The organism is Xanthobacter aminoxidans, assembly GCF_043193615.1.
Classification (GTDB): Bacteria; Pseudomonadota; Alphaproteobacteria; order Rhizobiales; family Xanthobacteraceae; genus Xanthobacter; species Xanthobacter aminoxidans.
Genome location: NZ_JBAFUS010000007.1, coordinates 57,672 through 114,309, shown reverse-complemented (window position 1 = coordinate 114,309; position 56,638 = coordinate 57,672). Strand labels below are relative to the sequence as shown.

Annotated in this window: 50 protein-coding genes (2 of these 50 only partly in view); 25 read left to right on the top strand and 25 right to left on the bottom strand. The window is 68.9% G+C overall.

Going from position 1 to position 56,638, the window contains the following annotated elements; translation table 11 throughout:
• The 5 genes in view from V5F74_RS23600 to V5F74_RS23580 are tightly spaced (at most 13 nt apart) and all read right to left on the bottom strand, a layout consistent with a single transcriptional unit that may run on beyond the window.
• Positions 1 to 1,078, bottom strand: the 5' portion of a protein-coding gene (locus V5F74_RS23600; RefSeq protein ID WP_394010169.1) for a thiolase family protein. It extends 50 nt beyond the left edge of the window; only the first 1,078 of its 1,128 coding nucleotides appear in the window; its start codon is at positions 1,076 to 1,078; its stop codon lies beyond the left edge, outside the window.
• Complete coding sequence (locus V5F74_RS23595; RefSeq protein ID WP_394010168.1) at positions 1,075 to 2,535, bottom strand: AMP-binding protein; 1,461 nt, start codon at positions 2,533 to 2,535, stop codon at positions 1,075 to 1,077. The genes V5F74_RS23600 and V5F74_RS23595 overlap by 4 nt, the downstream gene beginning before the upstream one ends.
• Positions 2,532 to 3,107, bottom strand: coding sequence for a biotin transporter BioY (locus tag V5F74_RS23590; protein ID WP_394010167.1), 576 nt, complete (start codon positions 3,105 to 3,107; stop codon positions 2,532 to 2,534). The genes V5F74_RS23595 and V5F74_RS23590 overlap by 4 nt, the downstream gene beginning before the upstream one ends.
• Positions 3,108 to 3,120: 13 nt before the next feature.
• Entirely contained in the window at positions 3,121 to 3,753 is a 633-nt protein-coding gene (locus tag V5F74_RS23585) for an energy-coupling factor transporter transmembrane component T family protein (protein ID WP_394010166.1), read from the bottom strand.
• Complete coding sequence (locus tag V5F74_RS23580) at positions 3,750 to 4,520, bottom strand: energy-coupling factor ABC transporter ATP-binding protein (protein WP_394010165.1); 771 nt, start codon at positions 4,518 to 4,520, stop codon at positions 3,750 to 3,752. Before V5F74_RS23580 ends, V5F74_RS23585 begins: the two co-directional genes overlap by 4 nt.
• Before the next feature lie 218 nt (positions 4,521 to 4,738).
• On the opposite strand from V5F74_RS23580, the gene V5F74_RS23575 reads away from it, so the two are divergent.
• From V5F74_RS23575 to denD, 5 genes are all read left to right on the top strand, one after another.
• Entirely contained in the window at positions 4,739 to 6,589 is a 1,851-nt protein-coding gene (locus tag V5F74_RS23575; RefSeq protein WP_245279278.1) for an IlvD/Edd family dehydratase, read from the top strand.
• A 97-nt stretch (positions 6,590 to 6,686) separates the two neighbouring features.
• Complete coding sequence (locus V5F74_RS23570; protein ID WP_029555824.1) at positions 6,687 to 7,532, top strand: isocitrate lyase/PEP mutase family protein; 846 nt, start codon at positions 6,687 to 6,689, stop codon at positions 7,530 to 7,532.
• Positions 7,532 to 8,233, top strand: coding sequence for a GNAT family N-acetyltransferase (locus V5F74_RS23565; protein WP_029555825.1), 702 nt, complete (start codon positions 7,532 to 7,534; stop codon positions 8,231 to 8,233). Before V5F74_RS23570 ends, V5F74_RS23565 begins: the two co-directional genes overlap by 1 nt.
• A gap of 28 nt (positions 8,234 to 8,261) precedes the next feature.
• Positions 8,262 to 9,008, top strand: coding sequence for an SDR family oxidoreductase (locus tag V5F74_RS23560; protein WP_394010164.1), 747 nt, complete (start codon positions 8,262 to 8,264; stop codon positions 9,006 to 9,008).
• A gap of 83 nt (positions 9,009 to 9,091) precedes the next feature.
• Positions 9,092 to 10,069 (top strand): D-erythronate dehydrogenase, encoded by a 978-nt coding sequence (denD, locus tag V5F74_RS23555; RefSeq protein WP_394010163.1) that lies wholly within the window; start codon positions 9,092 to 9,094, stop codon positions 10,067 to 10,069.
• Between the two features lie 98 nt (positions 10,070 to 10,167).
• Here denD and V5F74_RS23550 read toward each other — a convergent pair whose 3' ends face one another.
• Positions 10,168 to 10,626 carry a hypothetical protein gene (locus V5F74_RS23550; protein WP_394010162.1) on the bottom strand — a complete coding sequence of 153 codons (459 nt, stop codon included), beginning with the start codon at positions 10,624 to 10,626 and terminating at the stop codon, positions 10,168 to 10,170.
• A gap of 262 nt (positions 10,627 to 10,888) precedes the next feature.
• On the opposite strand from V5F74_RS23550, the gene V5F74_RS23545 reads away from it, so the two are divergent.
• Positions 10,889 to 11,698 carry a hypothetical protein gene (locus tag V5F74_RS23545; RefSeq protein ID WP_394010161.1) on the top strand — a complete coding sequence of 270 codons (810 nt, stop codon included), beginning with the start codon at positions 10,889 to 10,891 and terminating at the stop codon, positions 11,696 to 11,698.
• A 90-nt stretch (positions 11,699 to 11,788) separates the two neighbouring features.
• Here V5F74_RS23545 and V5F74_RS23540 read toward each other — a convergent pair whose 3' ends face one another.
• The 4 genes from V5F74_RS23540 to V5F74_RS23525 all read right to left on the bottom strand — a co-directional run bounded on the left by V5F74_RS23540 (position 11,789) and on the right by V5F74_RS23525 (position 14,756).
• A complete protein-coding gene (locus V5F74_RS23540) occupies positions 11,789 to 12,394 on the bottom strand; it encodes an OmpA family protein (RefSeq protein ID WP_038192704.1) in 606 nt (201 codons plus the stop codon).
• A 14-nt stretch (positions 12,395 to 12,408) separates the two neighbouring features.
• Positions 12,409 to 12,843 (bottom strand): hypothetical protein, encoded by a 435-nt coding sequence (locus V5F74_RS23535; protein ID WP_394010160.1) that lies wholly within the window; start codon positions 12,841 to 12,843, stop codon positions 12,409 to 12,411.
• Positions 12,844 to 12,936: 93 nt separating this feature from the next.
• The gene (locus tag V5F74_RS23530) at positions 12,937 to 14,274 is read right to left on the bottom strand and encodes a multidrug effflux MFS transporter (RefSeq protein ID WP_394010159.1); all 1,338 of its coding nucleotides are present in this window, start codon (positions 14,272 to 14,274) and stop codon (positions 12,937 to 12,939) included.
• The gene (locus V5F74_RS23525; protein WP_250167377.1) at positions 14,271 to 14,756 is read right to left on the bottom strand and encodes a MarR family winged helix-turn-helix transcriptional regulator; all 486 of its coding nucleotides are present in this window, start codon (positions 14,754 to 14,756) and stop codon (positions 14,271 to 14,273) included. Before V5F74_RS23525 ends, V5F74_RS23530 begins: the two co-directional genes overlap by 4 nt.
• 117 nt (positions 14,757 to 14,873) lie before the next feature.
• Here V5F74_RS23525 and V5F74_RS23520 point away from each other — a divergent pair, with 117 nt between their 5' ends.
• Positions 14,874 to 15,998: a site-2 protease family protein gene (locus tag V5F74_RS23520; RefSeq protein WP_394010158.1), complete on the top strand. Its 1,125-nt coding sequence runs from the start codon at positions 14,874 to 14,876 to the stop codon at positions 15,996 to 15,998.
• A gap of 12 nt (positions 15,999 to 16,010) precedes the next feature.
• Here V5F74_RS23520 and V5F74_RS23515 read toward each other — a convergent pair whose 3' ends face one another.
• Positions 16,011 to 16,715 (bottom strand): SDR family oxidoreductase, encoded by a 705-nt coding sequence (locus V5F74_RS23515; protein ID WP_029555835.1) that lies wholly within the window; start codon positions 16,713 to 16,715, stop codon positions 16,011 to 16,013.
• A gap of 192 nt (positions 16,716 to 16,907) precedes the next feature.
• On the opposite strand from V5F74_RS23515, the gene V5F74_RS23510 reads away from it, so the two are divergent.
• The 6 genes from V5F74_RS23510 (at position 16,908) to serA (ending at position 25,734) form a co-directional block, all read left to right on the top strand.
• Complete coding sequence (locus tag V5F74_RS23510) at positions 16,908 to 18,002, top strand: efflux RND transporter periplasmic adaptor subunit (RefSeq protein ID WP_245279279.1); 1,095 nt, start codon at positions 16,908 to 16,910, stop codon at positions 18,000 to 18,002.
• Positions 17,999 to 21,103, top strand: coding sequence for an efflux RND transporter permease subunit (locus V5F74_RS23505; RefSeq protein ID WP_394010157.1), 3,105 nt, complete (start codon positions 17,999 to 18,001; stop codon positions 21,101 to 21,103). The genes V5F74_RS23510 and V5F74_RS23505 overlap by 4 nt, the downstream gene beginning before the upstream one ends.
• Positions 21,104 to 21,234: 131 nt before the next feature.
• Complete coding sequence (locus tag V5F74_RS23500; RefSeq protein ID WP_394010156.1) at positions 21,235 to 22,260, top strand: patatin-like phospholipase family protein; 1,026 nt, start codon at positions 21,235 to 21,237, stop codon at positions 22,258 to 22,260.
• A 3-nt stretch (positions 22,261 to 22,263) separates the two neighbouring features.
• Entirely contained in the window at positions 22,264 to 23,727 is a 1,464-nt protein-coding gene (locus tag V5F74_RS23495) for a GntP family permease (RefSeq protein WP_029555839.1), read from the top strand.
• A gap of 18 nt (positions 23,728 to 23,745) precedes the next feature.
• The gene (locus tag V5F74_RS23490) at positions 23,746 to 24,249 is read left to right on the top strand and encodes a YqhA family protein (protein WP_029555840.1); all 504 of its coding nucleotides are present in this window, start codon (positions 23,746 to 23,748) and stop codon (positions 24,247 to 24,249) included.
• 225 nt (positions 24,250 to 24,474) lie between these two features.
• Positions 24,475 to 25,734, top strand: a complete 1,260-nt coding sequence (serA, locus tag V5F74_RS23485; RefSeq protein WP_394010155.1) for a phosphoglycerate dehydrogenase — start codon at positions 24,475 to 24,477, stop codon at positions 25,732 to 25,734.
• 104 nt (positions 25,735 to 25,838) lie between these two features.
• On the opposite strand, the gene V5F74_RS23480 is transcribed toward serA, so the two are convergent.
• Positions 25,839 to 26,753, bottom strand: a complete 915-nt coding sequence (locus tag V5F74_RS23480) for an SMP-30/gluconolactonase/LRE family protein (RefSeq protein WP_394010154.1) — start codon at positions 26,751 to 26,753, stop codon at positions 25,839 to 25,841.
• 260 nt (positions 26,754 to 27,013) lie between these two features.
• Between V5F74_RS23480 and V5F74_RS23475 the strand changes: the two genes are divergently transcribed.
• The 5 genes from V5F74_RS23475 (at position 27,014) to cysN (ending at position 33,904) form a co-directional block, all read left to right on the top strand.
• On the top strand, positions 27,014 to 28,210 hold the full coding sequence (locus tag V5F74_RS23475; RefSeq protein ID WP_394010153.1) for a serine hydrolase domain-containing protein: 1,197 nt from the start codon (positions 27,014 to 27,016) through the stop codon (positions 28,208 to 28,210).
• 379 nt (positions 28,211 to 28,589) lie between these two features.
• Entirely contained in the window at positions 28,590 to 29,699 is a 1,110-nt protein-coding gene (gene ppk2 / locus V5F74_RS23470) for a polyphosphate kinase 2 (protein WP_250167369.1), read from the top strand.
• A gap of 246 nt (positions 29,700 to 29,945) precedes the next feature.
• On the top strand, positions 29,946 to 30,560 hold the full coding sequence (locus V5F74_RS23465) for a TetR/AcrR family transcriptional regulator (protein WP_029555845.1): 615 nt from the start codon (positions 29,946 to 29,948) through the stop codon (positions 30,558 to 30,560).
• Between the two features lie 534 nt (positions 30,561 to 31,094).
• Entirely contained in the window at positions 31,095 to 31,994 is a 900-nt protein-coding gene (cysD, locus tag V5F74_RS23460) for a sulfate adenylyltransferase subunit CysD (protein ID WP_029555846.1), read from the top strand.
• Complete coding sequence (gene cysN / locus V5F74_RS23455; protein WP_394010152.1) at positions 31,994 to 33,904, top strand: sulfate adenylyltransferase subunit CysN; 1,911 nt, start codon at positions 31,994 to 31,996, stop codon at positions 33,902 to 33,904. The genes cysD and cysN overlap by 1 nt, the downstream gene beginning before the upstream one ends.
• A gap of 10 nt (positions 33,905 to 33,914) precedes the next feature.
• Here the strand turns inward: cysN and V5F74_RS23450 are convergent, their stop codons facing one another.
• On the bottom strand, positions 33,915 to 35,213 hold the full coding sequence (locus tag V5F74_RS23450) for an NAD(P)/FAD-dependent oxidoreductase (RefSeq protein ID WP_394010151.1): 1,299 nt from the start codon (positions 35,211 to 35,213) through the stop codon (positions 33,915 to 33,917).
• A gap of 167 nt (positions 35,214 to 35,380) precedes the next feature.
• Between V5F74_RS23450 and V5F74_RS23445 the strand changes: the two genes are divergently transcribed.
• The 4 genes from V5F74_RS23445 (at position 35,381) to V5F74_RS23430 (ending at position 39,455) form a co-directional block, all read left to right on the top strand.
• Positions 35,381 to 35,947: a YeeE/YedE thiosulfate transporter family protein gene (locus V5F74_RS23445; RefSeq protein WP_394010150.1), complete on the top strand. Its 567-nt coding sequence runs from the start codon at positions 35,381 to 35,383 to the stop codon at positions 35,945 to 35,947.
• Positions 35,948 to 35,977: 30 nt separating this feature from the next.
• On the top strand, positions 35,978 to 36,601 hold the full coding sequence (locus V5F74_RS23440; protein WP_029555850.1) for a YeeE/YedE thiosulfate transporter family protein: 624 nt from the start codon (positions 35,978 to 35,980) through the stop codon (positions 36,599 to 36,601).
• Between the two features lie 5 nt (positions 36,602 to 36,606).
• Positions 36,607 to 37,746, top strand: coding sequence for an NAD(P)/FAD-dependent oxidoreductase (locus V5F74_RS23435; RefSeq protein WP_394010149.1), 1,140 nt, complete (start codon positions 36,607 to 36,609; stop codon positions 37,744 to 37,746).
• Positions 37,747 to 37,832: 86 nt separating this feature from the next.
• A complete protein-coding gene (locus tag V5F74_RS23430; RefSeq protein WP_394010148.1) occupies positions 37,833 to 39,455 on the top strand; it encodes an ABC-F family ATP-binding cassette domain-containing protein in 1,623 nt (540 codons plus the stop codon).
• A gap of 22 nt (positions 39,456 to 39,477) precedes the next feature.
• Here V5F74_RS23430 and V5F74_RS23425 read toward each other — a convergent pair whose 3' ends face one another.
• From V5F74_RS23425 to V5F74_RS23405, 5 genes are all read right to left on the bottom strand, one after another.
• Complete coding sequence (locus V5F74_RS23425) at positions 39,478 to 40,587, bottom strand: hypothetical protein (RefSeq protein WP_394010147.1); 1,110 nt, start codon at positions 40,585 to 40,587, stop codon at positions 39,478 to 39,480.
• Positions 40,588 to 40,688: 101 nt separating this feature from the next.
• A complete protein-coding gene (locus V5F74_RS23420) occupies positions 40,689 to 41,180 on the bottom strand; it encodes a winged helix DNA-binding protein (RefSeq protein WP_156026438.1) in 492 nt (163 codons plus the stop codon).
• Between the two features lie 163 nt (positions 41,181 to 41,343).
• Positions 41,344 to 42,330 (bottom strand): TRAP transporter substrate-binding protein, encoded by a 987-nt coding sequence (locus tag V5F74_RS23415; RefSeq protein ID WP_250167359.1) that lies wholly within the window; start codon positions 42,328 to 42,330, stop codon positions 41,344 to 41,346.
• A gap of 147 nt (positions 42,331 to 42,477) precedes the next feature.
• On the bottom strand, positions 42,478 to 43,794 hold the full coding sequence (locus tag V5F74_RS23410; protein ID WP_029555856.1) for a TRAP transporter large permease: 1,317 nt from the start codon (positions 43,792 to 43,794) through the stop codon (positions 42,478 to 42,480).
• Between the two features lie 3 nt (positions 43,795 to 43,797).
• Positions 43,798 to 44,346 carry a TRAP transporter small permease gene (locus tag V5F74_RS23405; RefSeq protein ID WP_024280966.1) on the bottom strand — a complete coding sequence of 183 codons (549 nt, stop codon included), beginning with the start codon at positions 44,344 to 44,346 and terminating at the stop codon, positions 43,798 to 43,800.
• Between the two features lie 333 nt (positions 44,347 to 44,679).
• Here V5F74_RS23405 and V5F74_RS23400 point away from each other — a divergent pair, with 333 nt between their 5' ends.
• Positions 44,680 to 48,396 carry a hydantoinase B/oxoprolinase family protein gene (locus V5F74_RS23400; protein WP_394010146.1) on the top strand — a complete coding sequence of 1,239 codons (3,717 nt, stop codon included), beginning with the start codon at positions 44,680 to 44,682 and terminating at the stop codon, positions 48,394 to 48,396.
• Positions 48,397 to 48,465: 69 nt separating this feature from the next.
• Here V5F74_RS23400 and V5F74_RS23395 read toward each other — a convergent pair whose 3' ends face one another.
• From V5F74_RS23395 to V5F74_RS23385, 3 genes are all read right to left on the bottom strand, one after another.
• Positions 48,466 to 48,960: a hypothetical protein gene (locus tag V5F74_RS23395; RefSeq protein ID WP_156026257.1), complete on the bottom strand. Its 495-nt coding sequence runs from the start codon at positions 48,958 to 48,960 to the stop codon at positions 48,466 to 48,468.
• A 33-nt stretch (positions 48,961 to 48,993) separates the two neighbouring features.
• Positions 48,994 to 49,833, bottom strand: a complete 840-nt coding sequence (locus tag V5F74_RS23390) for a sterol desaturase family protein (protein WP_394010145.1) — start codon at positions 49,831 to 49,833, stop codon at positions 48,994 to 48,996.
• 127 nt (positions 49,834 to 49,960) lie between these two features.
• Positions 49,961 to 50,287: a hypothetical protein gene (locus V5F74_RS23385; protein ID WP_394010144.1), complete on the bottom strand. Its 327-nt coding sequence runs from the start codon at positions 50,285 to 50,287 to the stop codon at positions 49,961 to 49,963.
• Positions 50,288 to 50,490: 203 nt separating this feature from the next.
• Between V5F74_RS23385 and V5F74_RS23380 the strand changes: the two genes are divergently transcribed.
• Positions 50,491 to 51,207, top strand: a complete 717-nt coding sequence (locus V5F74_RS23380; RefSeq protein ID WP_394010143.1) for a response regulator — start codon at positions 50,491 to 50,493, stop codon at positions 51,205 to 51,207.
• 7 nt (positions 51,208 to 51,214) lie between these two features.
• Positions 51,215 to 52,582 carry a sensor histidine kinase gene (locus V5F74_RS23375; protein ID WP_394010142.1) on the top strand — a complete coding sequence of 456 codons (1,368 nt, stop codon included), beginning with the start codon at positions 51,215 to 51,217 and terminating at the stop codon, positions 52,580 to 52,582.
• A 27-nt stretch (positions 52,583 to 52,609) separates the two neighbouring features.
• On the opposite strand, the gene V5F74_RS23370 is transcribed toward V5F74_RS23375, so the two are convergent.
• From V5F74_RS23370 to V5F74_RS23355, 4 genes are all read right to left on the bottom strand, one after another.
• On the bottom strand, positions 52,610 to 53,905 hold the full coding sequence (locus V5F74_RS23370) for a PrpF domain-containing protein (protein ID WP_051678838.1): 1,296 nt from the start codon (positions 53,903 to 53,905) through the stop codon (positions 52,610 to 52,612).
• Positions 53,906 to 54,077: 172 nt separating this feature from the next.
• Positions 54,078 to 55,424 carry an amidase gene (locus tag V5F74_RS23365; RefSeq protein WP_394010140.1) on the bottom strand — a complete coding sequence of 449 codons (1,347 nt, stop codon included), beginning with the start codon at positions 55,422 to 55,424 and terminating at the stop codon, positions 54,078 to 54,080.
• Positions 55,425 to 55,452: 28 nt separating this feature from the next.
• The gene (locus V5F74_RS23360) at positions 55,453 to 55,833 is read right to left on the bottom strand and encodes a cupin domain-containing protein (protein ID WP_029555865.1); all 381 of its coding nucleotides are present in this window, start codon (positions 55,831 to 55,833) and stop codon (positions 55,453 to 55,455) included.
• 54 nt (positions 55,834 to 55,887) lie between these two features.
• Positions 55,888 to 56,638, bottom strand: partial view of a 4-hydroxyphenylacetate 3-hydroxylase family protein gene (locus V5F74_RS23355; RefSeq protein ID WP_394010139.1) — the 3' portion only. Its footprint extends 737 nt past the window's final position; 751 of the gene's 1,488 nt are visible here — the last part of the coding sequence; its start codon lies off the right edge, out of view; its stop codon occupies positions 55,888 to 55,890.

Below are 56,638 nucleotides of genomic sequence, written 5' to 3'. Positions count from 1 at the left end.
TGGCGATGCCACCCGCACCGGCGATGGCGCACAGCGCGCGGCCTGTCTCCATCGCTCTCAATCGATGATACGCCCGTACCGCCAGGATTGCACCCGACGCGCCGATGGGATGGCCCCGCGCCAAGGCGCCTCCTCCCGCATTCACCCGAGCCGGGTCGAGCCCGAGCCGGCGGAGCGCGACGAGGGCCTGCGCCGCATAGGCTTCCATGAGTTCCACATGATCGATGGCGCCCGGGGCGATGCCGAGGCGAGTGCACAGGGCCTCCACCGCTGCGATGGGCGCAAGGGCGGGAACCAGCGGGTCTCCGCCGCGCGCCAGACCTCCGGCCATCGTCACATCCCCCGCTTGCGCGGGCCCCAGCAGAACGAGCCCGGCCGCATCCGCCTCCACCGCGATGGTGGCGGCGGTGACGCCATGGGCCGCATCCCCCGCCAGCACCGGCAGCCGCGCCATCAGCGCGGGCGACAGGCGGCGCGCGAAGGCATCGGCGGCAAGGCCGGCCACCGGCACGATCTCGCCCTCCGCCGCCGGCACCGCCAGCGCCCGGCGGTGGCTCTCGGCGGCGAACGCCTCCTGTTCGGCGCGGGAGATGCCCTCCGCCTCAGCCATGGCGGCGGCGGAGGAGTCGAGGGCGATCTCGCTCTCCGGCCAGGGGGTGAAAGCCGGCTGGCGATAGAAATCCGGCGCGCCGTCCTTCTCGCGCGGACGGTGGGCGCGCAACGGCGCGGTGCTGAAGCTCTCCGCCCCGCCCGCCAGCACATAGCGCGCCTCTCCGGAAGCGATGCGCGCCGCGCCGAGACGGATGGCATCGAGGCCGGAGCAGCATTGGGTGTCGAGGGTGAGCGCCGGCACGCGCTCCGGCAGCCCAGCCGCCAGCGCGGCGACGCGGGCCATGTTGCCGCCGCCGGAGAGGGCGTTGCCGAGGACCACCTCGTCCACGTCCTCCGGCCCCACCCCCGCCGCCTCCAGCACCGGGCCGATCAGCGCCGCCGCCAGCTTGTGGGCCGGCACGTCGCGGAAGGCGCCGCCGCGCGGGGCGACCGCCGTGCGCATGGCGGCGAGGAGCGCGACCTTCATGGCAGAAGCTCGCAGCGGTCGGGCCACAGGCGGGCGATGGCGGGGAAGTCGGTCTTCCCCGTGGGCGTCAGCGGCCAGTCCGCCACCCGCGCATAGAGGCGCGGCACCTTGAACAGGGGCAGGCGGGATTTCAGGAAGCCGATGAGGTCGGCGCGGGCAGGCGCTTCGCCCTCGGCGAGCGAGAGAAAGGCCACCAGCCGTTCGCCGCGCTTGCCGTCCGCCACCCCCAGCACGGCGGCGGCGGCGATGGCGGGGTGGGTTTCCAGCACCCGCTCCACCTCCTCGGGAAAGAGGTTCTTGCCCGAGGTGACGATCATCCGCCGGGAGCGGCCGACGAGGTGGAGGAAGCCCGCGTCGCTGAGAAAACCCATGTCGCCGACGCTCACCTCATCGCCCTGCACGTACAGGTCGGGGCTGTCGCCGGTGGCGTAGTCCATGAACAAAAAGGGGCTCGCCACGAACACCCGTCCCGTCCGCCCCGCCGGCAGCCGCCGCCCGGCGGCATCGCGGATGGAGAGGCGCACGTCCGTGAAGGCGCGGCCCACCGAGCCCGCTGGCACGTTTTCCGCCTCCTTCGCCACGGTGACGAAGGAGAGCTCGGAGGCGCCGTAGAATTCCGCGAAGGCCGCATTCGGCAGAAGGTGCGCCAGCATCTGCCGCCGCCCCGGCGGCCATTTCGCGCCGGAGCAGAGCACGAGACGCAGGCCCGGCAGGGTCTCGCTCTCGGCGGCGAGATGGTCCAGCAGCAGAGCGATCTGCGTCGGTACGCCATAGAGCACGCTGGCGCCATGAGCGCGGGCCAGCTCGACGGCGATGCGGGGACGGAAGCTCGGAGAGAGCAGCACATGCGCCCCGGCATCGATGCCGCGCGCCAGTGCATAGAGGAAGAGCGAGTGGGTGAGCGCGCCGGGGGCGAGGAGCACGTCGTGGGCGCCGATGCCGAATTCGGCCGTGTCCGCATCGAAGCTCGTCGTCCAGGAGCGATGCGCGCGGCGATAGCCCTTGGGCAGGCCCGTGGAGCCGGAGGTGAAGCCCACATAGAAGGGCAGGTCGGGAGCGGGCTCCGCCATCACCTCCGCCGGGCCAGCGCCAATCGCCTCGGCCAGCCCCGCCGCGCCCTGCCCCGGATCGAGCCGGATGTCGCCCGCCTGCGCGCTCACGAGGAGGCCCGGCCGGACCCGTTCCAGCACCTCGACACGCTGACCCTCCGGCCAGCCGGGATCGAGGATCTGCGCCTCCCGTCCCGCGCGGGCGGCGGCGAGGAACAGGATGGCGAGGGCCGCGCCATTGGGCAGATCGAGCCCGATGCCGCCCGCCGGGGCCCCCGCGAACCGCCCGGCGCAGCGCGCCACCAGCGTGTCGAGCGCGGCATAGGTCAGCGTTTCACCGCCGCAGGTGAGGGCCGGCGCATCCGGCCGCTCCAGTGCGTGGCGGGCGAGGTGGCGCGTGATGCTCACGGCCGGTGCGGCGCCGCCACCGACCAGCTGCGCAGGACGGTGGTGGCGAGCACCGCGGCGCCCACCGCCTTGATGAGGTCGCCCGGCAGGAAGACGGACGTGCCGATGAAGGCCTTGGCGAGGCTGATGTTGGCCATCATCGCCAGCCCGGGAAGGCCGAACGCATAGACGGTGAGGATGCCGCCGGCGATGGCGGCGATGAGCGCCGTCGCCAGCGCCGGCAGATTGCGGGCGGCGAGGCGCTCGGCCAGGACGCCGGTGACGTAGCCGCCGGCGACATAGCCGATGAGGAAGCCGGCCGTGGGGCTCGCCAGAACGCCGAGGCCGCCGCGCCCGCCGGAGAGCAGCGGCGCGCCGAGCAGCACCACGAACACGAACAGGCCCGTCGCCGCCGCCCCCGCGCGGGCGCCGAGCAGCAGGCCGGCCAGCATCACCCCGAGGCTCTGGGCGGTGATGGGCACGCCGGCCGCGAGGGGCAGATAGATGGGCGGCACGAAGCCCAAAGCCGCGATGAGGGCGGCGATGAGGGCGATGCGCACCAGCGTGCGCGTCTCGAAGATCTGGTGGTCCATGGGTCTGTCCCTTTCAAATTCTGGGCTTGCGCGCGGGGCGCGAGCGCCGCGGCGCGCCGAAGCCGCGGGCATCGAGGGCTTCCGCCACCTGATCGGACATGGCGAGCGCGCCGGAGAAGAAGGCGCCGATGAGCGGCAGCCCCGGCCGGCGCGGGCTGCGCGCCCGCCAGGCTTCCTCGCGCCCCCGCCAGGTGTCGAGCAGCACCGGCACGAAGCGCAGCACCAAGGCCACCGCCAGCGCGAGGCGCTCGGGATCGAGCCCGAAGCGCCTGAGCGGGCGCATGGGCAGGGCCAGCGCGTCCATCATGTCCTGCATGCGGGTGGAGAGGGTAACGAGATCGGCCAACAGCACCATCACCGCGATGCGCAGCACGCTCGCCAGCGCCACCTCGACGGACGCCGCCCACACCTGCAGCGCGAAGATGACCGCGAGCAACGGCGCAAGGCTGCGCCACTGGGCCAGCCGCCGGAGACCCGGGCGGCCGAAGCTGGAATAGACGATGAGTACGGCGGCCAGCGCCATGGCCAGCAGCACCGGGCTGTCCAGCGGCACGATCAGCACCGAGAGCACCGCGAGCGCGATCAGCTTCACCCCGGCAGGCAGGCGATGCAGCAGGCTGCGGCCGGAGAGATAGCCGGCGATCACGGGAACGCCCTTCCGGCCTGCCGCCCAATCGCCAGCTCGGCGCGGGCGCGCGCGTCGGCCTCGTAGAGCGGGACAATGTCGGCCGGCGCCCCGTCCGCCGCCACCTCGCCGCCCTTCAGCCAGATCACGCGCTCGAAGCCCGCGAACAGGTCCACGTCATGGCTCGCCATCACCAGCGTCACGTCGAGCGCGCCGAGGCGTGATGCGAGGGTGAGGCGGGTGGTGAGGTCGAGGCTGGAGAAGGGCTCGTCCAGCAGCAGCACCGAGGGGCCGGCGGCCAGCGCCGAGAGGATGCAGACGAGCTGCTTCTGCCCCTCGGAGAGATCCGACACCGCCCGATCGCCCCAGCCGGCGCAGCCGTGGCGGGCGAGCAGCCGGTCGGCGGCCGCATTGGCCTCGGCCTTGGGGGTGCCCTGCTGGATGGGGCCGAAGGCGATCTCCTCCCGCACCGAGGGGAAGATGATCTGGTGGTCCACGTTCTGGAACACGAAACCCACCGTCGCCGGCAGCTTGCGGCGGTCGCGGCGGGTGTCGAGCCCCTCGACCGTCACCGTGCCGGTATCCGGCAGGATCAGCCCGTTGAGGAGCCGCAGCAGGGTGGACTTGCCGGAGCCGTTGTCGCCCACGAGGCCGATGCGCCGCTCGGTGAGGGTGAGGTTGAGATTGGAGAAGACCGTGCGCGCGCCACGCGTCACCTCGACCCCGGCGAGCCGCGCGAAGGGCGCGGTGGCGGGGCGCATGTCGGCGGCGGCGGGCATCTCGCTCATGACCTCTCCTCGATAGCGCTCTTCCGATAAACGGTTCGCGCGGTGAGGCAAGAGTCCAGGCGCGCGCGCCGACGGCATGGGAGGCGCCCTGACGGTGCATCGCACACCGGAACGCCTCCAAACCCGGATTGATTTCCGCCGCCGCCGGGCGCATAAATCCCGCCGATCAAATCGATTAAAATCCGGCGCACCCGAACGCCGGAGTAGTGGAGAAAGCCATGTCCGGTCCTGCCGACCAGGGGAAAAACGGAACGATCGAGCGCAAGGGCGACCAGCCCGAGAAGCACGGCCTGAAGCTCAGGTCGCAGCTGTGGTTCGACAATCCGGACAATCCCGGCATGACCGCGCTCTATCTGGAGCGGTACCTGAATTTCGGCCTCACCCGCGAGGAATTGCAGTCCGGCAAGCCCATCATCGGCATCGCCCAGACCGGCTCGGACCTCTCCCCCTGCAACCGCCACCATCTAGACCTCGCCCACCGCGTGCGCGCGGGTATCGAGGCCATGGGCGGCGTGCCGTTCGAGTTTCCGGTCCATCCCATCCAGGAGACCGGCAAGCGGCCCACCGCCGCGCTCGACCGCAACCTCGCCTATCTCGGCCTCGTGGAAATCCTCTACGGCTATCCGCTCGACGGCGTGGTGCTGACCACCGGCTGCGACAAGACCACCCCGGCCTGCATCATGGCCGCCGCCACCGTGAACATCCCGGCCATCGTCCTCTCCGGCGGGCCGATGCTGAACGGCTGGTGGAAGGGCGAGCGCACCGGCTCCGGCACCGTGGTGTGGAAGAACCGCGAGCGCTTCGCCGCCGGCGAGATCGGCTATGACGAGTTCATGGATGTGGTGGCCTCCTCCGCCCCGTCGGTCGGCCACTGCAACACCATGGGCACCGCCTCCACCATGAATGCGCTCGCGGAAGCCCTCGGCATGTCCCTGCCCGGCTGCGCCGCCATCCCCGCGCCCTACCGCGAGCGCGGGCAGATCGCCTACGACACCGGCAAGCGCATCGTGGACATGGTGTGGGAGGACCTGAAGCCCTCGCAGATCCTCACCCGCGAGGCGTTCGAGAACGCCATCCGCGTCAATTCCGCCATCGGCGGCTCCACCAACGCCCCCATCCACCTCAACGCCATCGCCCGCCATGTGGGCGTGCCGCTCTCGGTGGACGACTGGCAGGCCGTGGGCCACAAGATCCCGCTGCTGGTGAACCTCCAGCCGGCCGGCGAATATCTCGGCGAGGAATTCCACCGCGCGGGCGGCGTGCCGGCGGTGGTGGCGGAGCTGATCGAGCAGGGCAAGATCCACGAGGGCGCGCTCACCGTGAACGGGCGCACCATGGGCGAGAACTGCAAGGGCAAACTCTCCTGGGACCGCGAGGTCATCAAGCCCTATGACGCGCCCCTGAAGGAGGATGCCGGCTTCATCGTGCTGCACGGCAACCTGTTCGACAACGCGGTGATGAAGACCTCGGTGATCTCCGAGGAGTTCCGCGCCCGCTTCCTCTCCAACCCCAACGATCCGGAGGCCTTCGAGGGTCGCGCCGTGGTGTTCGACGGGCCGGAGGACTACCACCACCGCATCGACGATCCCTCGCTCGGGATCGACGAATACACCTTGCTGTTCATCCGCGGCACCGGCCCGCTCGGCTATCCCGGCGGCGCGGAGGTGGTGAACATGCAGCCGCCGGCCGCCCTCCTGAAGAAGGGCATCCATGCCCTCCCCTGTATCGGCGACGGCCGTCAGTCCGGCACCTCGGGCTCGCCCTCCATCCTCAATGCCTCGCCCGAAGCGGCGGCGGGCGGCGGCCTCGCGCTGCTCAGGACCGGCGACCGGGTGCGCATCGACCTCAACACCTGCACCGCCGACATCCTGCTCTCGCCGGAAGAGCTGGCCCAGCGCCGCGCCGACCTTCAGGGACACGGCGGCTACAAGGCGCCGGAGAGCCAGACCCCCTGGCAGGAAATCCAGCGCTCCATGGTGGCCCAGTTCGACGAGGGCATGGTGCTGAAGCCGGCTGTGAAATACCAGCACATCGCCCAGACCATGGGCGTGCCGCGCGACAACCATTGATCGCGATGCGGACGGGCGGACGGTGCTTTCCCGTCCGCCCGCCGCGGCTCTAATCTCCCCCCGCTGCCACACCCCGGCGGCGAACGGGATTGCCATCATGACCTCGCCCGCCGCGTCCTCACCCGCAGACAAGCGCCGCGCCTTCCGCTCGCTCCACGAGAGCGGCTGCTTCGTGCTGCCGAACCCGTGGGACGTGGGCACCACGCGCTATCTGGAGGCCGCCGGCTTCAAGGCGCTCGCCACCACCAGCGCGGGCTACGCCTTCTCCACCGGACGGCCGGACGGCGCCGTGGGGCGGGACGAGATGTTGGCCCACATCGCCGATCTCCTCGCGGCGACGTCTTTGCCCATGAATGCGGATTTCGAGGCGGGCTATGCGCATGATCCGGCCGGCGTCGCCGAGAGTGTCACCCTGTGCATCGAAACCGGCGTGTCCGGCCTCTCCATCGAGGATGCGACGGGGGATGCGGCGCGTCCGCTCTACGATCTCGACGACGCGGTGGCGCGGGTGCGCGCGGCGCGCAAGGCCATCGACGCGTCAGGCGCGGATGTGATCCTCACCGCCCGCGCCGAGTGCTTCCTGGTGGGCCGGACCGACCTCAATGAGGTCATCACCCGCCTGAAGGCCTATGCGGCGGCGGGGGCGGACTGCCTCTATGCGCCGGGCATCAGGACACGGGACGACATCTCCGCCGTGGTGGAGGCGGTGGCGCCGCTGCCGGTGAACGTGCTGATGCCGGGATCGACGGGGCTTTCCGTCGCCGACCTCGCCGGGCTCGGCGCGCGCCGCATCAGCGTGGGCAGCACCCTGAGCCGTGTCGCCTGGGGCGCCTTCATCGCCTCGGTGGAGGAGATCCGCGACGCCGGCACCTTCCAGAAGTTCGCGGACGCCGTGCCCTTCGCCGAGATCAACGGCTTCTTCCGCGCCGGGAGCGACACGTGATGGCCGAAGATCCCGCCATCCCCCTCGGCGCGCCCGTGGACACCCTCCCCGCCCGCCGGCCGGAACCGACGACGCTGGAGGGCCGCCACGTCCGCCTCGTGCCGTTCGATGCGGCCAAGCATTCCGCCTCGCTCTTCGCGCTCTCCCATGGGCGGGAGAAGGAGGCCCTGTGGGCCTATCTCTCCCCTGCCCCCTTCCCCGACGAAGCCGCTTTCACCGCCTATTACGCCGAAGCCGCGAAGAAGGCGGACCCGCTGCTCTTCGCCATCGAGGAAACGGGCAGCGGCCGGGCGGTGGGCCATGCCACCTACATGCGCATCGAGCCGGCGCAGCGGGTGATCGAGGTGGGCAACATCCTCTACACCCCGGCGCTCCAGCGCACGCGGGGGGCGACGGAGGCCATGTATCTCATGGCCCGCCACGCCTTCGAGGACCTCGGCTATCGCCGCTACGAATGGAAGTGCAACGCGCTCAACGCCCCCTCCCGGCAGGCGGCGGCGCGGCTCGGCTTCACCTTCGAGGGGCTGTTTCGTCAGCACATGATCGTCAAGGGCCGCAACCGGGACACCGCCTGGTTCTCCCTGCTCGACAGCGAATGGCCGCGCGCCAGGGCGGCCTTCGAGGCGTGGCTCGCGCCGGACAATTTCGATGAAAACGGCCGCCAGCTCCGGCGGCTGGAGGACATTCGCGCGGCTCTTTAACCCGCGCGACAATGAAAGAGGAAAGACCATGGGTGGACGACTTCAGGGCAAGACCGCGCTGGTGACGGCGGCGGGACAGGGCATCGGCCGCGCCATCGCGGAAACCTTCGTGCGCGAGGGCGCGAGGGTGATCGCCACCGATCTCGACGCGGGTAAGCTCGCCGGCCTCGAGGGCGCTGAGACGCGCTCGCTCGACGTTCTCTCCACCGATGCCGTGACGGCGCTCGCAAAGGAGATCGGCCCGGTCAACGTGCTGGTGAACGCCGCCGGCTACGTCCATCAGGGCACCATCTTCGAGACCAGCGAGAGGGACTGGGACTTCTCCTTCGACCTCAATGTGAAATCCATGCACCGCACCATCTCGGCCTTCCTGCCGGGCATGCTGGAGACGGGCGCGGGCTCCATCGTCAACATCGCCTCGGCCGCCTCCTCCATCCGTGGTGTGCCGAACCGCTATGCCTACGGCACCACCAAGGCGGCAGTGATCGGCCTCACCAAGGCGGTGGCCGCCGACTTCATCCTGAAGGGCGTGCGCGCCAACGCCATCTGCCCCGGCACCATCCAGTCACCCTCGCTGGACGAGCGCATCGCCGCCGTCTCGGCCCAGACCGGCCGCTCGCTCGATCAGGTGCGCGCCGATTTCGTCGGCCGCCAGCCCATGGGGCGCCTCGGCACGCCGGAGGAGATCGCCGCGCTCGCGCTCTATCTCGCCTCCGACGAGAGCGCCTTCACCACGGGGCAGATCCACATCATCGACGGCGGCTGGGCGCTCTGACTCCAAGAAGGAGAACGCGTTATCCGATCTGATTGCGATGCAATCAGATCGGCGCGTGCTCTAGCGCGAAGGGATTTTCCAACATGCACATTCTGGTCATCGGCGGCGCCGGCATGGTCGGCCGCAAGCTCATCGAGCGCCTCGCCCGCGACGGCCGCCTCGGCGGCACCCCCATCACCCGCATCACCGCCCACGACGTGGTGACGCCCAAGCCCCCCGAGGCGCCGTTTCCCATCGACACCCGTGTCTCCGACATCTCCGTGCCCGGCGAGGCGGCGGCGCTGGTGGCGGACCGACCCGACGTGATCCTGCACCTCGCAGCCATCGTCTCCGGCGAGGCGGAAGCGGATTTCGAGAAGGGCTACCGCATCAATCTCGACGGCACGCGCCACCTGTTCGACGCGGTGCGGGTGATGGAGGGCTATACGCCCCGCCTCGTCTTCACCTCGTCCATCGCGGTGTTCGGCGCGCCGTTCCCGGAGGCGATCCCGGACGAATATTTCCACACGCCGCTCACCTCCTACGGCACGCAGAAGGCCATGGGCGAGCTGCTGCTGGCGGACTATACGCGGCGCGGATTCTTCGACGGCATCGGCATCCGCCTGCCCACCATCTGCGTGCGGCCGGGCCTGCCCAACAAGGCCGCCTCCGGCTTCTTCTCCGGCATCATCCGCGAGCCGCTTGCGGGGCAGGAGGCGATCCTGCCCGTGTCGGAGGATGTCATGCACTGGCATGCCTCGCCGCGCTCGGCGGTGGGCTTCCTCATCCATGCAGCGACCCTCGACGGCGCCAGCGTGGGCACCCGCCGCAACCTCACCATGCCCGGCCTCGCCGTGACGGTGGGCGAGCAGATCGAGGCGCTGCGCAAGGTGGCCGGCGACAAGGCGGTGGCGCGCATCAAGAAGGTGCCGGACCCGGTGATCGAGACCATCGTCTCCGGCTGGCCGCGCAAGTTCGACGCCGCGCGCGCGACCGCGCTCGGCTTCAAGGCGGAAGGCTCCTTCGAGGAGATCATCCGCATCCACATCGAGGACGAACTCGGCGGCAAGATCGCCGACTGAGGCCGGCGTTGCGCGCGGGCGCTCCTAGCCCGCGCGGCGCCAGAGCGGAGGCAACGCCAAAAGCCCGCGCGGCGCTTGAGCGAAGGCGACGCAAAACCCTACGCGGCGACCCCGGAGAGGCGGAGCGCAATGCGCTCCTCCAGCCGCGCGATGGCGGCGCCGATGTCCGGCAGCAGGCGGCGATAGGCGGTGCGGCGGGCCGGCGCGGGCAGGCTGCGGACCACTTCCGCGAGGCTCCAGGTCTCCAGCCGCAACAGGCCGAGGAAGGGCTGGCGACGGATGGCCCGCCGGCTCGCCTCGCCCAGCGCCACCACCACATCGAGGCGCGGCGCGCCGGAGAGCAGAAACACCCCGGCCGGCTTCGCGGAAAGCCCGTCGGCCGGGATGCTCTCCGCCTCAAGCGCGGCGACGAGGGCCGGATCGACCTGGCCCGGCGTGGCGGCGGCAGCGCTGAACGGGCGCAGATCGGGATGACGATGGAGCGCCACGGCTTCCGCCATCAGGCTGAGCGCCCCGTTGTCGGGGCACAGGAAGAGCACGGTCGGACGGCCGGGCATGCGAACCCCTTCATTTATAACGGGAATCGGTGAGCATCGCGCCCCCGCGCCCGCTGCTGATTCGGCACCCTAGTCCGATGGTGGGACGAGGGTGTGACACCCCGGCGAGGGCCGCCGGAGGCCGATCGCCGACGCGCTGGAACGTCCTGATAAGACTGGCGTTAACCATTCCGAAAATTTTCCGGGGGATGGATCACATGCTGGCGAACGTCGTGATTCGACACGGAATTCGCGCCGGCGCGTAGAATTTCGGAGAAGAGTTATGGCCAAGAAGCCGGAAGTCACCAGTGACGAAGTGAGCAGCCTCGCCGCGAAGGCCCTTCGCGATCCGGGCAGCCTCACCCACGCGGAGATCAAGTCCCTCGCGGCTTCCGCTCTGACCCAGTCCCCCGACAAGCCCAAGCCCGCTGCCAAGACTGCCGCAGCCAAGCCCGTTGCTGCGAAGACTGCCCCTGCGAAGGCGGCGGCTCCCAAGGTTACCGCTCCCAAGACTACTGCGCCCAAGACTGCCGCGCCCAAGGCCGCTGCTGCGAAGGCCGCGCCTGCCAAGGCCGCCGCTCCCAAGGCAGCTGCCAAGGCGGCGGCCCCCAAGACTGTGGCTCCCAAGGCTGCCGCGCCGAAGGCGACCGTGGTGAAGGCCGCGTCTCCCAAGGCTCCGAAGGCGGCCAAGCCGGCAGCGGCGAAGGAAGCTGCGCCGAAGGCAGTGGCGGAGACCCCGGCCAAGGCGGCGAAGGCGAAGGCCGCGCCCAAGGCCGCAGCTCCCAAGTCTGCGGCTCCGAAGGCTGCGCCCGAGGCCAAGGCTGTCGAGACGAAGGCCCCGGCCGCCAAGGCCGCCAAGCCGGCAGCCCCGAAGGCGACGAAGGCTGCCGCTCCCAAGGCCGCCGCGCCGAAGGCTCCGAAGGCCGCCCCCGCGCCCAAGACTGAGGCTCCCAAGACCGAGGCTCCCAAGACCCCCGCCCCGAAGGCCGCCCGCGCCAAGGCTGCGGCGGTGAAGACGGCTCCCGCCCCCAAGGCCCCGGCCAAGGCGCCCGCGAAGGCTGCCGCCAAGCCGGCCCGCGCCAAGAAGGCCTGAGAGCCGGTCCTCAACTGAGGCCCCAGAAATAGGAACGCCGCCGCCGGGCATCCCCGGCGGCGGCGTTCTCGCGTTCAGTGGTCGGCGGGATCAGGGGGTGAGGACGCCCGTGCTGCCCAGGTTGAAGATCTGGACGCGCCGGTTGATGGCGGCATGCGGATTCTTCACGTCCTGCAGGTTTTCCTCGCCGAGGCCCACGGCCTGGAGCCGGCGCGGGTCCACGCGGAAGGTGGTGGCGAGCGCCTGCATCACCGCGTCGGCGCGCTCCTGGCTGAGCTTGAGGTTGATCTCGCGGGTGCCGGTGGTGTCGGTGTTGCCCACCACGAGGAATTTGTAGCCGAGCAGGATCGGGTTGTGCATGGCATCGGCGATGGAGCCGAGCGTGCGGTAGGACGAGGGCTTGATCATCGCCGAGTTGAGATCGAACTCGATCTCCACGTTGATCTGCGCCAGCTGGTCGAGCTGGATGGCCAGCGGCGGGCGGCTCTCGGGCGGGCCGGTATACTTCATGTGCGCGACGGCGAGGCCGCGCAGGGCCTCGGCCGAGACGTTCGGCACATCGGCGACGCTGGCCTGAAGGCCCTGAACGATCTGGGCGTTGGAGGTGGCGACCTGGGCCGAGGCCGGCGCGGCGAGGAGCACCGGCGCCAGCAGCGCGGCGGACAGCAGCAGGGCGGAACGCATCTGGAATTTCATCTGTCCCTCCCCCTTCACTGCTGATTGTAGCCGGCGTTGATGAGGGCACTCGTGCAGGCCTGGCTCACCACCTTGGAGGCTTCGAGAAGGCACGAGACGATGTTGCCGTCGCCGGGCACCATGCCGGGGCAATATTGCGCCCGGTCACGGTCGCAGACCTTGTGGACCTCGCGCTGCGCGGCGGCCCGCGCCTCGGTCATCTGGCGGATGCCCTCGTGGTTGGCGGCGCAGGCGGGGGAAAGGCGTCCCACATTCTGGCTGAGGCAGTTGTAGATGGCGCCGTTGCCCAGGTTCTGGCCGCGGCAGAGCTTCATGATGTCCTCGCCGCAATGCTGCGCCAGGAGGCCGGCGGCCTGCGCGTAACTCATGGTCTGCGCCTGGGCGCTGCCGGCGGCGCCCGCCGCGCCGAGCGCCACCAGGGCCGCGAAGGCCAATCCTCGAAGTTTCATATGTCCCCCCATAGCCCGGATTCGCGAGCTGAGGGGGAATTGACCACTCCGCCTCCCGTTCGGTCAACCGGCGGGAGCGCGGCCGTGGCGTGCTCAGGATGCGTGGCGGTACGTGCCGGCCTCGATCTCGTCGCCGGCGGCCCCCACGAGGCCGAGCGGATCGGCGGCGAGTTCGATATCCGGAGCCTGAGGTTCAACCTCCACCGGCGCGGGCTCATCGGTCCGGCGCGGCGCGAGCGCGAGGTGGACGACGAGCGCCGCCACGGCCATGACCGGGACCAGCATGGTCATGGCGATGAGCGGCGAGGGCAGCAGCGCCGAAAGGGACGTGCCGACGAAGCCGCTGCCGATCTGCACGAAGCCGGTCAGCGCCGAGGCGGCACCGGCGATGGAACCGAAGCCAGCCAGCGCATTGGTGGTGCAGCCGGGCAGCAGCAGGGCGCAGCCGCAGGCCCAGAAGGAGATGGGCAGCATCACGCTGAGCGTGGACAGCCCCACCACATGGGTGCCGACCGCCATGATGGCCGCGCCGGTGAGCACCAGCAGCAGGCCGGGCAGGATCAGTTGCTGCGCCTTGTAGCGGTTCAGCAGCGGGCGGACGATGAGGGTGCCCAGCATGAAGGCGCCGGTCTGCATCATCATGGCGAGGCCGAAGCCGGTGGGCGAGAGGCCCACGCGATCGATGAGCAGGAAGGGCACCGCTGCCGCCAGCGTGTAGATGCCGCCAAGGGCACAGCCCGCCGTCAGCGCCGCCCGCATGAAGCTGCGGTTGGACAGGAGGCGCCGGTAGCTTCGCGCGACGGCGCGGGGGGCGGCGAGGCGACGGTCCGGCGTGCGGTTGGTCTCCGGCACCCGCAGCACCAGGACCAGCATGAGGCTGAGCCCGAACACGGTCATGGCGACAAACACCGAATGCCAGCCGAATGTGCCGAGCAGCAGGCCGCCGATGGTGGGCGAGACGGCGGGGCCGATGGCGAGGATGGTGCCGATGAGGTTCATCACCCGCGCCGAGGCCTGCCCCGTATATTGGTCACGCACCAGCGCACGCGACAGCGCGATGCCCGCCGCCGCACCGATGCCCTGCAGGATGCGCCCGGCCACCAGCCAGCCGATGGTCGGCGCCAGCATGGCGACGAGGGCGCCGGACAGGTAGATGCCGAAGAAGCCGAGCGCCACCGGCCGCCGGCCATAGGCGTCCGACAGGGGGCCGCAGACGAGCTGGGACACGGCGAAGCCGAAGAAGAAGACGGTGAGGGTGAGCTTCACCGTGGCAATCGACGCGCCAAACACCTCCACCAGCGTCGGCAAGGCCGGGGTGTAGAGGGAGAGGCTGACCGGGCCGAGCATGACCATCATGCCGCCGATGATCGACACCTCGCGCTCGGTCATGAGCGGTGCGGCGGTGGTCCCCGCCGGAGATGGCGCCCTCACCGCCGCGCCTCCTTGAGCCGGGCCTCGCGGCCCGCGCAGTCGCGGGCGAGATTGCCGCGGATGCGGTCGAGGAACTCGCGCAGCTGCGCGCGCTCCTCATCCGAGAAGCCACGCGTCGCTTCCTCGCGCGCCCGCGCCGCCGCCTGCTCGATCCCGTCCAGATAGGGCCGCGCCGCATCCGTGAGCGCGACAATCTTGGCCCGCCGGTCGGTCGGGTCCGCCTCGCGCACCACCAGCCCCAGCGCCTCGAGGCGGTCGAGGAATCCGACCAGCGTCATGGGCTCCACGCTCATCTTCTCGGCCAGCGCCGACTGACGCAGGCCGGGATTGACGTTGATGTGCGCCAGCGCCCGCGCCTCGCCGGGGGTGAGGCCGAGGCCCGCACCGTCGAACGCGCGGTCGATGCGGGCGCGATAAAGCCGGGCCGCATCCACCAGGACGAAACCGAGCTGGGGCGTGGCGGCGGGCGGGGGCGATCTCATAAGGAGACTATATAATAAGCTTTCCTTACCAACAAGCCGGAGACGTCCTGATGCATGTCATTGCGTGCCCGTCCCGAGGCGCTATGTGTCACTCCACATCCCTCAGGGAGATTTCGAATGCCCTGGTCCCTGACCATCGGCCGCCTCGGCGAGACCGCCATCCGCATCCACGTCACCTTCCTCCTGTTCCTGGTGTGGATCTGGGCGGCCTACTACCGCTCCGGCGGATCGCAGGCGGCGTGGGAGGGCGTGCTGTTCGTGGCGATGCTGTTCTTCTGCGTGCTGCTGCACGAGCTGGGACACGTGGTCGCCGCGCGCCGCTACGGGGTGAAGACGCCGGACATCACGCTCTGGCCGTTCGGCGGCATCGCCAATCTGGAGCGCATCCCGGAAAAGCCGTCGCAGGAGCTGGTGGTCGCCATCGCCGGGCCGGCGGTGAATGTGGTGATCGCCGTCGTGCTGCTGGCGGTGCTGAGCTTCACTTTGGCTGGCGGCGACCTCAAGGCGGAGGATCTGGCGAAGATCGAGGACCCGCGGACCTCCATGCTGGTCAAGCTCGCGGGGGCCAACATCTTCCTCGTGCTGTTCAACCTCATCCCGGCGTTCCCGATGGACGGCGGACGGGTGCTGCGGGCGCTGCTCGCCATGAAGATGGGCTTTGCCCGCGCCACCGCGCTTGCCGCCTCCATCGGGCAAGGCCTCGCCATCGGCCTCGGGCTGCTGGGCATCTTCACCAATCCCATGCTGATGATCATCGGCGTGTTCGTCTTCCTCGCCGCCTCGGGCGAAGCCGGCCAGGTGCAGCTGAGGGAGGCCTCGCGCGGGCATATCGTGGCCGACGCCATGATCACGCATTTTGAGACGCTCGGCCCGCAGGCCACGGTGGACGACGCGGCGGAGGCGCTCATCCGCTCCACCCAGAAGGAATTCCCGGTGGTGGACGGCGCCGGCCATCTGCGCGGCGTGCTCACCCGCGACGCCATGATCCGGGCGCTGAAGGACCAGGGGCCGTTAACGCCCGTCATCGAGGTGATGCAGCACGACATCCCGACCGTCGAGGCGCGCTCCAAGCTCGATGCGGCGCTGAAGCTCATCACCAGCGCCCAGGTCCCCGCCGTCGGCGTGCTCGATGTCGCCGGCGGCCGGCTCGTGGGCCTGCTCACGCCGGAGAATGTGGGCGAGCTGATGATGATCCACGTGGCGCGGGATGCGCGGGCGAAGCCGGGGCCCGGCGTCGGCTGAGGGCGACGGGCCTCACACCGAGCGCATCAGCCCGCCATCCACCTTCAAATTCTGGCCGGTGATGTAGCCGGCGCCCTCGGAGGCGAGGAAGGCCACGGTGGCGGCGATCTCGGCGCTGGTGCCGTAGCGGCCCATGGGCACGCCGGCGCGGCGCTCGTCGGTCTGCGGCAGGCTGTCGATCCAGCCGGGCAGCACGTTGTTCATGCGCACGTTGTCGGCGGCATAGGTGTCGGCGAAGATCTTGGTGTAGGCGGCAAGCCCGGCGCGGAACACGGCGGAGGTGGGGAACATGGCCGCCGGCTCGAATGCCCAGGCGGTGGAGATGTTGACGATCGCCCCGCTCTTCTGCGCCACCATGATCGGGGTGACGAGGCGCACCGAGCGGATCACATTCATGAGATAAACGTCGAGGCCCTGATGCCACTGCTCGTCGGTGATGGCGGTGATGGTGTCGCGCGGGCCGTGGCCGGCGCTGTTCACCAGCACGTCGATGCGGCCGTAGCGGGCCATCACCTGATCCACGAATTTCGCGATGTCCTCGGCCTTCTGGTTGGAGCCGGTAACGCCCAGACCGCCCAGTTCCGCCGCCAGCGCCTCGCCCTTGCCGGACGAGGACAGGATGGCAACCGCATAGCCATCCGCAGCAAGGCGCCGCGCGCATGCCGCGCCCATGCCCGAACCGCCCGCGGTGACGACGGCGACCTTGACCTCTGCCATGTTCATATTCTCCTTTTGGCGCATGTCGCGCACGTTCCCACCCGGAATGGCAGAAACGGCCACGTATAGGAAGGTCCTTCCGGCGAAGTGTCTGGTCTAACGTCCAAGTCTCCTTTATAGCCACGCTGGTTGCACTGCGAAGAGGAGCTGCTCGTGCGTGACCATCGGGGATATCGCGGGCAGGATGCTGGCGTGGTGAAAGGTAAGCGCATGCTTATGGGCGTGCTCGGCGCCTGCTTTTTCCTTTCTGCCTGCGGTGAAGCCCAGAAGCCGCAGGCGCAGGAGCCGCGGCCGGTGCGCACCGTCGTCGCCACCAACCGCGCGGCGAGCGACGCCGTGAGCCTCACCGGCGTGGTGGAGGCGCAGAACGAGGCCACTTACGGCTTCCGCATTTCCGGCCGCATCATCGACCGGCTGGTGAATGTGGGCGATCGCGTCACCGCCGGCCAGGTGCTCGCCCGCCTCGATCCGCAGGACGAGCAGAATGCGCTGCGCTCGGCCCAGGCGGCGCTCGGCGCGGCCAATGCCAACCTCACCCAGACCCGCAACCAGTATGAGCGCCAGCGCCAGCTCCTCGCCCGCGGCTTCACCCCGCGCGCCCAGTATGAGCAGGCCGAGCAGGCGTTCCTGAACGCCCGCGCGCAGGTGGACGACGCGGAAGCGCGCCTGCAGATGGCCGAGGACCGCCTCGGCTTCACCGAGCTGAAGGCCGACAGCGCCGGCGTCGTCACCCAGCGCCGGGCCGAACCGGGCGAGGTGGTGCAGGCCGGCCAGCCTGTGATCGAGGTGGCACGCCAGGACGGCCGCGACGCGGTGTTCGACGTGCCCGCCGCGCTGCTGTCCGGCATCCCCGGCGATCCCGAGGTGACGGTGGCCCTCGCTACCGATCCCGCCATCACCGCCACCGGCCGCGTGCGCGAGGTGGCCCCGCAGGCCGATCCGGTGACGCGCACCTTCCGCGTCCGTGTCGGTCTCAACAATCCGCCGGAGGCGCTGCGCCTCGGCACCACGGTGGTCGGCCGGGTGATGGTGGACCGCGGGCCGGTGGTGGAAATCCCGGCCAGCGCCCTCACCCGCCTCAACGACAAGCCCGCCGTGTGGGTGGTGGACCCCAAGTCCCAGACGGTGGCGCTGCGCACCATCGAGGTGCTGCGCTTCGGCCCGGCGTCCGTCAGCGTCGGCGAGGGGCTGAAGCCCTCCGAGATCGTGGTGACGGCGGGCGTGCAGGCCCTGCACCCGGGCCAGAAGGTGCGCCTGCTCGCCACCCCGGCGGGAGCCAGCCTGTGAGCGGCGGCTTCAACCTTTCAGCCTGGGCGCTGAAACACCGATCCGTCATCCTCTATCTCATGGCCATCTCCGTGGTGGCCGGCGTGATGGCGTTCCGCAACCTCGGCCGGGCGGAAGACCCGACCTTCGTCATCAAGACCATGGTGGTGCAGGCCAACTGGCCCGGCGCCACCTTGGAGGAGACCTTCCGGCAGGTGACGGAGCGGCTGGAGCGCAAGCTCCAGGAGGTGCCGCAGCTCAACTTCCTGGAGAGCTACACCAAGCCCGGCGTCACCACCGTGTTCGTGAACCTGAAGGGCTCCGCCACCGCCTCCGAGGTGCCGGACATCTGGTACCACGTGAGGAAAAGCATCGCCGACATTCGCCACACCCTGCCGCAGGGCATCGTGGGGCCGTTCTTCAACGACGAGTTCGGCGACACCTTCGGCATCATCTACGGCTTCACGGCGGACGGCTTCTCCCATCGCGAATTGCGCGACTATGTGGAGGAGGCGCGCTCCGAGCTGCTGCACGTGCCGGACGTGTCGAAGATCGAGATCCTCGGCGCGCAGGACGAGCGCATCTTCATTGAATTCTCCATGGCCGAGCTGGCAAGCCTCGGCATCGACCGGCAGGCAGTGCTCTCGGCGCTGGCGGCGCAGAACATCGTGCGGCCCTCGGGCGAGATCCAGACCGGCAAGGAGAACATCTCCATCCGCGTCTCCGGCGCCTTCGCCTCGGAAGCCGACATCGCCAACGTGAATCTGGCGGTGAACGGACGCCTCATCCGCCTCGCCGACATCGCCACCATCCGCCGCGGCTTCGCCGATCCGCCCCAGCCCATGTTCCGGGTGAACGGCAAGGACGCCATCGGCCTCGCCATCGCCATGCGCGATGGCGGCGACATCCTCGCCATGGGCGCCAACATCGACCGCGCCATGACGCGCATCCTCGCCAACATGCCGGTGGGCATCGACGCGACTTTGGTGGCCGATCAGGCGGTGACGGTGAAGAGCGCCATTTCCGAGTTCATGGAGAGCCTGTGGCAGGCGGTGGGCATCATCCTCGTGGTGTCGTTCATCGCGCTCGGGGTGCGGGCGGGGGCCATCGTGGCGCTCGCCATCCCGCTCACGCTCGCCATCGTCTTCGCGCTGATGCAGCTCGCGCATATCGACATGCAGCGCATCTCACTGGGCGCCCTCATCATCGCGCTGGCGCTGATGGTGGACGACGCCATGACCACGACGGACGCGACGCTGACGCGCCTCGCGGCCGGCGACGATCGGCCCACCGCCGCCTCCTACGCCTTCAAGGCCTATGCGGCGGCCATGCTCGCTGGCACGCTGGTGACGGTGGCGGGCTTCGTGCCGGTGGGCTTCGCCGCCTCCTCGGCGGGCGAATACACTTTCACCTTGTTCGCGGTGGTGGGCATCGCCCTCCTCGTCTCGTGGATCGTGGCGGTGCTGTTCGCGCCGCTGCTTCAGGTGCTCATCCTGCGCGCGCCGGCGAAGGACAAGATCCCCGATCCCGACGCGCCGCCGAAGGGCGTGATGGGGATGTACCGCGCCTTCCTCATCCTGTGCCTGCGCCTGCGCTGGGTGACGCTCGCCGTCACCGCCGGCCTGTTCGTGCTGTCGGTGCTGGCCCTGCCGCTGATCCCCCGCCAGTTCTTCCCCTCCTCCGACCGGCCCGAACTGCTGGTGGACCTCGCCTCGCCGCAGAACGCCTCCATCTACGCCTCGCAGAGTGTCGCCGAGGCGTTCGACAAGGTGCTGGCCAATGATCCGGACGTGGCCCGCTGGTCCACCTATGTGGGCCGCGGCGCGATCCGCTTCTATCTGCCCCTCGACGTGCAGCTGCCCAACGACTTCTTCGCCCAGAGTGTGATCGTGGCGAAGGACGTGGCGGCGCGCGAGCGGCTGCGCGTGAAGCTGGAGAAGGTGCTCGCCACCGACTTCCCGCAGCTCGTGGCGCGCATCTCGCCGCTGGAGCTGGGGCCGCCCGTGGGCTGGCCGGTGCAGTATCGCGTCTCCGGTCCGGAGATCGAGAAGGTGCGCGCCATCGCCTTCGACCTCGCCAAGGTGATGGCCGAGAACCCCGAGGTGGAGACGGTCAACTACAACTGGATCGAGCCCGCCCGGCAGGTCTCCATCCGCGTGGATCAGGACGAGGCGCGCCTGCTCGGCCTCTCCACCGCGCAGCTCGCCGGCGTGCTCAACACCGTGCTTTCCGGCCAGCCGGTGACGCAGGTGCGCGACGACATCTATCTCGTCAACGTGGTGGCCCGCGCCACCGACGAGGAGCGCGTGTCGCTGGCCTCCCTCGCCACCCTTCAGGTGCCGCTGCCCAATGGGCGCACCGTGCCCCTCTCGCAGATCGCCACCTTCGAATACGGGCAGGACTATCCCGCCATCTGGCGGCGCGACCGGGTGCCGACGCTCACCGTCCAGTCGGACGTGAAGCGCGGCGTGCTGCCCGAGAGCGTGGTGGAAAAGCTCGATCCGAGGATCGAGGCCCTGCGCCGCACGCTGCCGGCCGGCTACGCCATCACCACCGGCGGCACGGTGGAGGAGAGCGCGTCCTCCCTCGCCTCTGTCGTCGCCGTGGTGCCGGTGATGCTGCTGCTCATGTTCACCGTGCTGATGTTCGAGCTAAAGAGCTTCCAGCGGCTCGTCATCGTGCTGTCGGTGGCGCCGCTCGGCCTCATCGGCGTGGTGGCGGCGCTGCTCGCCTCCGGTCGGCCGCTGGGCTTCGTCGCCATCCTCGGCGTGCTGGCGCTCATCGGCATGATCACCAAGAACGCGGTCATCCTCATCGGCCAGATCGAGGCGGACCGCGCGGCGGGCAAGAGCGTGTGGGATGCGGTGGTCTCCGCCTCCTCCATGCGTTTCCGGCCCATCATGCTCACGGCGGTCTCCACCGTGCTGGGCATGATCCCCATCGCGCCCACCGTGTTCTGGGGACCCATGGCCTTCGCCATCATGGGCGGATTGCTGGTGGGCACGCTGCTCACCCTCATCTTCCTGCCGGCGCTCTATGTGGCGTGGTTCGGACCCGACACCGGGCCGGAGCGCGTCGCGGGCGCGGGAAAGACAGCGCCGGCCAAGACGCAGCCGGCCTGACCGGCACGCGGATGGCGGGCCTGCCCCGCCGCCGCCAAGGATCAAGAACACAGACGACCCGAGGATCGCCCGCCACGCCAAACGGCGACAGGCCCGCACCAGATGCGGCCTGCTTGTGAATGAGGTCTCAGATGGAACGGGAACCGGTACTCGTCGATCTCGCCCTGCAGGGCGGCGGCTCCCACGGGGCCTTCACCTGGGGGGTGCTCGACCGGCTCCTCGACGAGCGCTGGCTCGAGATCGAGGGCGTCTCCGGCACCTCGGCGGGCGCCATGAACGCCGCCGTGCTGGCGGACGGCTTCGCCGCCGGCGGCCGCGAGGGCGCCAAGCTCGCCCTTGAGAGCTACTGGACCCACGTCTCCGAAGCGGCCCGCTTCAGCCCGTTCAAGCGCTCGCCCTTCGACAAGATGCTCGGCCGCTGGTCCATGGACACCGCGCCGGGCTTCCTGATGATGGATTTCATGACGCGCATGTTCTCGCCCTACCAGTACAATCCCCTGGGCGGGAACGCGCTGGCGCCGATCCTCGAAAAGCAGATCGACTTCGAGCGGCTGCGCGCCTCCCCGATCAAGGTGTTCATCACCGCCACCAACGTGCGCACCGGCCGCCCGCGCGTGTTCCGCAACGCCGAGATCACACCCGACGTGCTGATGGCCTCCGCCTGCCTGCCCACCCTCTTCCAGGCGGTGGAGATCGACGGCGAGGCCTATTGGGACGGCGGCTATTCCGGCAACCCGACGCTGGCGCCGCTGGTGAGCGAATTGAAGTCCGACGACACCATCCTCGTGCCCATCAACCCGCTGGAGCGGCCGGGCACGCCCAAGACGCCGGGCGAAATCCTCAACCGCCTCAACGAGGTGTCGTTCAACTCGGTGGCGATCAAGGAGCTGTACATGATGGCGCTGCTCCAGCGCCACGTGCACGAGCTTTCCGGCGACTCGGAAGCCTGCAACTGGGCGCGGATGCGGGTGCATGTGGTGCGCAACCCCATCATGAACGAGCTGGGCTTCTCCTCGAAGCTCAATGCCGAATGGGACTTCCTCACCTGGCTGAGGGACGAGGGGCGCAAGGCCGCCGACCTTTTCCTCACCGAGCACGGTGCCGACATCGGCAAGGCCTCCACCGTCAATTTCGACCAGCTGATGGCGGAGCTCTGATCCATGGGTCTCATCGGCATTCTGGTCGGCCTCGCCGTCCTCATCTTCCTGGCCTTCCGCGGCTCCTCCATCCTCATCCTCGCGCCCATCGCGGGCCTGATCGCGGCCGCCTTCTCCGGCGAGCCGCTGCTGGCGAGCTGGACGCAGACCTTCATGCGCAACGCGGCGGATTTCGTCGCGCAATTCTTCCCGCTGTTCCTGCTGGGGGCAGTATTCGGCAAGCTGATGGAGGATTCCGGCTCGGTCACCTCCATCGCCAACTACATGACGGAAAAGCTCGGCCCCAGCCGCGCCATCCTCGCGGTGGTGCTGGCCGGCGCCATCGTCACCTATGGCGGCGTGTCGCTGTTCGTGGCCTTCTTCGTGCTCGCGCCCATGGGCGTCGCTTTGTTCCGCGCGGCCGGCGTGCCGCGGCGGCTGATGCCGGCGGCCATCGCGCTCGGCACCTCCACCTTCACCATGTCGGCCATGCCCGGCACGCCCTCCATCCAGAACGCCATCCCCATGCCGTTCTTCGGCACCACGCCGTTCGCGGCGCCGGGGCTCGGCATCATCGCCTCGCTCATCATGCTGGGCTTCGGCATGTGGTGGCTGAAGCGGCGGGAGAATGCGGCACGTGCCGCCGGCGAGGGCTTCGGCTCGCTCATCGCCGCGCCGGATGAAAGCGCGGACCTCGCGGCGGACGACCCCATCGTGCGCGAGCGCGCCTCGACGGCAGGCCCGTTCGACCCGTCCGAGATCCATTCCAGCGATGAATCTCCCCGCGCGCCACCGATCCTGCTGGCGGCGCTGCCCATTGTGGTGGTGATCGTCGTCAACCTGCTCATGTCCTTCGTGGTGCTGCCGCGCATGGACGTGAGCTTCCTCGCCGATCCCCAGTGGGGCGGCGTGACGCTTTCGGCGGTGGGCGGCGTGTGGTCGGTGATCGTGGCGCTGGCGGCGGCCATCGTCACCTGCATCATCATCAACTTCACCAGCGTGCCGGAGCTGCGCGCCACCATGACGGCCGGTGCCAACGCCTCGGTGCTGCCCATCCTCTCGGTGGCGAGCCTCGTGGGCTTCGGCGCCATCGTGGCGGCGCTGCCCGCCTTCACCGACGTGCGCAACTTCGTGCTGGGCATCGAGGGCGGACCGCTGGTGTCGCTGGCGGTGGCCACCAACATCCTCGCCGCCCTTACCGGCTCGGCCTCCGGCGGCCTCACCATCGCCCTCGACGCGCTGGGGCCGACCTACATGAAGATCGCCCACGAGATCGGCATGGACCCGTCCCTCATGCACCGCGTCGCCGTCATCGGCTCCGGCACGCTGGACAGCCTGCCCCACAACGGCGCAGTGGTGACACTGCTCTCCGTGTGCGGCGTGACCCACAAGGAAGGCTACCTCGACATCGTGATGGCCGCCGTGGTGGGCGCCCTCATCGCGCTGGCCGTGGTGATCGGGCTCGGCACGCTGGTCGGCAGCTTCTGAGCGGAAGGGAACGAGGCGATGCGCAAGGCGATCGTACGGCTGGTGACGCTGAGCCGCTGGGCCATGGTGCCGCTGTTCGCGGGGCTCTCGGTGGCGCTCGCCTTGCTCGTCGTCGCCTTCCTTCTGGAACTCGTGCGCTTCGCCATCGCCCTGCCGAGCATGAACGAGACGCACGTCATCATGGGCATCCTCACCCTCATCGACCTTGCCCTGGTGGGCGGGCTGCTGGTGGTGGTGATCTCCTCCGGCTACGAGAATTTCGTCGAGAAGATCGACCGCGCCGACACGCCCTCCTCGCCGGTCTGGATGACGCGCATCTCCTTCTCGGGGCTGAAGCTGAAGCTGTTCGCCTCGCTCATGGCCATCACCGGCATCACGCTCCTGAAGGCGCTGATGCGGCTGGAGACGGACGTGAGCGAGGCGCAGGTGAAGTGGCTGGTGGTCGCCAACATCATCTTTGTCGCCGCCTACGCCGTTCTGGCGCTGACCGACCGCTTCCACCCCTCCTCGCGCGAGGATTGAGGGGGCGAGCCCGCCGCGCAGAGCGGCCCCTCCCCTCCCCCAGCGTCACGTCCCAGCCGCGGCAAAGGCGCGCGATCTCTGGACTGGCGCGGCAAAATCGCTAATTTCGCGCCGCCGCCGGGCCGCAACCGCCACCCGGCAACCACCATTTCAAGCCGAACCTCATTTGCGGCAGCTCATTTCCGCGCGGGTTCGCCTGTTGACCGCCGAAGGACGTCGCGCCCCGTGACCCAAAACGCCCCCCAGCTTTCCCTGTCCCGCGACAAGATCAAGGTGCTGCTGCTCGAAGGCGTCAACGACAGCGCCGTCGAGATGATGCTCGCCGCCGGCTACACCAACCTGACCCGCCTGCCCAAGGCGCTGGACGGCGAGGCGCTGAAGGAGGCGCTGAAGGGCGTCTATCTGCTCGGCATCCGCTCGCGCACCCAGATCACCGCCGACGTGCTGGAGGCCGCGGACCGCCTCATCGCCATCGGCTGCTTCAGCGTCGGCACCAACCAGGTGGACATCGACGCCACCCGCATCGCCGGCATCCCGGTGTTCAACGCGCCCTTCTCCAACACCCGCAGCGTGGCGGAGCTGGTGATCGGCGAGATCGTGATGCTGCTGCGCCGCATCCCCAACCGGTCCGCCGCCGCCCATGAGGGCCTGTGGGACAAGTCGGCCACCGACAGCCACGAGGTGCGCGGCAAGACGCTGGGCATCATCGGCTACGGCAACATCGGCTCGCAGCTCTCCAACCTCGCCGAGGCGATGGGCATGCGGGTGATCTATTACGATCACACCGACAAGCTCCGCCACGGCAACACCGAGCCGGTGGCGACCATGGCCGAGGTGCTCTCCCAGAGCGACGTGGTGAGCCTGCACGTTCCCGAGACCCCCGCCACCCACGGGCTGATCGGCCGCGCCGAGATCGCCGCCATGAAGAAGGGCGCCTATCTCATCAACAACAGCCGCGGCACGGTGGTGGACCTCGACGCCCTCGCCGACGCGCTGAAGGAAGGCCGGCTGCGTGGCGCGGCGGTGGACGTGTTCCCGGTGGAGCCCAGCGCCAACGGCCAGAAGTTCGTCTCCCCGCTGCAGGGCCTGCCCAACGTCATCCTCACGCCGCATATCGGCGGCTCCACCGAGGAGGCGCAGGAGCGCATCGGTGCCGAGGTGGCCCGCAAGCTGCTCGACTATTCGGACACCGGTTCCACCATGGGCGCGGTGAACTTCCCGCAGGTGCAACTGCCGGCGCGTCCCACCGGCACCCGCTTCATCCAGGTTCAGCGCAACCTGCCCGGCATGCTCGGCCGCCTCAACGAGGTGCTGGCCCGCCACGCGGTCAACATCGCCGCCCAGTATTACGAGACCAATGCCGACATCGGCTATGTGGTGCTCGATGCGGACGCCTCCGCCGTGGACAGCCAGGCGATCCTCGCCGAGATCCGCGCGCTGGAAGGCACCATCCGCGCCCGCCTGCTCTACGAATACAAGGCCTGAGCGGCAGCCTCTGCCGATACGGCGGAGAGATGCGGAACAGACCGCGTGGTGTGGCCCCGCCGCACCACGCCCGGCCATGAGGCCGAAGATCCCCGTCCCTGATTTCAGGCGTGTGAATACATGCGCCGGCCCGGCACCGGCAGATCGGCGCAGAGGATGGTGCCGGTCTTCGATTCGGTGATGAAGAGCGTCCGGTTGTCCGGCCCGCCGAAGGCGCAATTGGTGGTGAGGTGCCCCTCCGGCGACCGGATGCGCAGCATCGGCTCGCCGAGCGCGCTGAACAGCCAGACCGAGCCGAGGCCCATGTGGCAGACGACGAGGTTGTCCTCCTCGTCGATGGCGAGGCCGTCCGGACCGCCGCCGCCTGAAAGCTGGATGAAGGTGCCCACCTTGCTCGCCGTGCCGTCGCGCATCAGCGGCACGCGCCATATGGCGTTGGCCCGCGTCACGGCGAGGAAGAGGACCGTCTCGGTCTTGTTGAGCACGAGGCCGTTGGGGCTCGGGATGCCCTTCAGCACACAGTCCAGCCGCCCGTCTGTCCGCAGGCGATAGAGGCAGCCGGACGGGTCATGCCAGCCGGTCTGGCCCTGGTCGGTGAAATAGAGATCGCCGTTGCTGGCGAAGATCAGGTCGTTCACGCCCTTGAAGCGCTGGAGCATCGCCCGTTCGAGATAGGGTTCCACCCGGCCGGTGGCGGGATCGAACACCATGATCCCGTGCCGGTGGTCGGCGATGAAGCCGCGGCCGTCCTTGTGGAACTTCAGGCCGTTGGGCTCGCCGTCATACTCCGCCTCGACGCTGACCTTCCCCTGCGGCGTCACCTTGATGAGACGCCCCCACGGGATGTCCACGACCCACAGATTGCCCGCGCGATCGAAGGAGGGGCCTTCAAGGAAGGTGGTCAGCGGCACGCCGCCGAACTGGACCTCGCTCCACTCGGAGCGGCGGCCCTCGATCCTGAGGGCGTCGGGCATCACGACGAACGGGCGGGCGACCACGGCAGGCGGGGCGGCGTACATGCGTTTCCTCCTCGCGCGTCCGGCTGCGGGCACACCGGCAGCCACTCGCCTCTGCGGGCGGTCGCGCGCTTGAGCTTTGCCTTCGGTTCTACACGCCCGGAGGGCCGGCGTGTAGCCGGATGAACGGCCGTATCCGTGTTGCCCGGGCACGCCAGCGCCGCCGCACGTACGCCGAATGTCCCTTGCCAGCGGGCCGGTTTGCCTGCGTTCATACGGCCACGCTTGGCCGGATCAACGGCGCGGCGACAGGGGGATCGTCCATGGATTTCAGGCGTTCGGAACGAGGCGTCTTCCATGCCTTCGCACTGGGCCTTGCGGCAGCCCTCGCTTTGTCGGCGCCGGTGCGGGCCGCCGAAAACCTCGACCTCTATCTCGAAGGCGTGCGCGCCAAATACGGCCTGCCGGCTCTGGCCGCCGCCGTCACCCGCTCGGGCGAGATCATCGCGGCGGGGGCCGTGGGCAAGCGCGCCATCGGCCTCGACGTCCCGGTGACGGTGGAGGACCGCTTCCATCTCGGCTCCGACACCAAGGCCTTCACCGCCACCGTCGCCGGAACGCTGGTGGAGGAAGGCAAGATCAAGTGGACGAGCACGCTCGGCGAGGTGCTGGGCGGCAAGGTGAAGGACATGGACCCGAAGCTCGCGGCAGTGACGCTGGAGCAGCTTCTCTCCCACACAAGCGGCATCCCCTCCGACAACGAGGAGATCGTCGGCATCTATTTCAATCCGGTGGGCTTCGAGAAAACCACCACCGCCTTGCGCCTCGACGCGCTGGAGCGCTGGAAGACGCACGCCCCGGAGGTGCCCAAGACCGGCTCGCCGTTCCAGTATTCCAACCTCGGCTACATCTTCGCCGGCGCCATGCTGGAAGAGGTTTCCGGCAAGCCGTGGGAGCGCCTGGTGGAGGAGCGCATCTATGCGCCGCTCGGCCTGAAGAGTGCCGGCTTCGGCCCGCAGGCCACCTTCGGCAAGTATGACGCGCCCATCGGCCACATGCTCGACGACAAGGGCAACGCCACGCCCATGGCCTGGGGACCGTCGGCGGACATTCCGCCCGTGGTCGGCCCGGCCGGCATCGGCCACATGTCGGTGCTGGACTTCGCCCGCTGGGGCGACTGGAACGCGGGCCAGGGCAAGCGCGGCCCGCACATCGTCTCGCCGGAGACGCTGGCCGTCATCCACAAGCCCCACGTCACCACCCCGCCGTTCAAGGACCCGCCCCCCGGCACCCCCTCCACCGGCGACTACGCCTTCGGCTGGGGCGTCGTGAAGCTCGACTGGACCAAGACGCCGGTGCTCACCCACAACGGCTCCAACAGCATGAACTTCGCCAAGATCCTGGTGGAGCCGGCGAGCGACATGTCGGTGGAGGCCCTCACCAACTATCCCGGCCAGAAGGCCGAGGCCGCCACCACCGAAGTGCTGAAGCACCTCTACGGGCAGTTCGCCCCGAAGTGAGAGGCGCACGGTTCCCGGGACAAGCGACGACGCAGCCGGAGCGCTGATCCGGGGTCCAGCGCAAGGCTGCCGCAAAGCCGTCATCGCCCGGCTAGTCCGGGCGATCCACGGTGGGGCCGGGTCGATCTTCCGGACATTGCTCCAGCGGCGCGGTGGATCGCCCGGACTAGCCGGGCGATGACCAGCGGATATGATCGCACGGGCTTCCCTCCCGGCTCACATTCCGCCGGCGCAACATGCATCCCCGACGCGAGGACGCCGCCCCCTACCTCCCCTCTCCCTTGATCTCGATCAACGCTCTTCAGCCGGCTAAGGCCCATGTTTTCACGCGGTTTTTCAGCCGCGGATGGCGCGCGCCTCGGCGCCGAAGGAGCACAGCATGGCGAGCAACGACGACCTCCCGCCCGCGGCCGGCACCGATGCCATTCCCGCCGAGATGGAGCGCTCGCTGGCCGAGGAGCGCCAGCTGGCGGCGCAGGAGGCGGAACTGTCCGCCGTCGCCGCCTTGTCGGCCTCCCTTGAAGCGGCCCAGCCCACCACGGCGGCGGGCGTGGACGACGTGAAGGCCGGCATCGCCGCCATCCTCGCCGGCGCCTCGCCCGACGACGCCGTGCGGCTGCGCAAGTCGCTGGGCATGCCCAAGCCCACGGGCCATCCGCGCGTGACCAGCGACGAGCTGTCCGACGACTGGCGCACCGGCGGCTATCCCTTCAAGTACAAGATGCTGCGGCGGGACTACGAGCAGCAGAAGTTCATCCTCCAGACCGAGCTTCTCAAGCTCCAGTCGTGGGTGAAGGATTCCCGCCAGCGGGTCATCATCCTGTTCGAGGGGCGCGACGCGGCCGGCAAGGGCGGCGCCATCAAGCGCTTCATGGAGCACCTCAATCCGCGTGGCGCGCGGGTGGTGGCGCTAGAGAAACCCAGCGAGGTGGAGCGCGGCCAGTGGTATTTCCAGCGCTATGTGGAGCACCTGCCCACCACCGGCGAGATCGTGATGTTCGACCGCAGCTGGTACAACAGGGCCGGCGTCGAGCGGGTGATGGGCTTCTGCACGGATGACGAATACCGCGAGTTCCTGCGCCAGGCGCCGGAGTTCGAGCGCAATCTCGTGCGCAGCGGCATCCACCTCATCAAGTTCTGGTTCTCGGTGAGCCGGGAGGAGCAGCGCCGCCGCTTCAAGGAGCGCAAGGTGCATCCGCTGAAGCAGTGGAAGCTCTCGCCCGTGGATCTCGCCTCCCTCGACAAGTGGGACGACTACACTCGCGCCAAGGAAGCCATGTTCTTCCACACCGACACGGCGGATTCGCCCTGGACGGTCATCAAGTCCGATGACAAGAAGCGCGCCCGCATCAATGCCATGCGCTACGTGCTGCATTCCCTGCCCTACAAGGACAAGGACCAGAAGCGCATCGGCCCGCTGGAGACGCTGCTGGTGGGCCGCGCCAACACGGTTCACGAGCGCGGCGAGTATGTGATGGGCGGGCGCTAGACCATTTTCACGCGAAGTGGATTCCGGGTCGCGTGAAGGACATGGGTCGCGTCGAAAACCTGAAGCCGTTCCGGCGAGCCGGAACGGCTTCGGGCACACGACGCAACGGCACCCCGCGCCGTGGAACGCGGGGCGAGCCACAGCGCGCGGCCGGTGGTGTCGGAATGACTTGTCTCGCCGACGGCATCGACGGTATGTCCTGTGCGGGCGCTGCCTTTTTCGCGCGGCGCCGGGGCCGCCCGAGGCATGGATAACACCACGCGTTCCGAACGCACGAAGGCCGCCGTCATCGAGGCGGCCCTCGCCATCATCGCCCGCGACGGCGCCGGCCGCCTCACCCTCGATGCCATCGCCAAGGAGAGCGGCGTCAGCAAGGGCGGGCTGCTGCACCAGTTCCCCAACAAGCGCGCCGTGCTCGCGGCCCTGCTGGAGTATCAGGCGGACTACTACACGCAGTTCGCCGAAGCCTTCGTGGCGGAGCACGGCGCGGCCTACGCCGAGCCGGCGCTCGCTGCGCAGATCGCCGTGTTCCGGGAGATCGTGAAGGGCTCGAACTCCATCGCGTTCGCCATCCTCGGCGTGGCGTCGCAGGAGCCGGCCTTCATGAGTCCCGTGCGCGAGCGCGACGAGCAGACCATCGCGCTCATCGTCAGCCAGGCGAGGGATCCCGGACGCTCGTTGGCCCGCCTGTTCTCCGCCCGCGGGCTCGCCCTCTCGGCCATGCTGGGCACCTGCCCGCTGGGGGACGTCGAGCGCGACCGGATGTTCGAATACCTGCTCGATGATCGAAACTGGCCAGCCGAGCCCCCCGCCCCTGCGGAAGCCGACGAGCCGCGGCGCTCCCGCCGGCCCACCTCCTGACCTGCACGGGCGGCATCCGGCATCCCCGGACACCGCAATTCCATCCCTGGACACCGCTTTGACGGACCAAGATACCGGGCGAAAATATTTCGGATAAAAACCGTCCAGACGGTTTGTTGTCAGATCAATCTGAGCTAGACTGCAGGGGTGATTGCAGCCCGTTGCCGGAGCCGCTAACCGAAATCGGACCTCGTACCGATGCGGTGGCCTTCCCCAACGGCAAAGCTGCCTCCCTCCGCCGGCGTGGCCGCAAACACCGCCGGTGGGGACAAGAGCTGCGGGCGGCATTGCCGCCCCCTTGCGCCGTCCGCAGCTCCCCCCTTCAGAGCTTCCCCCACAGGATCGCGATCTCGGTCAAAGCCCGCCGGGCCGGTGCCGCGCGCAATGACGCGCCTTGCCTGCCCCCGCGCAGGCGGCTCGCCTTTTGTCGGAATGTGGAGTAGAAATAAGATATCCACATCTCACAGATGCGGAATAGGGCGGTGTCCCTGCGCCGTCCGTTGCGTCGCGTTGGGACCGAAGAGCGAAGACAAGATGAGCCTGACCCATCTCCAGCGCCTCGAGGCGGAGAGCATCCACATCATGCGCGAGGTCGTCGCCGAGGCCGAGCGCCCGGTGATGCTCTATTCGGTGGGCAAGGATTCGGCGGTGATGCTGCATCTCGCCAGGAAGGCCTTCTTTCCCTCCCCGCCGCCCTTCCCGTTGCTCCACGTGGATACCACCTGGAAGTTCCGCGCCATGTACGAGTTGCGCGACGAAGCCGCGCGCGACGCCGGCATGGACCTTCTCGTCCACCAGAATCCGGAAGCACTGGAAAAGGGCATCAACCCGTTCGACCACGGCCCGCTGCACACCGACATGTGGAAGACGGAGGGCCTCAAGCAGGCGCTGGACAAGTGGGGCTTCGACGCGGCCTTCGGCGGCGCCCGCCGCGACGAGGAGAAGAGCCGCGCCAAGGAGCGCGTCTTCTCCTTCCGCTCGGCCAATCACCGCTGGGACCCGAAGAACCAGCGGCCGGAACTCTGGCACCTCTACAATGCCCGCAAGAACAAGGGGGAGAGCATGCGCGTCTTCCCCATCTCCAACTGGACCGAGCTGGATATCTGGCAATACATCCACCTCGAAGGCATCCGCATCGTGCCGCTCTATTTCGCCGCCCCGCGCCCCACCGTGGAGCGCGACGGCCTGATCCTGATGGTGGATGACGACCGCTTCCCGCTGCGCCCCGGCGAGGAGCCGCAGATGCGCTCCGTGCGCTTCCGCACGCTCGGCTGCTACCCGCTCACCGGCGCGGTGGAGAGCACGGCGGACACCCTGCCGCAGGTGATCCAGGAAATGCTGCTCACCACCACCTCCGAGCGTCAGGGCCGCGCCATCGACAAGGATGCCGGTGGCGCCGGCATGGAGAAGAAGAAGCAGGAGGGGTATTTCTGATGAGCGCGCCCCTCGATCCCGTCTACAAGACCGACGCCCTCATCGCCGAGGACATCGACAAGTATCTCGACGTCCACGAGCACAAGACCATGCTGCGCTTCATCACCTGCGGCAGCGTGGACGACGGCAAGTCCACCCTCATCGGGCGGCTGCTCTACGATTCCAAGATGATCTTCGAGGATCAGCTCGCCGCGCTGGAGGCCGACTCGAAGAAGGTCGGCACGCAGGGGCAGGAGCTGGATTTCGCGCTCCTCGTGGACGGCCTCGCCGCCGAGCGCGAGCAGGGCATCACCATCGATGTGGCGTACCGCTTCTTCGCCACGGAGAAGCGCAAATTCATCGTCGCCGACACCCCCGGCCACGAGCAGTACACCCGCAACATGGTGACGGGCGCCTCCACCGCCGACCTCGCGGTGATCCTCGTGGACGCGCGCAAGGGCGTGCTCACCCAGACCCGGCGCCACTCCTATCTCGCCCACCTCATCGGCATCCGCAACATCGTGCTGGCGGTGAACAAGATGGACCTCGTGGGCTACAGCCGCGAGGTGTTCGAGCAGATCGTCGCCGACTACCGGGCCTTCGCCACCTCCATCGGCATCACGGATTTCGTCGCTTTGCCCATCTCCGGCTTCAAGGGCGACAACATCACCACCCTCTCCCCCAACACGCCGTGGCACTCCGGCCCGACGCTGATGGCGCATCTGGAGAGCGTGGAGATCGACGCCGCCCATGACGCGCAAAAGCCGTTCCGCATGGCGGTGCAGTGGGTCAACCGGCCCAACCTCGACTTCCGCGGCTTTGCCGGCCTCATCTCCTCCGGCACGGTGAAGCCGGGCGATGCCATCCGCGTCCTGCCCTCGGGCAAGACCAGCACGGTGGCGCGCATCGTGACGCTGGACGGCGATCTTGCCGAGGCGGTGGCCGGCCAGTCCGTCACCTTGTGCCTTGCCGACGAGATCGACTGCTCGCGCGGCGACGTGATCGCGGCGGCGGAGGCCCCGGTGCAGGCGGCCGACCAGTTCGAGGCGGTCATCGTGTGGATGGACGAGCAGCCCATGCTGCCGGGCCGTCCCTACTGGCTGAAGCTCGGCACCCAGACGGTGTCCGCCACCATCACCGAGCCGAAGTACCAGGTGAACGTCAACAACATGGACCATCTGGCGGCGAAGACGCTGGAGCTGAACGCCATCGGCTCCTGCAACATCGCCACCGACCGGCGCATCCCGTTCGAGCCCTATGGCGAGAACCGGGAGCTGGGCGGCTTCATCCTCATCGACAAGATGACGAATGCCACCGTCGGCGCGGGCATGATCCACTTCGCGCTCAGGCGGTCGGACAACGTCCACTGGCAGGCCACCGACATCTCCCGCGAGCACCATGCCGCGCTGAAGAACCAGAAGCCGGCGGTGGTCTGGCTCACGGGCCTGTCCGGCGCAGGCAAGTCCACCATCGCCAATCTGGTGGAGAAGAAGCTCGCCCGGATGAACCGGCACACCTTCCTGCTCGACGGCGACAATGTGCGCCATGGCCTCAACAAGGACCTCGGCTTCACCGCCGCCGACCGGGTGGAGAACATCCGTCGCGTGGGCGAGGTGGCGAAGCTGATGACCGATGCCGGCCTCATCGTCATCACCGCCTTCATCAGCCCGTTCCGCGCCGAGCGCGACATGGTGCGCGGCATGATGCAGCCGGGCGAGTTCTTCGAGGTGTTCATCGACACGCCCCTGGCCGAGGCCGAGCGGCGCGACGTGAAGGGCCTCTACAAGAAGGCCCGCGCGGGCCAGCTCAAGAACTTCACCGGTATCGACAGCCCGTATGAAGCCCCCGCCGCCCCCGAGCTGCGCGTGGACACCACCGCCATGGATGCCGAAGCTGCCGCCGAGGCCATCGTGCGGATGCTGATCCCGTGAGCGGGGCCGGTCACACCGGCCCCGCCTCCTCCATCCGCACTTCCTTGAGCTTCTTGATGCCGAGCAGGCTCAGGGCGGCGTTCTCGTAGAAAGTCTCGCTCACGCCCTGCCGCACCTTGTGCAGGAAGTAGCGCTCGAAGCCGACCTTGGCGGTGTGCACCCAGGCGCCCTGCGACGACCAGTTGACGTTGCGTGGCGGGATCTGCGGCTGGGCGATGAAGGCGATTCCGCCGTCGCCGAAATCGGCAAGGCACACCGCGTTCCACGTCGCCACCGCCCGCGGCTTTTCTCCCGCGAGCAGCGCGGCGATGTTGGCGGCGGTGGCCGTGACCATGGATTCGATCATGAAGCCGGTCTTGGGCACGCCCACCGGCAGCGGCGTCTTGCCCATGGGCGGGATGGCGACGCAGACGCCGATGGCGAAGATGTTCGGATAGGCCGGGCTCTGCTGGTGCCGGTCCACGATGACGAAGCCGCGGGGATTGGAAAGCCCCTCATGGCCGGACACCGCCGGCACGCCGCGGAAGGCGGGCAGGATCATGGAGAAGGCGAAGGGCAGATCGTGGGTCGCCTTCACACTCGCATCCTCGTTCACCTCCTCCACGCTCATGCGGCCGGCCTCCACGCGGGCGACGCGGGCGTTGGTGATCCACTTGATGTGCTTTTCGCGCAGCGCGCCCTCCAGAAGGCCCTTGGTGTCACCCACCCCGTCGAGGCCGAGATGGCCGATATAGGGCTCGGGCGTCACGAAGGTCATGGGCACGCGGTCGCGGACCTTGGCCTTGCGCAAGGCGGCGTCGAGGATGAAGGCGAATTCGTAGGCCGGCCCGAAGCAGGAGGCGCCGGCCGCCGCCCCGACCACGATCGGCCCCGGTGAACGCACCAGCGCATCGAACGCCTTGCGCGCCTCGGCGGCATGGTCGGTGAGACAGACCGACTGCGTATGGCCGGCGGGGCCGAGCCCCTCCACCTCGTCGAAGGCGAGGTCGGGACCGGTGGCGATGACGAGATAATCGTAATCGAGCGTCTCACCGTCGTTCAGTTCGATGGAATTGGTCTTCGGATCGAGCCTTTTCGCACCCATGGGCATGAGGCGGATGCCACGCGACTGGAACACTCTGGTGAGGTCCACCGTGATCTCCTCGGGCTTGCGCCAGCCGACGGCGACCCACGGATTGGACGGCACGAAGCTGTAGGTGGAGCCCTTGTTGACTACCACCACCTCGTGTTTCGCCCCCACCTTCTCCTTCATCTCGTAGGCCATGATGACGCCGCCGAGTCCGGCGCCGAGGATGACGATCCGCGACATGGTTTCCTCCAATTGGTGCGCCCGCCGGTCCTGCCGGCGGATGCCGGGCACGCTCGGGACCTGTTGACCCCACGTCGCGCCTCTTGACATTCAAGAATTAGAATTTCATTTTTTTGAATGTCAAGGGATTTGGACGTCGTCACGACGCACCGTCAAGGAGGAACCCCATGAGCGAGATCGCACAGGCCCGGGGCGGGTCCGGTTCAGGCTTCGCCTGTTCGCTGAAGGCCAAGGCATGGTCGCCTTACGTGGCCGGCATCCTCATCGGCCTTCTGCAGGTGCCGGCCTTCCTGCTCATCGAGACGGCGCTCGGCGCCTCCTCGTCCTATGTCACCGTCGGCGGGATCGCGGCGTCGTGGATCGACCCGGCTGTGACCAACATCGACTATGTGGCCAAGCACATCGCCGCCACCGGCAAGAACTGGTGGCAGGTGGCGCTGGTGATCGGCGTCGCCATCGGCGCCTTTCTCTCCATGCGCATCTCCGGCGCCCGCCGCCAGCCGATCTCGCCCATCTGGTCGCGGGCGCTCGGCACGGCGAGCCCCGGCGTGCGCTATGCGGTGGCGTTCGGCGCCGGCTTCGTGATGCTGTTCGGTGCCCGCATCGCCGATGGCTGCACCTCCGGCCATGGCCTGTCCGGCATGGCGCAGCTTGCCGTGTCCTCCACCGTCGCCGTCGCCGCCATGTTCGCCGGCGGCATCGCCACCGCGCTGCTCCTGCTGCGCCGCATCTGACGCGAACGGACCACAAGAAAGGCCAAAGCCATGTCTCTCGTCCAATCCATCGTCATCGGCCTGCTCATGGGCACGGTGTTCGGCGTCGCCCTCGAAAAGTCCCGCGTGTTCGAGCCCGGCATGATCGTGGGACAGATGCAGTTCCGCAATTTCATCATGCTCAAGGTGTTCCTCACCGCCGTCGCCACCGGTGCGCTGGTGATCGCGGCACTGCACGGCTTTGGCCTCGTGAAGCTCGCCCCGAAGGCCACCTTCTACGCCGCCGACGTGGTGGGCGGCCTGATGCTCGGCGCCGGCATCGCGCTGGCCGGCGCCTGCCCGGGCACGGTGCTCGCGCAGGTCGGCGTGGGCTATCGCGATGCCCTCTTCACCCTCCTCGGCGGCATCGCCGGCGCCACCGCCTTCGGCTATGCCGAGCCGGTGCTGAAGCCGGTCCTCGCCGCCTCCGGGCCGGGCAAGATCACCTTCATGGACCTCACCGGCCTCTCCTATCCGGTGATGGCCGTCGGCCTCGCGGCGGTGCTGGTGCTGATCCTCGTGGGGCTGGAGATGTGGCGGCCCTGGCGCGCCGATCTCGGTGCCGACGTGGACGGTGACTTCGGCCCCGCCGCGCCGGTGAAGACCACGCGCTCCCACCTCGAACCGGCGGAGTGATCCCCATGTCCGCGCCACGCATCGTCATTCTGGGCTCCGGCTTTGCGGCGCTGACCGCCGTACGCGAGCTGCGACGGCGACGCGTCGGGGCGGACATCACGGTGGTGTCGCCCAACCCCGTGCTCACCTATCTGCCGAGCCTCATCTGGGTCCCGGCAGGGCTGCGGCGGGCGGAGGACCTGACGATCCCGCTCACAGGCTTCTTCGCCCGCCACGGCGTCCGCCACATCGCCGCGACAGTGGAGCAGGTGACGGACGGCGGGCGACGGGTTCACACCAGCGGCGGCGTCATCGAGAACGACGTGCTGCTCATCGCCACCGGCGGGCGCTATATCCGCAAGCTGCCGGGCATCGAGAACGCCTTCATCCCCTGCGAAGGCATCGCCGTGGCGGAAGCCCTGCGCCTGCACCTCGCGGCCCTCGCGCGCGGCACCATTGCCGTCGGGTTCGGCGCCAATCCGCAGGAACCCTCGGCGGTGCGCGGTGGGCCCATGTTCGAGTTCCTGTTCGGCCTCGACACCCTGCTGCGCCGGCAGGGCCGGCGGGAGGCGGTGGATCTGGTCTTCTTCAACGCCTCCACCCAGCCCGGCCAGCGCCTTGGCCCGAAGGCCGTCGGCGGGCTCCTGAAGGAGATGGAGCGGCGCGGCATCAAGACCCATCTCGGCCACAAGCCCCTGCGCTTCACGCCCGACAGGGTGGTGACGGAGGGCGGCGAGATTCCCGCCGACCTGATCCTCTTCATGCCCGGCCTCACCGGACCGGCATGGCTGTCGGAGAGCTGCCTGCCGCTCTCGCCCGGCGGCTTCGTCGCGGCCGATGCCACCTGCGCGGTGCAGGGCCTCGACGATGTCTATGTGGCGGGCGACGCCGGCTCCTTCCCCGGCCCGGACTGGATGCCCAAGCAGGCCCACCAGGCCGATCTCCAGGCCCGCGCCGCCGCCCGCAACATCGCCGCCGCCCTCGCCGGCCGGCCGGAGCGGGAGACCTTCCGGCCGGAACTCGTCTGCATCGTCGACACGCTGGATGCGGGGATGCTGGTGTTCCGCGACACGCGGCGCAACTTCGCCTTGCCCCGGCTCGGCCCGCTGCACCATGTGAAACGGATGTTCGAGGCCCACTATCTCAGCGCCTATCGCGCCGCCTGAGGCGGGTGCCGCCCCTTTCGCACCGCACAAAGATGCATTAAGCCCCCGGGACGAACGATCCCCAGAGCCCCGGGTGCCCTTGTCCCATGATCCGCCTCGACAACATCAGCAAGCAGAACGGCCGGCAGCTCGTCTTCATCGAGGCGTCGGCGGCGCTGCTGAAGGGCGAGAAGGTGGGCCTCGTCGGCCCCAACGGCGCCGGCAAGACCACGTTGTTCCGCATGATGACCGGGCAGGAGACGCCGGACGAGGGCCAGGTCTCGGCTGATCGCGGCATCACCATCGGCTATTTCAGCCAGGACGTGGGCGAGATGTCCGGCCGCTCGGCCCTCGCCGAGGTGATGGACGGCGCCGGCCCGGTCAGCACCGTCGCGGCGGAGCTGAAGGAGATCGAGGCGGCCCTCGGCGATCCCGACCGCATGGACGAGATGGATGCGCTCGTCGAGCGCTACGGCGAGGTGCAGGGCCGCTTCGAGGAGCTGGGCGGCTACGCACTGGAGGGCCGCGCGGCGGAGGTTCTCGCCGGCCTCGGCTTCTCCCAGGAGATGATGGACGGCGACGTGGGCAAGCTCTCGGGCGGCTGGAAGATGCGCGTGGCGCTTGCCCGCATTCTCCTCATGCGCCCGGACGTGATGCTGCTGGACGAACCCTCCAACCATCTCGACATCGAGAGCCTGATCTGGCTGGAAAGCTTCCTCAAGGGCTTCGACGGCGCGCTGATGATGACGTCGCACGACCGTGCCTTCATGAACCGCATCGTCAACAAGATCGTCGAGATCGACGCCGGCATCCTCAACACCTATTCCGGCGACTATGAGTTCTACGCCGGCCAAAGGGCGATGAACGAGAAGCAGCAGCAGGCGCAATACGAGCGCCAGCAGGCCATGCTGGCCAAGGAGATCGCCTTTATCGAGCGCTTCAAGGCCCGCGCTTCCCACGCCGCGCAGGTGCAGAGCCGGGTGAAGAAGCTGGAGAAGATCGACCGGGTGGAGCCGCCCCGCCGCCGCGAGGCGGTGGCCTTCGAGTTCGCCCCCGCGCCCCGCTCCGGCGAGGACGTGGCGAGCCTCAAGGGCGTCCACAAGAGCTACGGCAGCAAGGTCATCTACGAGGGGCTGGACTTCCACATCCGCCGCCGCGAGCGCTGGTGCGTCATGGGCGTGAACGGCGCCGGCAAGTCCACTTTGCTCAAGCTCATCGCCGGCTCGACGGCGCCGGACGACGGCACGGTGGCCGTCGGCGCCAGCGTGAAGATGGGCTATTTCGCCCAGCACGCCATGGACCTGCTGGAGGGCGAGCGCACCGTGTTCGAGACGCTGGAGGACGCCTTCCCCCAGGCCGGACAGGGCGCCCTGCGCACCCTCGCCGGCTGCTTCGGCTTCTCCGGCGACGACGCGGAAAAGCGCTGCCGCGTGCTCTCCGGCGGCGAGAAGGCGCGGCTCGTGATGGCCAAGATGCTGTTCGACCCGCCCAATTTCCTGGTGCTGGACGAGCCCACCAACCATCTCGACATGGCCACCAAGGAAATGCTGGTGGCAGCGCTGGCCGATTATGAGGGGACGATGCTGTTCGTCTCCCATGACCGGCACTTCCTCGCCGCCCTCTCCAACCGCGTGCTGGAGCTGACGCAGGACGGCATCCACCAGTACAATGGCGGCTATACGGAATATGTCGCCCGCACCGGCCAGGAGGCGCCGGGCCTGCGGAACTGAGGGGCTGCGGGCAGCGGGGCGCTCACAGCGCCCGTTCGCCCGCCTCCATCACCTCGATCAGCGCCGGCACCACGGTGGCGCGCATCCTGCGGCCGTAGAACAGGCCGAAATGGCCGGCGCCCGCGACGCTGACATGGCGGCGCAGGGCGTCCGGCACGGCGCGGCACAGATCGTGCGCCGCCTCGGTCTGGCCGGGGGCGGAGATGTCGTCGTCCGTGCCCTCGACGGTCAGCAGCGCCCCGCGCAGCGCCTCGGCCCGCACCCTGTGTCCGGCGATCTCCAGCGTGCCATGGGCGAGCGCATTGTCGCGGAAGATGGTGGAGACGTTCTCCATGAAAAATTCGGCCGGCACGTCCATCATGGTCCAGCACAGCCGGGAGAGCGGAAAGCACAGCGGGTCGTCACCATCGTCGAACAGCAGGCGCATGGGCAGTTCCCCGCCGGTGATGGACTGCCGCCAGAGGTAGAGGGCGAAGGTGTCGATCTGCCGCCACGCCGGGAATACGCGGCGCCCGGCGCCGGGCAGGCCCTGCGGCACCTCCTCCATCACCTGGGCTTCCAGCGCCTCCAGCGAGCGCTCCTGCAGCATCTTCCACAGGCGGGTGGGATTGCGCGCCGGGTCCATGGGCCCGCCCATCAGGCCGAGGCTCGCCACCGGCAGGCCTTCATCCGCCAGCAGGCAGGCGGCGGCGAAGGCGGGCAGCGCGCCCTGGCAGACGCCGACGATATGCACTGGCCCCGTCACCGCCAGCGCGCGGGCCATCTGCGCCGTCTCCAGGCAGTTCTCGGCGAAGCCGAAGCGGCCGGCGCCGAGCGGCAGATAGCGCGCATTGGGCCATTCGGTGATGCCCACCCGTCCGGCCGCTGGCAACAGCGCGGCAACGAGGTCGCGCATCAGGAACGGGAAGCCGCCGGCGATGGGCGCCACCACCAGAACGTTCCGGGCGGGTGCCACGCCATCGCGGGCATTCTGCCGCGAGAACAGCCGCAGCCGGCCGAACGGGAGGCTGGCCGGCACCGTATCGCCCACCGTGCCGCTCGCCAGCCCGAATGCGCGATAGGCCTCCTCGGTCGCGCAGGGGAGCGGGTCGGCCGCTGCGGGACGGAAGGGACGCAGATCGTCAAGCCACATGAGGCGCGGTCCGTCCTTTGCGGTCCGGGTGGGGGCGACGGCCCATCATAGCCGAACGCCCCCGGCGCACCATGGCTGGTGGAGGAGATTCTAAGCCGGCTTCAGAGCGACGCGGCCGCGCGGGCGGCCTGATCGTAATGGCCGGACAGGGTGCGCATCAGCGCGGCGATCTCGGAAAGCCGGGCCGGGTCGATGCCGGTCGCGGCCACCGCATCAGCGAGCAGCGCTTCGCGCACCTCGCGATAGCGCGCGCAGACGGCGCGGCCGGTGTCGCTCGCGGCCAGCGTCTTTTCCTTGCCGCGACGGCCGCCTTCCACGAGGCCGAGGCCCTGCAGCTTCTTGGCCGCATAGGTGACGAGGTGGGTGTCTTCCACGTCGAGCACGAGACAGAGGTCGGCGATGGTCTTGGGCCGGTCGCGATGGACCACGTGGTGCAGGATCAGAACGTCGAGGGCCGAGAGGTCCGGCACGCCCGCCGCCGCCATGCAGCGCACCATCCAGCGGCCGTAGGCGTGGGTGAGCATGTTGAGCCCGAACTCGAACTCCGACAGCGCCGGCAGCGCCCCGTCCGCGAGATGGGCGGAGGAGACGATGGAAGGGCCGGCCTTGCGACGGGCGGCGCCCTCGGCGGCCTTGCTCTCGCCGGCCTTGCTCTCGCCAGCCTTCTTGGGGGTGTCCTTGGTCACGGGATCGATCCTGACGAGACGGTCCTGGCTGGAGACCGGGGGCGGGAGAGCCCGTCCCCGGTCCGCGCCTTCACTTCTTGTAGGTGGCGATGATCTCCTGGCCCGCCGGGCCCGCCTTGGCGAGCCACGCCTCGGTGAGGGTTCCGCCGATCTTCTCGAAGCCGGCCTTCAGCTCGGGCGCGGGCGGGGCGACCTTCATGCCCTTGGCGGCGAGGATGTCCATATAGGCCTTGGTCTTCTCCTCGGAGAGCTTCCAGCCGCGGGCCTCGGCAGCGGCGGCGGCCTTCAGCACCGCCTCCTGGGTGGGCTTGTCGAGGGCGTCGAACGCCGCCTGGTTCACGAAGACGACGTTCTTCGGCAGCCAAGCCTGGATGTCGTAGAAATAGGGGATGCTCTCCCAGATCTTCACGTCGTTGCCGGTGGCGGACGAGGTGATGAGGGCGTTGACGACGCCGGTGGCGAGCGCCTGCGCCAGTTCCGCCTGCTGCACGGTGACGGACTGGGCGCCCACCGCCTCGCCGATACGCGAGGTGCCGGCATTGTAGGCCCGCCACTTGGCGCCCTTCAGGTCGTCCACCTTGGCGACCGCGTTCTTGGAGAACAGGCCCTGGGGCGGCCACGGAACCGCGTAGAGCACCTTGATGCCCTGCGCCGCGAGCTTCTTCTCCACCGCAGGGCGGGAGGCGTCCCACAGCTTCTTCGACGCGCCGTAGGAGGTGGCGAGGAAGGGCACCACGTCGATGCCGAAGATCGGGTCCTCATTCTCGTGGATGGAGAGGAGCACCTCGCCCGCCTGCACCTGCCCGGTGGCGACGGCGCGCTTGATCTCGGGCGCCTTGAACAGGACGGCGTTGGGCTGGAGCGTCACGGCGAGCTTGCCGCCGCTGGCCGCCTCCACGTCCTTGGCGAACTGGGCGAGGTTTTCAGTGTGGAAATTGTCGGCCGGATAGGCCGAGGCGAGGTTCCACTTGGTCTGCGCGGCGGCGGGCGCCGTGCTCGCCAGAGCGGCGAGGCCGGCGGCGAGGAGCGCGGGAGCAAGGGTGCGGAAAGGCGCCATGTCTGGTCTCTCTCTGGTTCCTGGGAAGGTCTCGAACGTGTTGCCCTCATCGCAGCGGCGCGGGTCTGCGACCTTCGCCGATGCGTTACGCTCATGTGCCGCGCGGACTGTGCCGAAGGCCCGCGCGGAAACGCCCGAACTGCGGCATCAGCCGCCCGGAAACACCCAGCGCGGCAGCACCAGGGCGATCTCCGGAAACGTCGTGATGATGATGACCGCGATGTTGAGGAGAATGAAGAAGGGAAATGCCGCTTTCGCCACCGAGAAGGTATCGCGCCCGCTCATGTTCTGCAGCACGAACAGGTTGAAGCCCACCGGCGGGGTGATCTGCGCCATCTCCACATGGATGACGAGGTAGACGCCGAACCACACGAGGTCGAAGCCCGCCTGCTTCACCATGGGCAGCACGATGACCGCGGTGAGCACGATCATGGAGATGCCGTCCACGAGGCAGCCGAGGATGATGTACATCACGGTCAGCGCGAGGGCGAGCTTGCCGGGGGTGAGGTTGAGCCCCTGCACCCACTCCGCCAGGGCCACGGGAATGCCCGTATAGGCCATGGCCGCGGTGGTGAAGGCGGCCCCGGCGATGATGAGCATGATCATGCAGCTGAGCCGCGTGGCGCTCATGACGCTTTCGACCAGCGTCTTCCAGGTGAGCGTACCGCTCCACCACGCCAGCGCCAGCGCCCCGGTGACACCCCATGCGGCGCATTCGGTGGCGGTGGCGATGCCCAGCACCAGCGACAGGAACACCGCCGCGATGAGCAGCAGGCAGGGCACGAGCCGCGCCGACTGCCGGAGCTTCTCGACGAACGGCATGTGCGGGTCGCGCGGCGGCGTGCGGCTGGGATTGAGCAGCGACCACAGCATGATGTAACCCGAGTAGAGCCCCATCACGAGCAGGCCCGGCAGGAAGCCCGCCAGGAACACCTGCAGCACGGAGACGTTGGCCGTCACCGCATAGACCACCATGGGAATGGACGGCGGGATGAGCAGGCCGAGCGTGCCGGAGCCGGCCAGCGAGCCCAGGCTCATGCCCTTGTCGTATCCGCGCTTGTCCAGCTCCGGCAAGGCGATCTTGCCGATGGTGGCGCAGGTGGCGGCCGAGGAGCCGGACACCGCCGCGAAGATGCCGCAGCCGATCACGTTCACATGCAGCAGCCGTCCCGGCAGCCATTGCAGCCACGGGGCAAGACCCCGGAACATCTCTTCCGACAATCGGGTGCGGAACAGGATCTCGCCCATCCAGATGAAGAGGGGCAAGGCGGCGAGGGTCCACGAGGCGCTGGCGCTCCACACTGTGGTGGCGAGCACCTGGCCGATGGGCACCGGCGTGGTGAGCACCATGGCCAGCAGGCCGACGAGTCCCAGCCCGAGGGCGATCCACACGCCGGAGGCGAGAATGGCGATGAGGAAGACGAGGAGGACCAGCGAAAGCTGGATGAGATCGAGGTGCGGCATGGCTCAGACGCCGCCTCCCGATGCGATGCGCTCCACCAGTTCCTCGGGCGAGGAGACGGGTTCCTTCTCGTAGCGGGGGCGATTGCCGCGGGCGACGTTGACGAACTCGTCCACCATGGCGATCAGCAGAATGGCGAGGCCGGCGGCGTACCCTGTCTGGGGGATCCACAGCGGCACCGCGACGACGCCCTGGGACATGTCGTCAAAGCGCCAGGAATCATAGGTGAGGCGCCCGGCGTTCCAGGTGAAATAGGCGAGGAAGGCGATGGCGACGACGAGCGCGAACAATTCCAGCGCCTGCCGCCGACGCCCGGTGAGCTGCTCCAGCAGCAGGCCGACACGGATCATCTCGCCATAGCGGAAGGTGTGGGCGAGGCCGAGAAAGGCCATGGCGGCCATGGACCATGCGGCGAAGTCGTCGCCGGACGGAATATTGATGCCGAACTGCCGGCCCACCGACAGGCCCATCATCAACAGGAAGATGATGATGAGAAACCCGGCGGCCACCACGCCGGACGCGAAATAAAGGCCATCGAGCAGCTTGCGGATCATCGGGGCGCCCCCGGGGTGTACGCCGGGGCCTGGGCGCAGATCCGCGCGGCCCCCGTTCGGTGACGGAATTCTTCGCTGGTCATCGGAACCCCTCTGGAGACCGGCGCCATTGTTCTGCCCGCCAAGAAGAACCGGCATTCAGGCGCTCTTGAAGGGATGTTCTCCCGCCTTCGATATTTCGTCAACAAATTGTTGACGTTTTATCGCCCTCATGACTTCCTTATTCGTGAGCGGGGCATCGTGCCTCGCGGGCGCGCCCTCGCTGCGTCCGAAACAGGGGAGCAGGAAGCCTGCCAACCCCGCCAGCCACCATCCAGACGGGAAACGGGGCCGATGTCGAGCGACGATGTGAAGACGAGCGCAGCCGCCGAAGCCGAAGCTGCGGCGCCCCCCTCTCCGTCCGCCTCCGCACCCTCCCCTGCACCTTGGGAATTCTGGATCGACCGGGGCGGCACCTTCACCGATATCGTCGGCCGCAAGCCGGATGGCAGCCTCGTCGCCCACAAGGTGCTGTCGGAAAATCCGGAGGCTTACCGCGACGCCGCGGTGCACGGCATCCGCGAACTGCTCGGCCTCCCTGCCGGCGCGGCGATCCCGCCGGGGCTGGTTTCTGCCGTGAAGATGGGCACCACGGTCGCCACCAATGCCCTTCTGGAGCGCAAGGGCGACCGCACCCTGCTCGTCACCACCCGTGGCTTCAGGGATGCGCTGAGGATCGGCTATCAGGCGCGGCCGAAGATCTTCGCCAAGAAGATCGTGCTGCCGGACATGCTGTTCGAGCGCGTGCTGGAGGTGGACGAGCGGGTCCGCGCCGACGGCACCGTGGAGGCCGCCCCCGACCTTGCCACCGTGCGCGCGGCGCTGGAGCAGGCGAAGTCGGACGGCATCGCCGCCGTCGCCATCGTCTTCATGCACGGCTACCGCTTCCCCGAGCACGAGCAGCAGGTGGCGGCGCTGGCGCGGGAGATCGGCTTCCCGCAGGTGTCGGTGTCCCACGAGGTTTCGCCCCTCATCAAGCTGGTGGGGCGCGGCGACACCACGGTGGCCGACGCCTATCTCTCCCCCATCCTGCGCCGCTATGTGCGGCAGGTGGCGGAGGAGCTGTCCGGCGGCGCCGAGGGGGCTGGCAAGGAAGCCGAGGGCGAAGCCATCCGCCTGATGTTCATGATGTCCTCGGGCGGCCTCACCGCCGCCGATCTGTTCCAAGGCAAGGACGCCCTGCTATCGGGACCTGCCGGCGGCGTGGTGGGCGCGGCGGAGACCGGGGCGCTCGCGGGCTTCGACCGCATCATCGGCTTCGACATGGGCGGCACCTCCACCGATGTCTGCCATTATGACGGGGAGCTGGAGACCGCCTTCGACACGGAGGTCGCGGGCGTACGCATCCGCGCCCCCATGATGCGCATCCACACGGTGGCGGCGGGCGGCGGCTCCATCCTGCATTTTGACGGCGCGCGCTTCCGCGTCGGCCCGGATTCCGCCGGCGCCAATCCCGGCCCCGCCTGCTATCGCCGCGGCGGGCCGCTGGCCGTCACCGACGCCAACGTGATGCTGGGCAAGCTGATCCCGGACTATTTCCCGAGGATTTTCGGCCCCGCCCAGGACCAACCGCTGGACGCCGAGGTGGTGCGCCGGAAGTTCTCTGATCTGGCCGAGGAGATCGGCGGCGGGCGCACTCCCGAGGAGGTGGCGGACGGCTTCGTCACCATCGCGGTGGAGAACATGGCCAACGCCATCAAGAAGATTTCGGTGGAGCGCGGCTACGACGTGACCCGCTACGCCCTGAACTGCTTCGGCGGCGCCGGCGGCCAGCACGCCTGCCTCGTCGCCGATGCGCTGGGCATGACCAAGGTGCTGCTGCACCCCTTCTCCGGCCTCCTCTCCGCCTATGGCATGGGCCTCGCCTCCGTCCGTGCCCAGCGCACCCGCGCGGTGGGCGAGGAGATGGCCGCAACCGTCATTCCCGGCCTGGTTGAGCTGAAGGCCGAACTGGCCGCCGCCACCCAGGCGGAACTCGCCACACAGGGCATCCGGACTGACTCGATCCTGACTGATGCAAAAGCCCACCTGAGATATGGTGGAACCGATACTGCACTCCCCGTTCAGCTCGCCGACATCGCGTCGATGACCGCCGAGTTCGAGACCAAGCACCGGGCCCAGTTCGGCTTCGTCTCGCCGGAAAAAACCATTGTGGTGGAAGCGCTTGAGGTGATTTCGGCGGGCGGCGGCGCCGGCATCGCCGAGCCTGACCTGCCACTGGATGCCGGTACCCCTTCCGATACCTCCCAGACCCGCTTCTTCGCCCGTGGCGCATGGCATGACGCGCCCGTGGTGAAGCGGGAAAACTTCAGGCCCGGCATGGGCTTGCAGGGCCCGGCCATCGTCATCGAGCCGAACCAGACGGTGGTGGTGGAGAAGGGCTGGCGGGCGGAGGTCTCGGCCAAGAACCACCTGATCCTCACCCGGACGGAAAAACTCCTGCGTTCAGAAGCCGTTGGCACCCATGCCGACCCGGTGATGCTGGAGGTCTTCAACAATCTCTTCATGTCCATCGCCGAGCAGATGGGCGTGACCCTCCAGAACACCGCCTATTCGGTCAACATCAAGGAAAGACTGGATTTTTCCTGCGCCGTCTTCTCGGCGCAAGGCGATCTCGTCGCCAACGCCCCGCACATGCCCGTCCACCTCGGCTCCATGGACCGCTCGGTGGAAACGGTCATCCGCGAGAACGCCGGAAACATCCGCCCCGGCGACGTCTTCGCCCTCAACGCCCCCTACAACGGTGGGACGCATCTGCCTGATATTACAGTGGTAACGCCGGTTTTCGACGACGCCGGAAAGGCCATCCTGTTCTGGGTCGCCTCCCGCGGACACCATGCGGACGTGGGCGGCGTCGCCCCCGGCTCCATGAGCCCGCTGGCCACCCATATCGAGGAGGAAGGCGTCTATATCGACAACTTCAAGCTGGTCGCGGAAGGCACCTTCCGCGAGGCCGAACTGCGCCATCTGCTCACCTCCGCGCGCTATCCGGCCCGCAATCCGGCACAGAATATCGCAGATCTCAAGGCGCAAATCGCCGCCAACGAGAAGGGCGTGCGCGAACTCCTGAAGATGATCGACACGTTCGGGCTGGATGTCGTGCAGGCCTATATGGGGCATGTGCAGGACAATGCGGCTGAAAGCGTCCGCCGCGTTCTCGATCGTCTTGATGACTGCTCCTTCCACTACGAGATGGACCAGGGCACCGTCATCAAAGTCAAGATCTCGGTGGACAAGGAGAAGCGCGAAGCGACGGTGGATTTCACCGGCACCTCGCCCCAGCAGCCCACCAATTTCAACGCCCCCGCCCCCGTCACCCGCGCGGCCGTGCTCTATGTGTTCCGCGTCATGGTGGAGGACGAGATCCCCATGAATGCGGGGTGCCTGCGGCCCATCCGCATCGTGGTGCCCGAGGGCTGCATGCTGTCGCCGGTCTATCCGGCCGCCGTGGTGGCGGGAAATGTCGAGACATCGCAGGCAGTTACCAACTGCCTGTTCGGCGCGCTGAAGGCCATGTCCGCCTCCCAGGGCACCATGAACAACCTCACTTTCGGCAACGATATCTACCAGTATTACGAGACCATCTGCTCCGGCTCCCCCGCCGGCCCCGGCTTTGACGGGACGGATGGCGTGCATGTGCACATGACCAATTCCCGCCTCACCGATCCGGAGGTGCTGGAGACGCGTTTTCCCGTTCTGCTGGAAGACTTTCACATCCGCCCCGGCTCCGGCGGGCGGGGGCGTTGGCATGCGGGATCAGGGACTTACCGGCGCATCCGCTTCCTTGAGAAGATGGACTGCGCCCTGCTCTCCTCCCATCGCCGCATCCACCCGTTCGGTGTCGATGGGGGCGAAAAAGGCCAGTTGGGAGAAGGGTTTGTGCGCCGACTGGACGGCTCCACCGAGGTCCTTCAGGGCTGCGACCAGAAGGTGCTGGAGGAAGGCGAGGCGGTCATCATCGTCACTCCGACGGGGGGCGGATATGGCGATGTGAAGCTGAGGGAGAGGTAATCAGCCCCTCCCCGAGACCAACAAAAAAGGCGCCCGACGGGCGCCTTTTCGCTGCGGTGCGGCAAAATGTCAGTAGGCGAGCGCGCCGACCTTTTCCACCTGGATGGCGTCGCCGACGCGCACGATGCGCAGCGAGGTGCCATCGCGGCCGACCGGGCCGGGGAGGGAGACGATCTGCTCGTCGCCGGGCTGCTGGAGCACGGTGGAAACGCGGACCACAGCCGGCGTGGCACCGGGCTCGCCGGCAGCGTCAAGGGTCGTAACCACTTGATAACCCTTGGCGGCACGCACGTAATAGGTGACGGCGGAAGCCTTGCCACCCAGATTGGTCACGATGGCCTGACGCTCGGCGGGGAGGGTCTCGCCGGCAAAGGCAGGGGCGGCCGCGATCACAGAGGTCGCGGAAAGGAGGCCGGCAACGCCGGCGAGGAGGATGTTCTTCATGTCAGCCTCGCTGCGCTCCGTGCGGCCCGCGGCCAAGATCTCGGTGCGCTTTAGCTGTGGTGCACCATAGCGGACTTGCTGCGATGCAGCACGCGTATTTTCCGCATTCCAGAAATGCATTCCACGCAAATCTCCACCTACCTCGGTACCCTCTCATCCCGGAGGCCCGAAAAGGACGTGCAGGCGGGCCCTGACACCCCGGCTGACACCCCACTGCCGGTACATGTCCACCCAGGTATTCGCGACGATTCGGATGGGGTTCAGGCTCGATTCAGCACCGGCCACGCCGAACACCAGCAGTTCCCCCTTCGGCGCCTCGGTGAAGGTGCCGAACATCCGGTCGAAGATGATCAGTACACCACCGAAATTGCGGTCGAGGACGGCGGCGTTCGCAGCGTGATGCACCTGATGATGGCGGGGCGTGTTCAGCACCCATTCCAGCGGGCCGAGATGGGGCGGGGCGGCGAGGTGGAGGAAGAACTGGTAGACGAGGCTCGCCCCCAGCATGCCGAACACCGCCAGCGGCGGGAAGCCGATCAGCACCAGCGGCAAGTAGAACACGAACCCACCGGTGAGTTGCCCGCCCCAGCCGAGGCGCACCGCCGCCGAGAGGTTCAGGCGGGTGGCGGAGTGATGGACGGAATGGGTCGCCCACAGCCAGCGCACCTTGTGCATGGCGAAGTGGTGGACATAGTAGCTCAGCTCCACCCCGAGGAAGAGCGCGATCCAGGCCACGGCCCCGCCCATGGGGATGTCGAACAACCTGTGGCCGGAGACGAAGAACACCGGCACCGCGACGATCCCGGCGGTGAGCGCAGCGATCACCTTGTTGCCGACGGCGATGGCGAGGGAGGCGGCCGTCTCCCTGGGATCGTAGCTGTCGTGATGGTTGAGCCTGTGAAACAGGAATTCCACGAGCATCAGTGCAAGCGCGATGAGCGCGAAGGCGAGCGGATGGGGCACGGCGGTGCCGCTGGCGAGAAGGCCGAACATGACGATGGTCCCGTGTGGAGCCCCCCAGCCCCGCCACCGGAGACGAAAAGATCAGCCGGGCCGCGACCTGGGGCGGAGGCCGCGACCCGGCTTTCCGAGCCTTGACGGCCCGGAGCTGGAAATCCGGTCAGTAGCGGCTCACCGTGCCGGAATGGCTCACGCTGTTGCCGGCCGGGCCGGTGCTGGAGCCCTGGTAGGAATAGGTGCCGGGCGAGGTCCGGGTGACGCTGCCGGTATGGGAAGCCGTGCCGCCGGCGGGGCCGGTGACGGTGGAAGCGCGGCTGCAGGTGCCGCCCGCGCAGCCGCCGGCCCCCGAGCTGTTGTAGGTGCCGCGCGGCGTGGTGGTGCTGCCGGTCCGCGTCCAGGCGGCCGCCTCGCCGATGCCCGAGAGCATCGTGAAGCCGGCGACGGTGAGGATGGCGGAGGAACGGGAGAAGGGGATCAGGCTGGGCATCTCGGTCTCACTCAGGCGCCATCCCGGGGGCATGGCCGGTTGCGATGGGGAGAGCTTCACGGATGGCCGTTGCATCGCGTTTGCCTGCCGGTGAGGTGCTGTAACGTTTTGTATCCTCCACACGGCCGCGCATTGATGGCGGGCGCCCCTCCGGCGAAACTCGCCCCGTCCCAGCCGAGCCCCCACTCCTTGGAGACCCGCTTTTGGCCCCGCGCACGCTGCTCATCGTCGAGGACGACCGCGAGATCCGCGCCCTGCTCGCGGACTTCCTCGGCCGAGAGGGCTATGGCGTGCTGGCGGCGGAGGATGGCGTCGCCATGGACCGCATCCTGTCGACCGCGCGGCCGGACCTGGTGATCCTCGACCTCATGCTGCCGGGCGAGGACGGGCTGTCCATCTGCCGCCGCCTCCGGGCGCGGGGAGGAATGCCCATCCTCATGCTCACCGCCAAGGGCGACGATGTGGACCGCATCGTCGGGCTGGAGATGGGCGCCGACGACTATCTGCCGAAGCCGTTCAACCCGCGCGAGCTGCTCGCCCGCATCCGGGCCGTGCTGCGCCGGGCGGACGGGACGCTGGTGGAGCCCGCCCCGCGCAACCGCCGCGTCGCCTTCGCCGGCTTCGTGGCCGATCTCGACGCCCGCAGCGTCGCCGAGGCCGACGGCCCCCTCCTCGACCTCACCTCGGCGGAGTTCGAGCTGCTCGCCTGCTTCCTGGAGCGGCCGAAGCGTGTGCTCTCCCGCGACCAGCTTCTGGACTGGACCCGCGGGCGCTCGGCCGACCCGTTCGACCGCACCATCGATGTCTCGGTCAGTCGCCTGCGGCGCAAGCTCTCCGCCGTCTCCGAAGAAGCCGCCCTGCTCATCAAGACCGTCCGCAATGGCGGCTATCTGCTCACCGTCGATGTCCGCCAGCTCTGATCCGGCGATGCGCCGTCACCGCCGGTTCGGGCTCGGCACGCGACTGGCGCTGATCGTCGTCGCCGGCCTTTTGGCGGTGCAGGTGCTGATGCTCGCCGCCTATGTGCTGGAGCGCCAGCGCTCCTCGTCGCCCGTCGCCGTGCTGATGGTGATGCAGCGCATCGCCGCGCTGGCGCAGCTGCTGGATCGGCTGCCCCCCGCCGAGCGCGATCTCGCCGTGCGCGCGGCCGCAGGTCCCGGCTTCCTCGTCGCCATCCGGGCCGAGAAGCCGAACCTCCAGACGCCGCGCCTGCTCGGCTTCGCCGAGCGCCGGCTCCGGCTGCTCACGGGATTGCCGCCGGACCGCTTCATCGCGCTGTCGCTCGCCGGCGACGATCACCCCCACGGCCTCGTCGAGCGCCTGCGCGACCTGCGCGGCGCGAAGCTCACCGTGGCCTTTGCACTCGTCGGTGGCGGCTATCTGGAGATCGTGGCCGGGGGCGACGTGACGGTGCGCTTCCTCGGCCTGCCGGTGGGGCTCATCGGCGGCATCCTCGGCTTCCTCGTGGCCCTCCTCGCCCTGCTCGCGGTGCGCCGGGAGACCCGCCCCCTCTCCGACCTCGCGGCGGCGGTGGAGCGGTTCGGCGCCCAGCTCCAGCCCTCGCATGTGAAGGAGCGCGGCGCCCCGGACGTGCGGCTGGTGATCCGCACGGTGAACGCCATGCAGGCCCGCATCTCGGAACTGGTGCGCATGCGCACGCTGGTGCTGGGGGCCATCAGCCACGATCTGCGCACCTATCTCACGCGCCTGCGGCTGCGGCTGGAGCTGATGCCGCCCGGCGACCAGGTGGAGAAGGCCCGCGCCGACCTCGACGGCATGCAGGCGCTGGTGGACGACGCCCTTGCCTTCGCCCGCGCCTCCTTCGCCCCCGCCTCCGGGGAGACCGTGGACCTCGCCGCGCTGGCGCGGGCCGAGTGCGAGACGCGCCGGGCGCAGGGCGCGGCCGTCACGCTCCATGGCGCCGACGCGGAGCGGGTGGTCGCCGGCAATCGCGGCGCGCTCGCCCGCGTCCTCGCCAATCTCGTCGGAAACGCCATCGCCTATGGCGCGTGCGCGGACATCACGCTTCAGGATCGCGGCGACGCGGTGGACCTCGTGGTGGAGGATCGCGGGCCGGGCATTCCCGAGGGCGAGCGGGAAACGGTGTTCGAGCCCTTCTACCGGCTGGAGCCCTCGCGCAACCGCGACAGCGGCGGCGCCGGCCTCGGCCTCACCATCGTGCGGCAGATCGCCGAGGGGCACGGCGGCAGCGTCACCATCTCCGACCGCCCCGGCGGCGGCGCCCGCCTCACCGTGCGGCTGCCGAAGCCGGAAGAGCAGGCCGGCACGCCCTGAACCGGTCCGGGCCCAGGGCGAACCCGCTCACCGCTGCACCGAAATGTCCTCGCCCCTCAGGAAGTAGGAGGCCGCGTCGAGATCGTCGGCGACCGTCCAGGCCGTCTGTTCCGACGGGCGGTTGACCTTGATGTAGACCGTGCCGTCGCAGATGATCCGCGCGGTGCGCGGAAAGCTCAGTTCGGAGAAGGTGGCGGCGGTCCGGTCGGCGCCCAGAATGGGGCTGGTCTTCAATGCGAAGGTGCCGCTGGGATGGCCGAGCGTCAGGCTCCCGCCCTTCCCCGCCTTCAGCGCGCCGTCGCGCAGGGCCTGGTTGGGCACGGTGCCGGGGATGGCCGCGGCGGCCGCGAGGCAGGTGGACCCGCTCCCCGGCGCCGCCGAATGCATGATCGATTCGAGATAGAAGCGCGCGACGACATCCACCGTCTCGGCCTTCACCTCATGCCCGTCGAGGTCCGTGTAGGTCGCGGGCGCGGCGACCGAGACGGCGAAGGGCAGCGTCGCCTTGCCGATGGTGTCGATCGTGTACTGGTTCCAGCCGATCAACTGGGCGATCTTCAGCCGCAACTCGGTGAGGCGGGCGAGCATGCCGGGCGGCGTCAGCACCGCGCCGGTGGGCGAGGGCAGTTCCAGGCCCGTGCAGCCCAGCCCGAAGTCCTCGGCCCGGAAGAAGCCGCAGATATTCACCATGTCGACGATGGTGACATCGATCTTGCTGCCGTCGCTCAGCACGACGGTGTCCACCAGATTGCCGGTGGGAAAGGTCCGGCCGGTGAAGCCGCCGCCCTGGTCGCGGAAATCGACGAGGATTTCCGCACCCGTCCCCGGCACCCCGCCGATGGCGGTCTGGCCATCCACCAGCGCCTCGCCGTTGGCCACGTCGAGGGTCATGTACATCATCTTCTGCGTGTTGGTCGAATAGGCGCGCACGGTGAGGCGGCCGTCCCGGACGCCCGGGATCATGTTCTTCATCAGGGCGAACACCGGCACCCCGGCCGAGATGTTGCCGCAGTTCATCTTGTAGGTGACGGTCGCCGGCTGGTCGGGAAAGATCTGCACGAAAGTGTAGTCCACATCGGCGCCCTCGCGTGTGGAGGGCTGCACGATGGCGGTCTTCGACTGCAGGATGGTGTTGCCGCCGAGACCGTCCATGCCCATCGGGTCGGGGGAGCCGCGCACGGCCAGCAAGAACTCTTCAAGCCCCTGGCCCGGCAGGGGGACGTTGCGCCCTTCGAAATAGAACCCCCGGCTGCTGCCACCCCGGATCAGGGTGATGGGGGCCAGCGTCTGCTCGAGATTGCGATCGAAGTGAAACAAGCCCATGGCGCCCGCCCGCCGCGCCGCCACATTGGGCGATCGCGTCCCTGATCTCGGCCTCCGAACGGAGACCCGGTGAACCGCTGCAAAGCTAGCGGCACCTCCAGGACGGCTGCGTTGACATAGGTCATCACGAGCGGGCGCGATCAGGCGATCGCCCCCCTTGCGGGACGGTCGTTCAGCCCTTCAGCGCCGCCTCGACGCCAGCGGCCACGGAAAAGAGGGCGGCATCCCTGCCCGGCGCGCCGGCCAGCATGAGGCCGGCGGGCAGGCCGCCTTCGCCGGTGAGGGGGAGGGAGATGGCGCAGCCGTCGATCATGTTGATGAGGGTGGGATTGCGCAGGGCCATGATGTTGGCGCGGCCATAGGCGTCGTCGTCGGTGAGCAGGTCGGCGATGCGCGGCGGGGCGATGGCGACGGTGGGCAGGGCCAGCGCGTCGAAGCCGGCGAGCCGCGCGGCGGCACGGGCGACGAGGCCGGCGCGGGCCGCCACCAGCTCCACATAATCCGCGGCCGACTGCTCGGAGCCGCGACGGACGCGCACGGAGACGCGCGGGTCGTAGCCATCGCCCTTCTCGGCCAGCAGGCGGCGGTGGACGGCATAGCTCTCCGCCGCGGCAAAGCCGCCCTTGGCATTGAGGGTGGCGATCTCGCCGAACTCGGGGAAGGGCGCGGAGACGATGTGCGCGCCGGCCCTGGCGAGGCGCTCCAGCGCCGCCTCGAAGGCGGCGGCGACGGGCGCGTCCAGCCCGTCGAGGGCGACGGTGGTGGGCACGAGCAGGCGCAGGCCCGCGACCGGGCGCGCTGGCAGCGGCGCGTCACCGCCCGAGAGGATGGCGTCGAGCGCCGCGCAGCAGGCCACCGAGCGGGCAATGGGGCCGATGGAATCCAGCGTGGTGGAGAGCGGAAAGGCGCCGTCGCGCGGCACGCGGCGGGCGGTGGGCTTGAAGCCGACGAGGCCGCAGAAGGCCGCCGGGATGCGGCAGGAGCCGCCCGTGTCGGTGCCAAGCGCCGCATGGGCCATGCCGTCCGCCACCGCCACCGCACCACCGGAGGAGGAGCCACCGGAGACGCGCGGAGCAGTTGCCCGCTCGAAGGGGGCGGCGGGGTTGCCGGTATGAGGGTTCATGCCGAGGCCGGAATAGGCGAACTCGGTCATGGTGTTGCGGCCGACGAGCACGAACCCGGCCCGACGCAGGCGCGCTACGGCCGGAGCGTCCGCCTTCGCCGGGGGAGAATCGCGCAGCACCTTGGAGCCCGCCGCCGTGACCTCGCCGGCCACGTCGAACAGGTCCTTCACCCCGACGGGGATGCCGGCGAAGGGCGAGGGCGCGGCCCCCGCCTTCCGCAGCAGGTCCTGGGCATCGGCGGCCGCGCGGGCCGCCTCCCGGTTCACCCGCACGAAGGCGCGCCCGCCCTCCCCGTCCGGATCATCGATCCGGGCGATGCAGTCCTCCACCAGCGCCCGCGCCGTGGTGCGGCCGGAGGCGAGATCATCGGCGAGGGCGGCGAGGGTGGGCTGCATGGGGCGCGGGTCCAGAAAGGGAGAGGAATCAGGCCGGATCGAAATAATGGATTTCGAACAGGATGCAGCCCTTATCCGACTTGAACGGCCCATGCACGGCGCCCGGGGGACGCACCGCATAGGTGAAGGGCGCGAAGCTCTCGCCGCCCTCGCCCTTGTCGTCATTGCCGACGGTGAGGTCGCCGGAGACCAGGAACACCTCTTCCCAGTATTCGTGCACGAAGGGCTTGGTGGTGAACACGCCGGGCTCGAACTTCAGGAGGCGCGAGCGCGAGCCGGCGCGGTTCTCCTCGTCGAGGGCGCCGGCGAGGATCTTCTGCTGGATGCCGGAGGGATAGCCGGGCGGCACTTCCCATCCGGTGGTCAGGTCCAGGGTATGGAACTCGTCGTGGATCTTGTTGATCGCCATGGCTGTGGTCTTCGCTGTGTTAAGTTCTTTACTGTGTCTTGCGGTGACTTCCGATCACTCGGCCGCGCGGGCGGCGGCGAAGGGCTTCACCTCGTCGGAGAGGGCGTAGGAGGAGAGCATGTCGGCGAGCAGCTTTTCCGCGCCCGCCCAGTCATAGGTGCGGAAGGAATGGCCCTTCACCACGAAGGAGGCGCCGGCATAGAACATCTCGTACTGCGCATGGCGCGAGGCGAATTCCGAGCCCACCGCGTCCCAGGCGAGCTTGTAGAACTTCACCTTCTCCTCGGCGCTGGCGGCGGGCGACTGCTGGGTCTTGCCGATGAGGCGGGCCAGCTCGGCATTCTCGTAGTCGTGCACCGAGGAGGGCAGCATGATCATGCCGCCGCCGGCCAGCTCGCGCAGGGTGGTGATGAACTTGCCGTAGAGCTGCTGGGCCAGCGTCTGCGCGGCATAGAGGGTGTGGCGGTCGGGCACGAAATAGGGGCCGTAATAGCTGCCCTTGGCCTCCATGGCGGCGACGAAGGCATCCACCATGCCGGCCTCGGCGGCGAGCTGGCCGAGCGTCTCGCGCACCTGCGGGAAATTGGTGGTGCCGTTCACCTCGGTGATGCGGCGGGCGATGCCCAGCAGGAACTTCAGCTTCACCGAGAGGCGGATCTGCGCCTGGTAGTTCTGGTAGACGTGGGCGGGCGTCGCATGGAACTGCTTGTTCGTCATGGCGATGTCGCGGGCGATGAAGATGCGGTCCCACGGCACCTTCACGTCGTCGAAGTAGAGCACCGCGTCGTTCTCGTCGAAGCGGCTC

Excerpts from the sequence above, each read along its gene's own strand:
- V5F74_RS23590 (WP_394010167.1), bottom strand. The coding sequence starts at position 3,107 with ATGGACCACCAGATCTTCGAGACGCGCACGCTGGTGCGCATCGCCCTC.
- V5F74_RS23580 (WP_394010165.1), bottom strand. The coding sequence starts at position 4,520 with ATGAGCGAGATGCCCGCCGCCGCCGACATGCGCCCCGCCACCGCGCCC.
- V5F74_RS23575 (WP_245279278.1), top strand. The coding sequence starts at position 4,739 with ATGTCCGGTCCTGCCGACCAGGGGAAAAACGGAACGATCGAGCGCAAG.
- V5F74_RS23570 (WP_029555824.1), top strand. The coding sequence starts at position 6,687 with ATGACCTCGCCCGCCGCGTCCTCACCCGCAGACAAGCGCCGCGCCTTC.
- V5F74_RS23565 (WP_029555825.1), top strand. The coding sequence starts at position 7,532 with ATGGCCGAAGATCCCGCCATCCCCCTCGGCGCGCCCGTGGACACCCTC.
- V5F74_RS23560 (WP_394010164.1), top strand. The coding sequence starts at position 8,262 with ATGGGTGGACGACTTCAGGGCAAGACCGCGCTGGTGACGGCGGCGGGA.
- denD (WP_394010163.1), top strand. The coding sequence starts at position 9,092 with ATGCACATTCTGGTCATCGGCGGCGCCGGCATGGTCGGCCGCAAGCTC.
- V5F74_RS23550 (WP_394010162.1), bottom strand. The coding sequence starts at position 10,626 with ATGCCCGGCCGTCCGACCGTGCTCTTCCTGTGCCCCGACAACGGGGCG.
- V5F74_RS23545 (WP_394010161.1), top strand. The coding sequence starts at position 10,889 with ATGGCCAAGAAGCCGGAAGTCACCAGTGACGAAGTGAGCAGCCTCGCC.
- V5F74_RS23540 (WP_038192704.1), bottom strand. The coding sequence starts at position 12,394 with ATGAAATTCCAGATGCGTTCCGCCCTGCTGCTGTCCGCCGCGCTGCTG.
- V5F74_RS23535 (WP_394010160.1), bottom strand. The coding sequence starts at position 12,843 with ATGAAACTTCGAGGATTGGCCTTCGCGGCCCTGGTGGCGCTCGGCGCG.
- V5F74_RS23525 (WP_250167377.1), bottom strand. The coding sequence starts at position 14,756 with ATGAGATCGCCCCCGCCCGCCGCCACGCCCCAGCTCGGTTTCGTCCTG.
- V5F74_RS23520 (WP_394010158.1), top strand. The coding sequence starts at position 14,874 with ATGCCCTGGTCCCTGACCATCGGCCGCCTCGGCGAGACCGCCATCCGC.
- V5F74_RS23515 (WP_029555835.1), bottom strand. The coding sequence starts at position 16,715 with ATGGCAGAGGTCAAGGTCGCCGTCGTCACCGCGGGCGGTTCGGGCATG.
- V5F74_RS23500 (WP_394010156.1), top strand. The coding sequence starts at position 21,235 with ATGGAACGGGAACCGGTACTCGTCGATCTCGCCCTGCAGGGCGGCGGC.
- V5F74_RS23495 (WP_029555839.1), top strand. The coding sequence starts at position 22,264 with ATGGGTCTCATCGGCATTCTGGTCGGCCTCGCCGTCCTCATCTTCCTG.
- V5F74_RS23490 (WP_029555840.1), top strand. The coding sequence starts at position 23,746 with ATGCGCAAGGCGATCGTACGGCTGGTGACGCTGAGCCGCTGGGCCATG.
- V5F74_RS23480 (WP_394010154.1), bottom strand. The coding sequence starts at position 26,753 with ATGTACGCCGCCCCGCCTGCCGTGGTCGCCCGCCCGTTCGTCGTGATG.
- V5F74_RS23475 (WP_394010153.1), top strand. The coding sequence starts at position 27,014 with ATGGATTTCAGGCGTTCGGAACGAGGCGTCTTCCATGCCTTCGCACTG.
- ppk2 (WP_250167369.1), top strand. The coding sequence starts at position 28,590 with ATGGCGAGCAACGACGACCTCCCGCCCGCGGCCGGCACCGATGCCATT.
- V5F74_RS23465 (WP_029555845.1), top strand. The coding sequence starts at position 29,946 with ATGGATAACACCACGCGTTCCGAACGCACGAAGGCCGCCGTCATCGAG.
- cysD (WP_029555846.1), top strand. The coding sequence starts at position 31,095 with ATGAGCCTGACCCATCTCCAGCGCCTCGAGGCGGAGAGCATCCACATC.
- cysN (WP_394010152.1), top strand. The coding sequence starts at position 31,994 with ATGAGCGCGCCCCTCGATCCCGTCTACAAGACCGACGCCCTCATCGCC.
- V5F74_RS23450 (WP_394010151.1), bottom strand. The coding sequence starts at position 35,213 with ATGTCGCGGATCGTCATCCTCGGCGCCGGACTCGGCGGCGTCATCATG.
- V5F74_RS23445 (WP_394010150.1), top strand. The coding sequence starts at position 35,381 with ATGAGCGAGATCGCACAGGCCCGGGGCGGGTCCGGTTCAGGCTTCGCC.
- V5F74_RS23440 (WP_029555850.1), top strand. The coding sequence starts at position 35,978 with ATGTCTCTCGTCCAATCCATCGTCATCGGCCTGCTCATGGGCACGGTG.
- V5F74_RS23435 (WP_394010149.1), top strand. The coding sequence starts at position 36,607 with ATGTCCGCGCCACGCATCGTCATTCTGGGCTCCGGCTTTGCGGCGCTG.
- V5F74_RS23430 (WP_394010148.1), top strand. The coding sequence starts at position 37,833 with ATGATCCGCCTCGACAACATCAGCAAGCAGAACGGCCGGCAGCTCGTC.
- V5F74_RS23425 (WP_394010147.1), bottom strand. The coding sequence starts at position 40,587 with ATGTGGCTTGACGATCTGCGTCCCTTCCGTCCCGCAGCGGCCGACCCG.
- V5F74_RS23415 (WP_250167359.1), bottom strand. The coding sequence starts at position 42,330 with ATGGCGCCTTTCCGCACCCTTGCTCCCGCGCTCCTCGCCGCCGGCCTC.
- V5F74_RS23410 (WP_029555856.1), bottom strand. The coding sequence starts at position 43,794 with ATGCCGCACCTCGATCTCATCCAGCTTTCGCTGGTCCTCCTCGTCTTC.
- V5F74_RS23405 (WP_024280966.1), bottom strand. The coding sequence starts at position 44,346 with ATGATCCGCAAGCTGCTCGATGGCCTTTATTTCGCGTCCGGCGTGGTG.
- V5F74_RS23400 (WP_394010146.1), top strand. The coding sequence starts at position 44,680 with ATGTCGAGCGACGATGTGAAGACGAGCGCAGCCGCCGAAGCCGAAGCT.
- V5F74_RS23395 (WP_156026257.1), bottom strand. The coding sequence starts at position 48,960 with ATGCATTTCTGGAATGCGGAAAATACGCGTGCTGCATCGCAGCAAGTC.
- V5F74_RS23390 (WP_394010145.1), bottom strand. The coding sequence starts at position 49,833 with ATGTTCGGCCTTCTCGCCAGCGGCACCGCCGTGCCCCATCCGCTCGCC.
- V5F74_RS23385 (WP_394010144.1), bottom strand. The coding sequence starts at position 50,287 with ATGCCCAGCCTGATCCCCTTCTCCCGTTCCTCCGCCATCCTCACCGTC.
- V5F74_RS23375 (WP_394010142.1), top strand. The coding sequence starts at position 51,215 with ATGCGCCGTCACCGCCGGTTCGGGCTCGGCACGCGACTGGCGCTGATC.
- V5F74_RS23370 (WP_051678838.1), bottom strand. The coding sequence starts at position 53,905 with ATGGGCTTGTTTCACTTCGATCGCAATCTCGAGCAGACGCTGGCCCCC.
- V5F74_RS23365 (WP_394010140.1), bottom strand. The coding sequence starts at position 55,424 with ATGCAGCCCACCCTCGCCGCCCTCGCCGATGATCTCGCCTCCGGCCGC.
- V5F74_RS23360 (WP_029555865.1), bottom strand. The coding sequence starts at position 55,833 with ATGGCGATCAACAAGATCCACGACGAGTTCCATACCCTGGACCTGACC.